General features: G+C 46.5%; 58 protein-coding genes and 1 pseudogene. 14 read left to right on the top strand and 45 right to left on the bottom strand.

Going from position 1 to position 57,671, the window contains the following annotated elements; all coding sequences use genetic code 11:
- Positions 1 to 284: 284 nt before the first annotated feature.
- The gene (locus tag BUA75_RS10015; RefSeq protein WP_072874471.1) at positions 285 to 4,256 is read right to left on the bottom strand and encodes a beta strand repeat-containing protein; all 3,972 of its coding nucleotides are present in this window, start codon (positions 4,254 to 4,256) and stop codon (positions 285 to 287) included.
- Positions 4,257 to 5,108: 852 nt separating this feature from the next.
- On the opposite strand from BUA75_RS10015, the gene BUA75_RS10010 reads away from it, so the two are divergent.
- Entirely contained in the window at positions 5,109 to 5,774 is a 666-nt protein-coding gene (locus BUA75_RS10010; protein WP_072874470.1) for an IMPACT family protein, read from the top strand.
- A 17-nt stretch (positions 5,775 to 5,791) separates the two neighbouring features.
- Here BUA75_RS10010 and BUA75_RS10005 read toward each other — a convergent pair whose 3' ends face one another.
- Positions 5,792 to 6,364, bottom strand: a complete 573-nt coding sequence (locus BUA75_RS10005; protein ID WP_072874469.1) for a hypothetical protein — start codon at positions 6,362 to 6,364, stop codon at positions 5,792 to 5,794.
- 290 nt (positions 6,365 to 6,654) lie between these two features.
- On the opposite strand from BUA75_RS10005, the gene BUA75_RS10000 reads away from it, so the two are divergent.
- The 7 genes from BUA75_RS10000 (at position 6,655) to BUA75_RS15890 (ending at position 12,902) form a co-directional block, all read left to right on the top strand.
- The gene (locus tag BUA75_RS10000) at positions 6,655 to 7,206 is read left to right on the top strand and encodes a sigma-70 family RNA polymerase sigma factor (RefSeq protein WP_072874468.1); all 552 of its coding nucleotides are present in this window, start codon (positions 6,655 to 6,657) and stop codon (positions 7,204 to 7,206) included.
- 214 nt (positions 7,207 to 7,420) lie between these two features.
- Entirely contained in the window at positions 7,421 to 9,892 is a 2,472-nt protein-coding gene (locus tag BUA75_RS09995) for an AMP-dependent synthetase/ligase (RefSeq protein WP_072874467.1), read from the top strand.
- A 21-nt stretch (positions 9,893 to 9,913) separates the two neighbouring features.
- Positions 9,914 to 10,420, top strand: a complete 507-nt coding sequence (locus tag BUA75_RS09990; RefSeq protein ID WP_072874466.1) for a hypothetical protein — start codon at positions 9,914 to 9,916, stop codon at positions 10,418 to 10,420.
- On the top strand, positions 10,417 to 10,935 hold the full coding sequence (locus BUA75_RS09985) for a hypothetical protein (RefSeq protein ID WP_072874465.1): 519 nt from the start codon (positions 10,417 to 10,419) through the stop codon (positions 10,933 to 10,935). The genes BUA75_RS09990 and BUA75_RS09985 overlap by 4 nt, the downstream gene beginning before the upstream one ends.
- Before the next feature lie 16 nt (positions 10,936 to 10,951).
- Entirely contained in the window at positions 10,952 to 11,914 is a 963-nt protein-coding gene (locus tag BUA75_RS09980) for a hypothetical protein (RefSeq protein ID WP_072874464.1), read from the top strand.
- Between the two features lie 36 nt (positions 11,915 to 11,950).
- Entirely contained in the window at positions 11,951 to 12,484 is a 534-nt protein-coding gene (locus tag BUA75_RS09975) for a hypothetical protein (protein WP_072874463.1), read from the top strand.
- Between the two features lie 274 nt (positions 12,485 to 12,758).
- Entirely contained in the window at positions 12,759 to 12,902 is a 144-nt protein-coding gene (locus BUA75_RS15890) for a hypothetical protein (protein ID WP_165611989.1), read from the top strand.
- Here the strand turns inward: BUA75_RS15890 and BUA75_RS09970 are convergent.
- The 7 genes from BUA75_RS09970 to BUA75_RS09940 all read right to left on the bottom strand — a co-directional run bounded on the left by BUA75_RS09970 (position 12,877) and on the right by BUA75_RS09940 (position 19,396).
- Complete coding sequence (locus BUA75_RS09970; RefSeq protein WP_072874462.1) at positions 12,877 to 13,416, bottom strand: CDP-alcohol phosphatidyltransferase family protein; 540 nt, start codon at positions 13,414 to 13,416, stop codon at positions 12,877 to 12,879. The genes BUA75_RS15890 and BUA75_RS09970 overlap by 26 nt on opposite strands.
- Before the next feature lie 256 nt (positions 13,417 to 13,672).
- Positions 13,673 to 14,449 carry a flagellar hook-basal body protein gene (locus BUA75_RS09965; protein WP_072874461.1) on the bottom strand — a complete coding sequence of 259 codons (777 nt, stop codon included), beginning with the start codon at positions 14,447 to 14,449 and terminating at the stop codon, positions 13,673 to 13,675.
- A gap of 46 nt (positions 14,450 to 14,495) precedes the next feature.
- A complete protein-coding gene (locus BUA75_RS09960) occupies positions 14,496 to 15,698 on the bottom strand; it encodes a flagellar basal body rod C-terminal domain-containing protein (protein WP_072874460.1) in 1,203 nt (400 codons plus the stop codon).
- 91 nt (positions 15,699 to 15,789) lie between these two features.
- The gene (locus BUA75_RS09955; protein WP_072874459.1) at positions 15,790 to 16,824 is read right to left on the bottom strand and encodes a rod shape-determining protein; all 1,035 of its coding nucleotides are present in this window, start codon (positions 16,822 to 16,824) and stop codon (positions 15,790 to 15,792) included.
- Positions 16,825 to 16,920: 96 nt separating this feature from the next.
- A complete protein-coding gene (gene spoIIID / locus BUA75_RS09950; RefSeq protein ID WP_072874458.1) occupies positions 16,921 to 17,232 on the bottom strand; it encodes a sporulation transcriptional regulator SpoIIID in 312 nt (103 codons plus the stop codon).
- 287 nt (positions 17,233 to 17,519) lie between these two features.
- Positions 17,520 to 18,221 (bottom strand): M23 family metallopeptidase, encoded by a 702-nt coding sequence (locus BUA75_RS09945; protein WP_072874457.1) that lies wholly within the window; start codon positions 18,219 to 18,221, stop codon positions 17,520 to 17,522.
- 125 nt (positions 18,222 to 18,346) lie between these two features.
- A complete protein-coding gene (locus BUA75_RS09940) occupies positions 18,347 to 19,396 on the bottom strand; it encodes a SpoIID/LytB domain-containing protein (protein ID WP_072874456.1) in 1,050 nt (349 codons plus the stop codon).
- Between the two features lie 205 nt (positions 19,397 to 19,601).
- Here BUA75_RS09940 and BUA75_RS09935 point away from each other — a divergent pair, with 205 nt between their 5' ends.
- A complete protein-coding gene (locus BUA75_RS09935) occupies positions 19,602 to 20,321 on the top strand; it encodes a cobalamin B12-binding domain-containing protein (protein ID WP_072874455.1) in 720 nt (239 codons plus the stop codon).
- A 5-nt stretch (positions 20,322 to 20,326) separates the two neighbouring features.
- Complete coding sequence (locus BUA75_RS09930) at positions 20,327 to 21,445, top strand: two-component system sensor histidine kinase NtrB (RefSeq protein WP_072874454.1); 1,119 nt, start codon at positions 20,327 to 20,329, stop codon at positions 21,443 to 21,445.
- 97 nt (positions 21,446 to 21,542) lie between these two features.
- Here BUA75_RS09930 and murA read toward each other — a convergent pair whose 3' ends face one another.
- From murA to BUA75_RS09860, 14 genes are all read right to left on the bottom strand, one after another.
- Positions 21,543 to 22,841, bottom strand: a complete 1,299-nt coding sequence (gene murA / locus BUA75_RS09925; protein WP_072874453.1) for a UDP-N-acetylglucosamine 1-carboxyvinyltransferase — start codon at positions 22,839 to 22,841, stop codon at positions 21,543 to 21,545.
- 60 nt (positions 22,842 to 22,901) lie between these two features.
- Positions 22,902 to 23,807, bottom strand: coding sequence for a YwmB family TATA-box binding protein (locus BUA75_RS09920; protein WP_072874452.1), 906 nt, complete (start codon positions 23,805 to 23,807; stop codon positions 22,902 to 22,904).
- A gap of 190 nt (positions 23,808 to 23,997) precedes the next feature.
- Positions 23,998 to 24,258: a DUF1146 family protein gene (locus BUA75_RS09915; RefSeq protein WP_072874451.1), complete on the bottom strand. Its 261-nt coding sequence runs from the start codon at positions 24,256 to 24,258 to the stop codon at positions 23,998 to 24,000.
- 10 nt (positions 24,259 to 24,268) lie between these two features.
- On the bottom strand, positions 24,269 to 25,750 hold the full coding sequence (locus tag BUA75_RS09910; RefSeq protein ID WP_072874450.1) for an NADH-quinone oxidoreductase subunit N: 1,482 nt from the start codon (positions 25,748 to 25,750) through the stop codon (positions 24,269 to 24,271).
- Positions 25,751 to 25,753: 3 nt separating this feature from the next.
- A complete protein-coding gene (locus BUA75_RS09905) occupies positions 25,754 to 27,286 on the bottom strand; it encodes a complex I subunit 4 family protein (RefSeq protein ID WP_072874449.1) in 1,533 nt (510 codons plus the stop codon).
- Between the two features lie 3 nt (positions 27,287 to 27,289).
- A complete protein-coding gene (gene nuoL, locus BUA75_RS09900) occupies positions 27,290 to 29,188 on the bottom strand; it encodes an NADH-quinone oxidoreductase subunit L (protein WP_072874448.1) in 1,899 nt (632 codons plus the stop codon).
- A gap of 59 nt (positions 29,189 to 29,247) precedes the next feature.
- Positions 29,248 to 29,559, bottom strand: coding sequence for an NADH-quinone oxidoreductase subunit NuoK (gene nuoK, locus BUA75_RS09895; RefSeq protein ID WP_129583598.1), 312 nt, complete (start codon positions 29,557 to 29,559; stop codon positions 29,248 to 29,250).
- 5 nt (positions 29,560 to 29,564) lie between these two features.
- On the bottom strand, positions 29,565 to 30,095 hold the full coding sequence (locus BUA75_RS09890; protein WP_072874446.1) for an NADH-quinone oxidoreductase subunit J: 531 nt from the start codon (positions 30,093 to 30,095) through the stop codon (positions 29,565 to 29,567).
- Positions 30,095 to 30,553, bottom strand: coding sequence for a NuoI/complex I 23 kDa subunit family protein (locus BUA75_RS09885; RefSeq protein WP_072874445.1), 459 nt, complete (start codon positions 30,551 to 30,553; stop codon positions 30,095 to 30,097). The genes BUA75_RS09890 and BUA75_RS09885 overlap by 1 nt, the downstream gene beginning before the upstream one ends.
- 81 nt (positions 30,554 to 30,634) lie before the next feature.
- Positions 30,635 to 31,582, bottom strand: coding sequence for an NADH-quinone oxidoreductase subunit NuoH (gene nuoH, locus BUA75_RS09880; protein WP_072874486.1), 948 nt, complete (start codon positions 31,580 to 31,582; stop codon positions 30,635 to 30,637).
- A gap of 56 nt (positions 31,583 to 31,638) precedes the next feature.
- Positions 31,639 to 32,772 carry an NADH-quinone oxidoreductase subunit D gene (locus tag BUA75_RS09875; protein WP_072874444.1) on the bottom strand — a complete coding sequence of 378 codons (1,134 nt, stop codon included), beginning with the start codon at positions 32,770 to 32,772 and terminating at the stop codon, positions 31,639 to 31,641.
- A complete protein-coding gene (locus tag BUA75_RS09870) occupies positions 32,756 to 33,310 on the bottom strand; it encodes an NADH-quinone oxidoreductase subunit C (RefSeq protein ID WP_083574264.1) in 555 nt (184 codons plus the stop codon). The genes BUA75_RS09875 and BUA75_RS09870 overlap by 17 nt, the downstream gene beginning before the upstream one ends.
- A complete protein-coding gene (locus BUA75_RS09865; protein ID WP_242650297.1) occupies positions 33,307 to 33,849 on the bottom strand; it encodes a NuoB/complex I 20 kDa subunit family protein in 543 nt (180 codons plus the stop codon). Before BUA75_RS09865 ends, BUA75_RS09870 begins: the two co-directional genes overlap by 4 nt.
- Positions 33,840 to 34,208, bottom strand: coding sequence for an NADH-quinone oxidoreductase subunit A (locus BUA75_RS09860; RefSeq protein WP_072874443.1), 369 nt, complete (start codon positions 34,206 to 34,208; stop codon positions 33,840 to 33,842). Before BUA75_RS09860 ends, BUA75_RS09865 begins: the two co-directional genes overlap by 10 nt.
- 334 nt (positions 34,209 to 34,542) lie before the next feature.
- Between BUA75_RS09860 and BUA75_RS09855 the strand changes: the two genes are divergently transcribed.
- A complete protein-coding gene (locus tag BUA75_RS09855; RefSeq protein WP_072874442.1) occupies positions 34,543 to 36,006 on the top strand; it encodes a class I SAM-dependent methyltransferase in 1,464 nt (487 codons plus the stop codon).
- A 67-nt stretch (positions 36,007 to 36,073) separates the two neighbouring features.
- Here the strand turns inward: BUA75_RS09855 and atpC are convergent, their stop codons facing one another.
- From atpC to upp, 13 genes are all read right to left on the bottom strand, one after another.
- Positions 36,074 to 36,502 carry an ATP synthase F1 subunit epsilon gene (gene atpC / locus BUA75_RS09850; RefSeq protein WP_238413767.1) on the bottom strand — a complete coding sequence of 143 codons (429 nt, stop codon included), beginning with the start codon at positions 36,500 to 36,502 and terminating at the stop codon, positions 36,074 to 36,076.
- A gap of 92 nt (positions 36,503 to 36,594) precedes the next feature.
- Entirely contained in the window at positions 36,595 to 38,001 is a 1,407-nt protein-coding gene (gene atpD, locus BUA75_RS09845; protein WP_072874440.1) for a F0F1 ATP synthase subunit beta, read from the bottom strand.
- Positions 38,002 to 38,109: 108 nt separating this feature from the next.
- The gene (gene atpG / locus BUA75_RS09840) at positions 38,110 to 38,994 is read right to left on the bottom strand and encodes an ATP synthase F1 subunit gamma (protein WP_072874439.1); all 885 of its coding nucleotides are present in this window, start codon (positions 38,992 to 38,994) and stop codon (positions 38,110 to 38,112) included.
- 42 nt (positions 38,995 to 39,036) lie between these two features.
- Entirely contained in the window at positions 39,037 to 40,545 is a 1,509-nt protein-coding gene (gene atpA, locus BUA75_RS09835) for a F0F1 ATP synthase subunit alpha (RefSeq protein ID WP_072874438.1), read from the bottom strand.
- Between the two features lie 34 nt (positions 40,546 to 40,579).
- Positions 40,580 to 41,128: an ATP synthase F1 subunit delta gene (gene atpH, locus BUA75_RS09830; RefSeq protein ID WP_072874437.1), complete on the bottom strand. Its 549-nt coding sequence runs from the start codon at positions 41,126 to 41,128 to the stop codon at positions 40,580 to 40,582.
- Positions 41,122 to 41,607: a F0F1 ATP synthase subunit B gene (atpF, locus tag BUA75_RS09825; RefSeq protein WP_072874436.1), complete on the bottom strand. Its 486-nt coding sequence runs from the start codon at positions 41,605 to 41,607 to the stop codon at positions 41,122 to 41,124. Before atpF ends, atpH begins: the two co-directional genes overlap by 7 nt.
- Before the next feature lie 105 nt (positions 41,608 to 41,712).
- Positions 41,713 to 41,949, bottom strand: coding sequence for an ATP synthase F0 subunit C (atpE, locus tag BUA75_RS09820; RefSeq protein ID WP_072874435.1), 237 nt, complete (start codon positions 41,947 to 41,949; stop codon positions 41,713 to 41,715).
- A 133-nt stretch (positions 41,950 to 42,082) separates the two neighbouring features.
- The gene (gene atpB, locus BUA75_RS09815; RefSeq protein ID WP_072874483.1) at positions 42,083 to 42,844 is read right to left on the bottom strand and encodes a F0F1 ATP synthase subunit A; all 762 of its coding nucleotides are present in this window, start codon (positions 42,842 to 42,844) and stop codon (positions 42,083 to 42,085) included.
- A 4-nt stretch (positions 42,845 to 42,848) separates the two neighbouring features.
- Positions 42,849 to 43,253 carry a hypothetical protein gene (locus BUA75_RS09810; RefSeq protein ID WP_242650296.1) on the bottom strand — a complete coding sequence of 135 codons (405 nt, stop codon included), beginning with the start codon at positions 43,251 to 43,253 and terminating at the stop codon, positions 42,849 to 42,851.
- On the bottom strand, positions 43,250 to 43,453 hold the full coding sequence (locus BUA75_RS09805; RefSeq protein WP_242650295.1) for a hypothetical protein: 204 nt from the start codon (positions 43,451 to 43,453) through the stop codon (positions 43,250 to 43,252). Before BUA75_RS09805 ends, BUA75_RS09810 begins: the two co-directional genes overlap by 4 nt.
- 376 nt (positions 43,454 to 43,829) lie before the next feature.
- Positions 43,830 to 45,014, bottom strand: a complete 1,185-nt coding sequence (locus tag BUA75_RS09800; RefSeq protein ID WP_072874433.1) for an acetyl-CoA C-acetyltransferase — start codon at positions 45,012 to 45,014, stop codon at positions 43,830 to 43,832.
- A gap of 157 nt (positions 45,015 to 45,171) precedes the next feature.
- The gene (gene wecB, locus BUA75_RS09795; protein ID WP_072874432.1) at positions 45,172 to 46,332 is read right to left on the bottom strand and encodes a non-hydrolyzing UDP-N-acetylglucosamine 2-epimerase; all 1,161 of its coding nucleotides are present in this window, start codon (positions 46,330 to 46,332) and stop codon (positions 45,172 to 45,174) included.
- 23 nt (positions 46,333 to 46,355) lie between these two features.
- Positions 46,356 to 46,967 (bottom strand): uracil phosphoribosyltransferase, encoded by a 612-nt coding sequence (upp, locus tag BUA75_RS09790; RefSeq protein ID WP_370541577.1) that lies wholly within the window; start codon positions 46,965 to 46,967, stop codon positions 46,356 to 46,358.
- A gap of 253 nt (positions 46,968 to 47,220) precedes the next feature.
- On the opposite strand from upp, the gene BUA75_RS09785 reads away from it, so the two are divergent.
- Both BUA75_RS09785 and BUA75_RS09780 read left to right on the top strand, forming a co-directional pair.
- A complete protein-coding gene (locus tag BUA75_RS09785; RefSeq protein WP_072874430.1) occupies positions 47,221 to 48,417 on the top strand; it encodes an MGDG synthase family glycosyltransferase in 1,197 nt (398 codons plus the stop codon).
- Entirely contained in the window at positions 48,414 to 49,685 is a 1,272-nt protein-coding gene (locus BUA75_RS09780; RefSeq protein ID WP_072874429.1) for an MFS transporter, read from the top strand. The genes BUA75_RS09785 and BUA75_RS09780 overlap by 4 nt, the downstream gene beginning before the upstream one ends.
- A gap of 65 nt (positions 49,686 to 49,750) precedes the next feature.
- Here BUA75_RS09780 and glyA read toward each other — a convergent pair whose 3' ends face one another.
- The 9 genes from glyA to rpmE form a co-directional block, all read right to left on the bottom strand.
- A complete protein-coding gene (gene glyA / locus BUA75_RS09775) occupies positions 49,751 to 50,995 on the bottom strand; it encodes a serine hydroxymethyltransferase (protein WP_072874428.1) in 1,245 nt (414 codons plus the stop codon).
- A gap of 30 nt (positions 50,996 to 51,025) precedes the next feature.
- Positions 51,026 to 51,670 carry a TIGR01440 family protein gene (locus BUA75_RS09770; RefSeq protein WP_242650294.1) on the bottom strand — a complete coding sequence of 215 codons (645 nt, stop codon included), beginning with the start codon at positions 51,668 to 51,670 and terminating at the stop codon, positions 51,026 to 51,028.
- Complete coding sequence (locus BUA75_RS09765; protein ID WP_072874427.1) at positions 51,642 to 52,151, bottom strand: low molecular weight protein arginine phosphatase; 510 nt, start codon at positions 52,149 to 52,151, stop codon at positions 51,642 to 51,644. Before BUA75_RS09765 ends, BUA75_RS09770 begins: the two co-directional genes overlap by 29 nt.
- 121 nt (positions 52,152 to 52,272) lie before the next feature.
- A complete protein-coding gene (locus BUA75_RS09760) occupies positions 52,273 to 52,833 on the bottom strand; it encodes a manganese efflux pump MntP (protein ID WP_242650293.1) in 561 nt (186 codons plus the stop codon).
- A gap of 143 nt (positions 52,834 to 52,976) precedes the next feature.
- Positions 52,977 to 54,065, bottom strand: a complete 1,089-nt coding sequence (locus BUA75_RS09755) for an L-threonylcarbamoyladenylate synthase (RefSeq protein WP_083574261.1) — start codon at positions 54,063 to 54,065, stop codon at positions 52,977 to 52,979.
- Positions 54,066 to 54,134: 69 nt separating this feature from the next.
- Positions 54,135 to 54,845 carry a stage II sporulation protein R gene (spoIIR, locus tag BUA75_RS09750; RefSeq protein ID WP_072874425.1) on the bottom strand — a complete coding sequence of 237 codons (711 nt, stop codon included), beginning with the start codon at positions 54,843 to 54,845 and terminating at the stop codon, positions 54,135 to 54,137.
- Between the two features lie 93 nt (positions 54,846 to 54,938).
- The gene (prmC, locus tag BUA75_RS09745) at positions 54,939 to 55,862 is read right to left on the bottom strand and encodes a peptide chain release factor N(5)-glutamine methyltransferase (RefSeq protein WP_072874424.1); all 924 of its coding nucleotides are present in this window, start codon (positions 55,860 to 55,862) and stop codon (positions 54,939 to 54,941) included.
- The gene (gene prfA, locus BUA75_RS09740; RefSeq protein WP_072874423.1) at positions 55,859 to 56,932 is read right to left on the bottom strand and encodes a peptide chain release factor 1; all 1,074 of its coding nucleotides are present in this window, start codon (positions 56,930 to 56,932) and stop codon (positions 55,859 to 55,861) included. Before prfA ends, prmC begins: the two co-directional genes overlap by 4 nt.
- A 150-nt stretch (positions 56,933 to 57,082) precedes the next feature.
- Entirely contained in the window at positions 57,083 to 57,292 is a 210-nt protein-coding gene (rpmE, locus tag BUA75_RS09735; protein ID WP_072874422.1) for a 50S ribosomal protein L31, read from the bottom strand.
- Positions 57,293 to 57,455: 163 nt separating this feature from the next.
- Between rpmE and BUA75_RS16110 the strand changes: the two are divergent.
- Positions 57,456 to 57,671: pseudogene (locus tag BUA75_RS16110) on the top strand (DDE-type integrase/transposase/recombinase); the annotation flags it as partial.

Genomic DNA, 57,671 nt, shown 5'->3' with positions numbered 1-57,671 from the left:
TTTTAATTAATTTTCCTTGATTCGAACATTATCTTTCGATATTAATCTATCTGTACTTTTTCAGCATCCACCATTTTACACTTGGTAAATTTACTATTTCTGCTAGCGTACTTGACAGACCTGAACAAATTCCCTCATGCACCTTTTTTAGCTTATTGCCTTGCTTTTGGCAAACGATTGTCTATCGCCAACGCCACTTAGACACTTTCCCATAGAAATTCCCAACTTACCAAGCATACAAAAACAGCCTCGGTTTAAACCAAGGCTGTTTCGAGAAAGAAAGATTACCATTGAACTGGCAGTTGACCAACAACGTTCGTTGATGTTGAAGAGTTTGATGAATAAACAAACAGGTTTGCTGGTGTACTTGTCGAAGCACCATAAACTTGACCATAAGTTGAAGTTTGAAGAACACCATACCCACCACTTGCACTTGACAAACCTGCATAGGTTACACCACCGTCTTGCAAAGTCAAACTTATCTGACCTTGAGAATTTGTGGTTAAAGTCAATACAGGTGAAGAAGAACCAAGACCAGTTGCCGTAATAGCCCCAGGTAAGTTTACACTGCTGTAATCAATCACTCCAGAGCCAATATTCCAAAGCGGTACAGGCGTAGGCTCAGATTCGCTTGTTGAGTTACTCCCCATCGGAACTGAGCTAGACAAAGCCACACCATTTACAGCTGTAATCCAAACATTCTGTAAAGGAGACTCGGTGGGAATAATTGATACATCAGCATTTGGTAATGGATTACCATCTTCATCCATAACTGTCATAGTTACATTTGTTGGCTGATCTGGTGTTCCAACAATATTCCTCGGAGTAAATAGAGCAGAACTAACACTACCAGATGGGGATGTCACCTCAGCAGTCACCGTTGCCTTTTGACTACCTTCAGTAACAGTGTAGGTATATGTCCCACTATATCGTCCCCAAGCACCAACCGTAACTGCTTGTATTGGTGTAAAGTTTTCTGTAACACTATTAGAGTTACTGGAACTTGTTGCTGTTGCGCTAAAGGTAACTTCTTGCTGATTGCCTGAAATGTAAGTTAAATAAATACTGCTACCTTTTACTGATGCACCTACAAGCATCGGATCTCCAGTAAGCATAGTTGGATTGCTGACACTACCCGTCGATAAAAAGCTACTTAGCGCTGGCCCTGTCACAGTGTTAGTACCGTTCGTTACAACGATATCTCCAGAACTATTTTCTCCTATAACATAGCCGCTTCCATCTGAACTATATCCTAAGATTGAGGTCAAGCCATATTTATTTGGATCAAATACTGTCTGACCATTTGCTGTTACTTTTCCATCTTGAGAAACTACAACATTAGTAGAGAAGTTACCGTCTGAACCTGAGATTTGCATACCATCAATATCATTGATAGAATCATCAGCTTTTCCATCCGATGAAATTGTGTAATCCAATCCTGATTGCGGTATTTCTGCTAAGTTTACATAATTATTGAATGGTGCTACTACAAAACTCATCTCAGTTTGTGGTCGCAAGAATTGACCTGTCGGATCCCAAGCACTACCTTGAATTGACATACTACTTGGTAAACCAGAGTTAGTATCAATTAACGGTTGATATTCTTGCAATCCAGTTTGGTTAACCGTTAGACCTAAAGACGCAACTCCACTGTCTGATGAGAATTGAATATTCTCAGAACCCGCAGCTCCACCCTGTGCCTGATCTCCAGATTGTAATTGTCCATCAGACACTTGTACATTAACATTTAAAGTAGCTGTACCACCATTAATATTTGAACTTGAATACGCCCAATTTGACGTATTTACGGCAGCTTGATAATCAGTTGAAAACCAAGGCTGAGAATTGCTGTTTGGATTCATTATTTCGTATCCTTGGTTTGAACCTCCATTTGTAAAATCATAGCTGAAAGGTGTTACAGTCGCACTAGAAGTGTTATTACTATAGTAATAACCTTGAACACTTTGTAAATACATTGTACTTGTTGCATAATTTACTTGAACATTTAATCCAGTTACGTCAAACGGCAATTGACTGAGCGTATTATACAAATTTGAAGTTGTATTCTTTAACGCCTGTAAAACAATAGAGTTAGGACCCGATGAATCAATTTGCAAGCCACCAAATGCTTGATTCATGGTATAGCCTTGGGGCACTGTTAATTGATAAGTTAATGTATCTTCTGGGAACTGTGCCGGTAAAATCTCTTGTCCATTTTGCGTATATGGCCCAAAATGAACTCCTACATTAGATTGAGCCACAGCACCATTTATGGTGCCACCTTGCGGAACATCAGAAAGTGATGCATACGAAGAATTAAGCGGTCCACCCTGGATACCCATAGCTGCTACACTAGTTCCCGGTTCCCAAGAAACTTCTAAGCCACCATTATTGCCTGACCCCGCTACCGTCAACAAAGTAAGACCATTTGTCGGAAGCTGCTGCCCTTCAACAACACCTGCAGTTGCAGGAGCATAGTAAATATAGTAAGTATCCTTGACATGAGCTTCTTGAGGATTAACTGTATCAGATACAGTAAACGAGAAGTTTCCATTTGCATCACTGGTAATCATATCAAAAGAAGAATTACTAAAGGTATATGTTTGACCATCCATAACGTAGCTATCTGTTCCATCAGCACCTATCGTACTTGTAATCGGTGCATCCGTGACAATAAGAGGAACGTTCGGCACTGGATTTCCTGCTGCATCTTGCACTTGTCCTGAAATCGTCAATTTGGATCCAGAAACTGCCACTTCGCGATTTTTATCACTTAGTGAGTTACTATTTAGCACATCTGCCGGAGAAATATTGGCAATTTGTGCAGGCTGCGATTGAGCTTGCCACTGGAAGTAGCTATCTCCTTCCGCTGAACCTCCATTAACCAATTCTGCAGAAACTTGTGCCATTACTTGCGCACCGTTAACCGGTACATTATTTTGTGTTGGTACATTACTGTTGAGGTACATAATCGCTTGACCATTACTGTTTGTCGTTGCTGTATAAACAACTGAACTACCATATGAATTATTACCAGCAGTAACAATTCCATTATCTAACACGTTAACTCCATTCGAATCGGTAATAAACACCGATGGAGTTACTCCACTAGTCGTAGTACTCGCACTAACTGTAAATTTAACTTGCTTACCAGCAACCGAGGAACTTGAACCCGATTCTGGTAATAACGTTGCCACCACAGGAATCATACCCTGTGTTGGGTTACTGGATGTAGAGAAATTTAATTGATCTGGATTGCTTTGATTACCCCATAAAGGCGCTAAAACAAGTGTACCCGGCAATCCCCATTCCGCAGTTGCAGCATTTGAGCGAATATACTGACCATTGGATTCTGCAGGTAATTGTGCAACAACATATAAAGGTTCATTCGTAGTACTTGCATTAGATGTTACTTCTAATGAAGCAACTCCATTTGCGCCTACCGGAGCACTGTAATATGCATCATAGGTTTTGTTTCCAATCACAATCGGCGCCGACAATGTTGCAGAATTCAAAACATTTCCGCTTCCATCTGTAACTGTCAAATTATTAGTAGTCGAAACCAAAAACTGTACAATTGTACCAGCGCTCACTGGATTTCCATTCGCATCTGTTACTGTTGTGGAAAATGTTACCGCATTATTCACACTAGCTACAGCAGGCGATTGATCAGAACCATTGCCAACAGTTTGCCCTGTAACCGCAATAGGGCTTAAACTATCTGTTCCAGTTACTGTTGTGCGAGAAGGCGCAACTAAATTCAGTGTTTCTGCATTTCCATTCCAGTCGCTCTGACTAGCAGCTCCAATAGCCTGTAATACTTTCAACAGGAAATAAACTGGCATGTATGTTGTGTTGACATGAGAGGCAGGATCTTTCATCACTACTGAGTCTGTCATTTGGACCAATGTACCATTCAAATAAATTGAGGCAGTTCCTTGCCCAGGATTTGAAAATTGACTCATGTCTACATTTACTCCAGATGGTGTAGTGATGGAAAAGACTTTATTAACACCATTCCATGAAGCTTGATAACCATCTTTCTGCAACATTTCTATTAAATAATAGATAGGCATGTAATTAGTTTGCGTCCCTGCATACACTGCATCGAAGCCTTTGAAGCCTATACTAGAAGAACCTACTTTGATGGTCTCTTGATGCCATGTAGCGTGACTGTAATTCGCTGCAAATGCTGTAGGAACAGCCATACCCAGTACAACTGAAGCTGCAGCAATACCTGTAAGAGCTCGTTTCAAGTGAATTTCTCCTCCTTAAAAAACTTCTTTTTACAACTTACTGAGAGAGGGTGATTGCACCCCATCCTAGAACTTCTACTGTAGTTATGCCCCTACGCTTTCAACGGAGGTCTTGAACGGATCAGACCTTGTCGGACCAAGCTTTTACTCACCCGATGCACGATGCGCTGCGTAGGTAGGCATCCCTCCCTTCAGTAGAGATATTCACGGAGCCCCATATCCGGTAAACTCACGATTGTCTCTCAATTGATGGTATTAAAAAGAGTTTTTACGACAGAATTCTCTAAAATCCTCTTTTTTTTAAAGCAATTAAGCCATGAGTAGAAAATTTAGTAGCTATACGAGAATAGGCAGATAGTCTACTGAACCTTATATATGTACGGAACAGGTCAGCCAAATGCTGTTGCCTTTTCTCCCCCATGGCTGATTATACTGTTAGCTTGCTTGTGAGTAAAGCTAGAATTCACAATTTCCATCGATTTCGTTCTTAATGTCTAAAATTCCTCTTTCGGAAACTTTTTTCATTCCCATTCACCATTGCTGTTTTGTACGCCGAATGCTGTCCAACAATGCTATGTTACGCGGGAAGTTCGTTGAACAGAACATTTTGGGCTTGATTTTCCTGACTCCGCTGGGCCAATTTCGAAAGACAAGTTGCTATACCATAAGTTTTCAGCGTTTACTTAGACGTAACAAACGTTCTTGATGTTACAGACTATCGATAAATATTTTTTCTTTTTGTGGGTCAAGCCTAACCCGGCATCAAATTTTGTCGAATGGTGCAGATGAAAAACAATGGACTGAAAAATCATCGAGGTTAACACGGAAGTCATGCAAAAAGGAGATCCCTCTATGAACTTAACAACTCTTGCAGAATCCAGCATGTTCAGCATGGAAATTAAAAAATCCAAATTTATTGGTCGGGCCATCCCTCTTTTGCGTGAGAAAGACAGCGATTTGTGGCTAGAGAAAATTCGAACTGAAGAGCGTGGCGCGGCGCATCATTGTTTTGCCTGGCGTTTTGGTCTGGACAGAGTGCAGGAACGATACTCGGATGACGGTGAACCAAGCGGTACGGCAGGACGACCGATTTTAGACGTGATTCGCAGGCAACAGCTCAATTGTCTGCTCGTTGTTGTTACTCGCTATTTTGGCGGAACACTGCTGGGGGCAAATGGACTGGTGCGGGCGTATACAGAGGCAGCAGCTGGCGCCTTGCAAGCTGCTGTAAAAATGGCCTTGTTTCAGGCAACCGTTTTAGAAGTTACACTTCCTTACAGTGACTACGGGCGTTTGGAGTACGCCCTGCACAACGAGGGCGTACACATTCTGGAGAGCGATTTTACAGACAACGTCCGTTTACGGCTGCTTCTTTCGCTTCAAGACAGCAGCCAATGGCAAGCGGCGATTCAGGAATGGACGGCCGGCCGGGCCACCATCCATCTCTCGCCGCCTGTTTGGGCTGGCCGTGTCGATCACGGTGAATTGCGCCTGGAAAACTTGCCACAAGGGTTGTAATTCGCCTGTACCACCCTTTATTCACGAAACTGCCTGTCCCGCCATACAGCTGCAAATAGATTTCCATCCATAAACCTTTGTTGAATCTGTTCACGGCTCATATAGACCAATAAATTTTTCCCATTCGTAAACTCCAACATTTTTGTTTTCTCCTCAACATTATGGATGGTCTTCACTTCTTTTCCTACGATATAGCCAGTAGCTCCCTCATGGCGCGTCAGAGGTTTGGCTATGGTTTTAACGGCACAAAATGTTGATTTCCCAGCTCGCGCCACAAGAGGCACATACTGTGATTTTTGCATGACTTCTTTTTGAATCTCACGCAGAGATTGCCAATGCAAACCGTAATACGCAGCCACCCTTCGGTATGCATAAGGGATGGACCAAGGTACATACATATCCTCCTCCATCCGGCGAATCAGTCGCGTCATACGTCCCACATTGGCTACATCAACAGGTACAAAACCCATGACATCGTCAATCCAGTCTTCTAAATGAGGTACATTTTGCTTGGAATGATAGATACAAAACGATTCTGTGTTTTCCTTTCCCTTCCATGAATGTGCCTGCAAATGATTGTTCTCATTCAATTGGAATCATCCCCTTATGTCCCCTGAATTCATGTCTGTCTTGTCAGACTTCCTTTTCACTCAGGACTTGTCCAAAAAAACATTTTTAAACTTAATAAATTACAATTAAATTTAAATAAATATATATATAATTATGCTATCTTGAATTTGGATAAATTTCAATATGATTAACATATTTTGCTGACTTTCACACAACTCCTGATTCGCTCTCTCCGTCACTTCCGTTTTAAGCTACGGATAACGCGTTAGACACCTTGAGACCGGTCTCCCAAGGAATGGGAGAGAAACGTATGGATGATAACGAACAAACCGCACTAAACGCCTGGCAGGCAGGAGATTCTACTGGCGCCGAATTTCTCTTGCAAAAGTATGAAAAACTCGTCTGGAAATTGGCTAACAAATATCGCCATACCTCGCTCGAAGACGCTGTACAGGAGGCACGCTACGCGCTGCTTGTGGCGGCTAAAGCCTACAGGTCTACAGGCGGGGCAAGTCTCCTGACGTATCTGTATCGTTCGATTCACGGCCATTTGCGCAACATCATGCGCCGCGAATGGAAACATGAAGCTCATTGCCAACCGAGATCGACCGAAGAATGGCTATTCCATTGGACAATCGACCCCAGTGCTGAGCAAACCACAGAACGTTTTTTACTTCGCCATGATATGGAACAATGGATTCACAACGCTCGACTCAGCCCCCGCGAGAAAGAGGCGATGCGCGCTGTATTTGAAGATCAATCCCTGCAGGATTTGGCTCGCCAACATGGAGTTTCCAAAGAAACGTGCAAAATATGGCGCAAAAGAGCCGTACAAAAATTAAGGAAAACTTATCATCTGTAAGAAGGCAGATATGAATAAAAGAAACTTTGCATACGGTAAACAACAAGTTTAGACGTCCACTGAAAGATGTGATAAAATGTTTTGAAAATTTAGTGGATAACCCCCGTAAAAGAAAGATCTAAAGCGAATCCGTTTATTGACGAATTGTCACTATCTTTGCCTGACTTCATATCTATACCAAGTTCAGCATCTGCCATTCTGGGGGGGATTGGTTTTGAATCTGGTAGAAATGTTGGAAGCATCCGTAGAGACACACAGAGAACGAGTAGCCATGCAGCATAAAGTTAATGGCCAATACGTAGCGCTGACCTATGAGCAGTTGTGGGAGAAAATTCTCGCTACCGCTGCCGGCTTGCAGGAAATCGGAGTACGCGAAGGCGATAAAGTGGCACTTTGGGCGGAAAGCAGTCCAGATTGGGCTATCTGTGATTTCGCCTGCATGGCCATTGGCGCAGTTGTGGCTCCCATTTATCCTACGTTGCCTCGCGATGCCGTGACGTACATTTTACAAAACGCTGAAGCACGTTTTCTGCTCGTTGGACATTGGAAACTTTTAGAGAAACTGATGGATGAAGAAAATCATCTTCCTGAAGGTCTGGAAGGTACGGTACTGCTGGAAGATCTCGGACTCGCCCGTTTTCCATCAAGCTTTCCACTCTACGCTCTAAAAGCGTTACAAAACCATGGTCAACAACGTTTAGCTGCATCACAAAGCCCTATTGCGCAACCACGTCCACCGCAAGAAATTTTCCCCAACATCCCATCCAGCGCGCTGGCCACCATTGTCCACACATCAGGCACATCTGGCCAGCCGAAAGGCGTGATGCTGACTCACCAAAATTTGATCAGCAATGTGAAAGCGATTACACGTGTGGTGCCAGTCTATCCAGAGGATAAAGCTCTTTCTTATCTCCCTTTGTCCCACATATTCGAACGAACAGTCGGTTTGTTTACGCCGTTACTGTTTGGTGCATCCATAGCCTACGCGGAATCCATTGACACCATTCGTGATAACTTGCTCGAAATTCGCCCTTCTATTCTGGTTACTGTACCGCGCCTTTTGGAGAAAGTGTATGCAGGCATTCTGGAAAATCTCGAACATGCTCCTAAAGCGGTGCGTCCGTTACTGGAAAAAGGAATGGGTGAGCGTCCTTCACCTTTGGCTCATAAAGTAGTTGATAAACTGGTCTACAGCAAAATTCGCAGCGCTTTAGGCGGGCAAATGCGCCTTGTAGTGTCTGGTGGTGCTGGCTTAGCCAGCAACATTGCGAAATTTTTTAGCCGCGCTGGTATTCCTATTGTAGAAGGTTACGGTATGACAGAAACTGCGCCCGTTATTGCCGTCAATCCGCTTGAAGATGCACGGCCAGGTTTTGTGGGCAAACCTATTCCCGGCGTAGAAGTAAGATTGGCTGAAGACGGTGAGCTTTTAGTGCGCGGTCCAAACGTAATGCAGGGCTATTATCGCCAGCCAGAAGCCACTGAAGAGACGATTGACGAAGAAGGATGGCTCCATACGGGCGATCTCGCCGAAATCATAGACGGCTATATTCGCATTGTGGATCGCAAAAAAAATATCTTGGTACTGGCAACGGGCAAAAATGTCGCTCCGTTTCCGATTGAAAACGCTTTGACACTTAGTCCAGCAGTTTCGGACGCAGTTCTGATTGGCGACGGCAAGCCTTATGTTACCTGCCTGCTGGTACCAGACTTTGAGGTATTGAAAACTCGTTTTGACGATGTTTCTGACGGCAACACAACAGCACTTCTTCAACGCCCCGATGTACTGGCATGGCTGGACGCGGAGATTGTGAAAGCGGTTGCTCCATTTGCCGCCTTCGAGCGTCCCAAACGAGCACTGTTATTGCGTCAACCCTTCTCCATGGAAAGCGGAGAATTAACTCCTACTTTGAAAGTCAAGTCACGTCTCTTGACTATGCGCTACGAACAAGAAATTGAACGGATGTACCATTCCCCCAGCAAAGATGTCTTACTGATTGGCAGCGGCGGCCAGACGGGGGACGGTGACGACAGTGAGCATCACGACACAACTGACGGTACTGCCCATTGGATAGAAACCGATGCCATTGAAGATAAAGAACCGGCGCAAGAAAACTCCAAACCAGCCACTCGAAGCCGCTTGCGACGCGCACTTTTCATAGGAGGCGGGACGCTCGGAGCACTCGTTGTAGCGAGTGGAATTGCGCTAGCTGCTACGCATCCGCAAAACGTCAAGAAATTGTCGGATGAACTGAACATTGGCCACACGCTCTCTCAAATACAAACACATAACAACGGGATCAGCCAGAACAACGCGCAGATTGTCAAAGAGATGGATAAAGCAGGAACGTTATCGGGAGCTTCTGCAGTGATGAATCAGCAACTCGGTGGATTGTATCAAGGCATTGGAAAAGAAGACAAAACTTTACAGTGCCTGAATGGACTGAGTTTGCAGGAAGTCAATTTAAGCAACAGCTTTGGACAATACGCCAACTCCATTCACGGCAATTTGCTGAATATAGCTGCTAACAGTTCCAGCCAGAACCATGCACTTTCGCAAATGAACGAATTGACGCAGGAGCTCAGACAAACGGCCGCCCGTTTGAACGAGATCAATCAAGAAATGGGCGGAAAGTTGAATACAGCCAAAGCTGACAGCCAACAATTGGCGAACGAAATGCCTTAAGAGAAAGCGAGGGATTCGCTGATGAAAACATGGCTTGCTGGCAGTGGGACAGTGGCTATTCTGGCAGTGCTTGGCGTGATGTTGCCGACCACTGTCCAACTGACTCGTTTAAACCTTGGACTCAATTCCAGTTTGCGCTCTACTCAACAATTGGTAATTGCCGAGCAAGAAATTGTGACCAAAAACAAAAGTTTGCCGCTGCTCGTACAAACGGCGGAGAAAATGACACAGCGTATTGAAGCAACTGTCACTGAAACGGGTGCGATTCACGACAATATTGTACGCATTAATCAACTGAACAGCGATGTACTCGCGATTAACCAGGCCATGATGAGTCCAACGGGAGAGAGCGCTGCCACACTTGCAAAAGTCAACGCGAATCTGTTGGCCATTACTGAGGCAGCCCAACAAATGCAACAATCTGTTGCATCACTCGACCAAGTACTGGGTCAAGACGCCAGCAATTTATCACAAATAGAAACGGCTACTCAGACGATGAACCAAAAAGTGCCGGAGGTGTCGCCATGAAAAGTGCTGTCATTACGAAACTGGCTAGCATTATTGCTCCTTTAGGTTTGTTGGCGCTCGGTGTCAATGGTTTTTATGATGTGCATTTACAAAAAGAGATGGCTCATAAAGCGATAGTCTTGAAAGAACGAGTGGCCAAGGCGGAATCGTTGTCAGTGCAATTAAAAGGAGGACTTGGCGGCTTGCAGACGTTGGAAACGAGTACTGCTGCACTCCAGCAACAACTTGCTCCGATTGTCAGCTTGACTGGCAGCATGAATGCTGGACTCAACCAGTTGGCTAACACTGTCGGCCAAATTGATACCAGCATTGAGCAAATTTCTAACCGTGTAGGCGGCGCGAATGGAGAGACAGCGCAAATTTCGAAAAATGCCGCTTTATTACTTGGTGTATTGCAGCAACTACAAACTACGAATGAAGACGCTAACGCACGGCTGCAAAGCATGACAGCGAGTGAACAGGCGATTAATCAAAACCTGCAACAAATGGACGCTAAAACATCGATGATTCCCTGATAGAGGAGGTTTTTCTATGAGCACACAGCCCGCCCCTCTGCTGCCACAGGGTGTTTCCGAAGCAACGCCCACAAAAGGCGCATTGGCCGCATTCAAACCGTTGTTGCTTAAAGGCGCTGTTGGTCTGGCCTGCTTAGCCACCTTCGCAGGTGGATTTGCTTACGGCGGCGGCCAAGTGAAAGACGCGGCGCAAAAGAATTTGATTACACTTGTCCATCAACTGGATGGAACCACAGGTCAGATTGTGAATCGTTCTGCTGATTTAAAATCACGCGTGGGATTGGTCGATCAGCGACTGTCTCTTTTGCCCACACAAGTTGAAATTCTCCAGGAACAAACGAACACCGGACAACAATTGAGCGCTGCTTTAAATACACAACAACAACTGACTCAACACGGTGTCCAACTGATGCAACAAATTCTCTCCAAAGAACGTACGAATGACCAATTGACTGAACATTTATCTCTTGCAAGCGGAAGCATGATTGGTACGCTCACTCAAAACGCCAACAGTTTGCAACAACTACTAGGAGCTTTGCAAACTGCTACGAACGGATCGGCCGAATTAAATCAGCAGTTAAACACCCTGCTGGCTGCCCTGCAGCAATCACTGACGGAATTTCGCCTGTTTGGTCAACTTCATACATTGCTTAGCCAACTCCCTAACCTGTTGCAAAAATCACCCCTTGGCGGAGTGACTGCGCCCGTCAGCAAAGCATTGGGTGGCACGGTTTCATCACTCGGTAACGCTACATCCTCACTGGGTCAATCCCTTGCTTCCACAGGTGGCCTTGGCAAGGGCGCAGGCGGACTACTGAGCAGCCTTGGTAAAGGTATGAGCAGTTTGAACAACAACAGTCAGAATAGCAGCCCATCAGGAGCAAGTTCGCAAGAAAATCAGACGACAGGGTCATCTGCATCTTCAAGTTCAAGTACAGGTTCGGGTCTAAGCGGTCTACTCTCAGGACTGTTAGGTTAAGACGCGAGTAGAAACCGAAGAGAGGAGTGAAAGGCGATGGTAAAAGGATGGCATGCGGCGTTTATCATCAAGTTTGCCGCTGCACTCTGCGGATTGGGAATGCTTGGTGCTAGCTTAGCCGAGCAAACGCAAATTCAAGGACAAATGAATACGACCATGGCCACTATACGCCAATCTATAGCTGCAACCATTCCGGTTGTGGAAAAAACTGCAGACGCATTGACTCCACTGGTAAATATCTCGACTTCTTTGCAACAAATTGAGCAATCGGAACAGCAAACTGTGCTGAATATTGATGGCATGAACCAGCATTTGTCTATCATCGGCCAAGAGGAACTCTCTATTTTGGGTAATTTCGGAACCTTAAATAACGTCACACTGGAAGTGGGTCAACATTTGAACACGATTGGCAGTCTAAATCAAAACTTACTCTCCGTATCTTCAGCATCAGCTGCCACTGCTGACAACGAAGATGGATCGGTTTTGATGTTGAACAGAATCACCGCACAGTCTGTGGCACATTTGCAAAATATCAATCGACGCCTGCAAGCTTTGAGTTTATTGCCCTAATTCTGAGTGAATGAAACATAATTTGTAAAACGATGGGCACTATAAAATCAGCGCCTGTAGTTTGGGCTTAGCAATAGGCACTGCCTCAAGACGTCTGTTCTGTTGCATATGCAGACTACAGCGCTTGGGCAGTGCCAGTTGTATAACTGCAGGTTGCTGACTGTTTTACGGCGGCTTTAGATGCACGCTCGCTACCTTTTTAAGCGGTGCGTCACAGTTTCCAAGAAGAGAAGGAAAACAGCGCAGAAAACGCCGAGAAACGGGGGACTGGGTCATGCAACAACGTCCTGACATGGGCAAAGTGATTCAAGAAACCGCTCACCAATTGATCCATCAAGGTGTACCTGAGCGAGCAGCAGCTTTTGCTGCAGCCATGGGATATTTGCGCAACCTTAAAAAACCCGGCGCCTCACGTTGATGATTTCCATTCTCAGTAAATAGACCAACATGGCCGCGTAAGACAGCATTACGGTTAGCCAGAGCAAGACATAGGTGACAGCGTGGGTGGGCCAAGCAAGAATGACGGAACAAATGGTGATGTAATAAAACAAGGTAGTCGCTTTCCCACCCACGTTGGCTCTGGGAACCGCACGTTTCCCTTGAAAATAAAAGTAGGCGGCACCCAGAATCATGACGGCATCGCGCAAGATGAGTAACCCAGCTACAAGCCAGGGTATACGATTCGTATCCAGCAACGAGAACAGCACAGCCAGCATCATCAGCTTATCTGCAAGCGGATCGAGCAATTGTCCTGCTTGGGTTTGCCAGTGGAACCTGCGTGCCAGATAACCGTCCAGTATGTCTGTGAGACCAGCCAAAAGCAAAATGCACAATGCGCCTACTTTATGTGAACTTGGCGTTGCATAGAACGCCCATAGATAAACCGGAATTAAAACAAGCCGCAAGATGGTTAATAGATTCGGAAAATACAATGTTTCGCCCCCTGCTTTCTGGGCTATTTTATGAGTGTATAGATTCCTTCAGTCAACCCACGCTGCCACCCCAAAACCCCTACCCACAATGTTTATTATACTGGACTACCAGCTCCAATTTAAATGAGCATGAATGGCAAAAGAAAAATCTGCACAGCGTCTTTAGGAACACTGTGCAGTGCAGAGTCGATCTCACGAAGGATTACCACGCGCCAGATGTGGGAGATGCATCATGAAACGGTTGTGAATCTGGCGCTTACAAAATCGTATTCGCAATCCCCATCATTTGATTGGACATCTTTAAACTTTGAGCGTTTAGACTGTAAAGCTCTTGAGCTTGCATCAACTTGACCAATTCATTTGTAATGTTGACATTACTCTGGCTTAGATACCCTTGTAGAACCGTCGATTGAGGGGAAGGTATGGCTTTCCATCCTTGCGCAATGGCGTATGTGTCATTGCTTTGCGGAATCAAACTTTGACTGGGAACCGCCACTTGGACAATATTGAGCTTGGGTCCCGGTTTACCGTTGAAAAAGATTTGTCCATCTTTACCTATACTCATGCTTGCAGCGGAATTCGGCTGAATAATGGGTTGATGCTGAGTATCCAACAACAAACTCCCATCGGGTAGCGATAAGGCAAAAGAACCGTTTGGCTGTTTACTCCAGATGAAATTGCCTGCTTTCGTGAGTAAAGTTTGACCGCTCAATGACTGAACGGTAAAGAAACCCGGCCCTGAAATGGCAGCATCCATGGTATTCCCCGTTGCTTGTAGCGGCATTTGGGAAAAATCAATTTCCGGCTGAGTAAAGTACGCGCCACTACCTCCCCAATATCCAGGCAATGTATACCGGCTGGCAACCGAAGGAGCCGTAGCCGCACTACTCAATTGACGGGTCAATGTATCGGCGAAAGAACCGTTCTGGCTGGCATAACCTACAGAATCCAGATTGGCTATGTTGCCTGAAATGGCATTTAACCATTGGGATGCCGCATTGACACCATCTAAACCCGTCCACATGGATTGCATGTAAATAGCCCTCTTTCTCAAACATTTTATCGAAGAATGGATAGAATTATGGAATCTTACCGATATCCTCAGCCGCTACACCAAGTGTTGAATTCTCTGTAGAGAGAACTTGCTGATTCGCTTGATAAAGATTGAGAATTTGCTGCATCTGTACGAGCGCGTTAGTTGCATTGACATTGCTGCCTTCCAAATACCCAGGCATCAAGGTTCCTGTACCGGGCTGCAAATGGGAAAGTGCTGTGTTTGTGGCAAAGCTACCCCCCACTTCAAACTCAGTCGCTCCGAGCGGCGTGACCTGAGTCACGTCCGCATTGACTGTGCCCAACTTGGCACCTGTCACGGACTGACCGTTTTGTCCGACGACTGTGTAAGACAACTGACCGGCAGCATCCCGTACAGCTTGTCCATCCGAAGCAAACAGTGCCTGACCTGTGTAGTTTGGATTGATGATGATACGCGCCCCCACAATCGGCATTCCATTGCTTCCAACAGGCAAAATAGGATGCCCGGCAGCATCCACCAACTCGTGTTGTGCATTGACACTGAAATGGCCGTCTCGGGTCAGTACCACACCTGATTGACCATCTGCCGAAGTATAGGCAACCGCATAAAACGAATGCTGCCCCATATCGTTGCTCGTACCTATTCTGAGTGCCAAACCAGCGGCCTGCAAAGTTCCAGGAACAGCCAGAACCTGACCTTGAGCGTTTGCAAACAAATAGGAAGGTTGACCAGCAGCATCGTAGTTTGGCATGCCGTCTGCGGCATAGAGCGACGTTCCTGTATATTGAGGGTTCTTAATGGCGTACCAGCCAGGAACAGGTTTACCGCTAGCATTAAGAACCGCCAAGGGTTGCTGATTGACCGTCAGCCGTCCCCCCGGCCCTACAGTTACCGGCCCAGCTACAGAAACCGCCTGTCCACCAGGTGAATTTACAGCCGCATAAGGTCCAGGCGGCGTATTGTCTTGAATGGCTACATCCAGCGAACGGTCAGTTTTGCTCAATTGACCTTCCGACCAGAGCGGTACGCCTTCCTGAAAAAGCACACCCGTCCCCATCTGCCCAATCGGCTGAATTAATTGCCCATCTTGGGACTGATACAGATTTTCTACTGGATATTCGCGAGCCGACCCTAAAATTTCTTTAAATCCTGGCGTGTTTAAGTTAGCCAAATCATTCGCCAGAGCGGCTTGCAGCCGTTCTTCAGTCAACATTCCAGCTGCAGCTGTGGTCAATGCCCGAATCATGCTATCCCTCGCTTTCCTAAACCTCAAGCGGCAGTTCTTACAGGCTAGCCACCATTCACGCAAAGTGGAGTGACGCCTTACAAAGCTTCTTTTACCAACGCGACCTGCGCCGAGATTTTCCTCCTGACACAGCTTTATTGACACGCAAATTGTCTCGCATCTCCAAATACTTACCGGTTCCCAAAACCACGCACTGCATAGGATCTTCCGCAATATGCACGGGTACTTCTAATTCTTTCTTCATGAGCTTGTCCAATCCGTTGACCAGCGCTCCGCCACCGGTCAACACAATGCCTTTGTCAAAAATGTCAGCGGCCAATTCAGGCGGCGTGCGTTCCAAAACAGATTTAGTGGCTGCAATAATAGCCGAAACTGGTTCTGCCAAAGCCTGCTCCATTTGTTCCGCATGTACTTCAATCGTCTTTGGCAGTCCCGTCATCATATCGCGACCGCGTACCTCTCGAGACTCGTTGCCCGAACCCGGATAGACGTGAGCCAATTCCTTTTTCAATTCTTCGGCAGTTCTCTCGCCAATCATAAGATTAAATTCACGACGAATAAATTTAATGATGGCTTCATCGAGCTTGTCCCCCGCCACACGCAGAGACGTGGAAGTAACCACATCTCCGAGGGAGAGCACCGCGACGTCCGTTGTCCCGCCGCCAATATCCACCACCATGCTGCCGCTTGGTTCAAAAATATTTAGACCAGCACCAATAGCAGCAGCTTTCGGTTCTTCAATTAAATCTACCTGCTTGGCTCCACTCGCTTCCGCAGCCTCCCGCACAGCCTTCTGCTCTACGGAAGTGATGCCAGCAGGCACACATATCATCAATCGGGGACGCAACATGGAACTCTTCCCAATTGTCTTTCGCAAAAAATGGCGCAGCATGATTTCAGTGACATCAAAATCAGCAATCACGCCCTCGCGCAACGGACGGATGGCCACTATGTTTCCAGGAGTGCGACCCAGCATCTGACGCGCCTCTTCGCCAACAGCCACCACCTGTTTTGTGACTTGATCGATAGCTACGACAGACGGTTCATTCAGTACGACCCCCTGCCCTTTCACATGTACCAGCACATTGGCCGTACCCAAATCAACCCCAATATCCTTGGAAAGCATCTGGCACTTTTCCTCCCCGGCTCGACTGAGCGTACGCAATCTAATATTCTAATCAAATGGTGCGCCCGCATATCCTAGATTATTCAGGTCTAATTTCTACAATCCACCGGGAACTCCTTTTTGCATTTCGTAATCTTTTTCGTCAGATTCATCGAGATCGTCATCTTTGTGGTATTTGAGCTTAGTGGCTTCACCCCCACGCAAATGGCGAATCGCTTTATGATACTCAAGAATCTCTTTGACACGATTTGCGAGGTCGGGATTGATTTCCGGCAAACGTTCCGTCAAATCTTTGTGCACTGTACTTTTTGAGACTCCAAATTCACGAGCAATGGTGCGCACCGTGTTACGCGTCTCCAGAATGTATTCACCAATTTTGAGCGTGCGCTCCTTGATGTAATCGTGCACATCCTCGCCTCCCCATCCTCCGTGATCGACTGGTTTGGTGCCTGGTCTGATACACTATATGAGGAGATGTACACCGTATTCCTCGCTTTTTTGCGATTATTCAATCTATGCCGCTATTTATTCTGTCTATCTCAAAATATCTCTACGGGAAATAATCAATTTATTATTTCCGAAAATACGATAGTTTTTGTCCTTCAATTGCTTACCTCTCCTCTCTTCCCTTAAAAATAGACAGAAAAAAACCGCCTACATGCAGGCGGAGAAGAAAGAGATAGAAGACTAATATTTTATTCTTTCGGCAACAAATCGAGCGGATTCAACAATTTCCCATCCTGATTGACTTGGAAGTAGAGATGGTTGCCCTGATTCTCTTCGAACCGGCAGGTTCCGCTTGTGCCAATGGTTTCTCCTTGCGACACATTGTCGCCCGTTTTCACGGTGACATTGCCTAACGATTCATACTTCTCTACGTAACCATCATTACTTGTGACTTCTACCGTCCATCCGTAGAGAGGGTTGTTTTCTACCAGAGTGACTTTGCCAGCAAGAGCGGCTAAAACATCAAAACTAGTCCCCGTGTCACTCTGAATATCCACACCCTTGTGCGCATAATACGATCCGCCATATTGCACTAGCGCCGCTGCTTGTTGTTTCGCCGTGCCGTCAGCAGAGAAAAAGCCCAGCGTAACCTTATGCGCGACATTTACTGGCCAGATAAACGTATCTGCTTGAGTAGTATCCGGAGACGGATTGCCAGTATCCGTAACCGACGGAGACACAACAGGCGCAGTAGCCCCACCGCCTGATTGTGTCTTGGCGTAGACAACGCCAATGATGACGGCTGCTGCTCCCAAATAGAGAGCTGGGTAAATCCAACGACGTGTTTTGCTGCGTTTGAGAATCGGACGAGTCATATTAGGATTTTCCGATTCTGCAGTAGACTGGTCACGTTTGCTTTCTGATGAATTTGGATGTTTTTTCTCATCCATGTAGCGCTCACCTCTTTAACGAGTGTCGCCACAGTCTCTTGATTCTATACCTTGATAAACTGACAGAATGAGAAATTTTTCTTATTCAACTGCTTCAAGGGATTCAATGAGAATCCGTGGTGCTGTCAAGAGAGCCAGATACTATCCAATTGCAAATGACTGCCCGGATAAAAACGACTGAGTATTTGTGTATCCGTCATTCCAGAAGCCGCCCAAACCGCAGCCTGGTGTAGACTCATTCCCATGCCTGTACCTGTACCATTGACCTCAATTTGCAAGGGTTGGCGTATGGAACCGCCCAGAATATCATAGTTCCAGGAAGGAATACCTAGATTCGCCGCAAATTGCGAACCTGTAAGGCGCTTGTTGCCTACCATGACTTCTAAGACGTCTCCTGACGGAGCGCGATCGACCACTCTAATCCAATCATTCCACGATGCTATGTCTGAAGGTGGTTGTTCTGAAGGGAAAACCTGCCGCCAAGTGCTGCCAGCGATACTGATACGTCGATTTTGAACTGGATAAGACGCATCACTCGGACAATTGACACGAACGAGATATGGAATGGAGCGGCCAAGCACTTGACTGGCTGGAACTGTGGCGCCAGTAGTAACAGGCGTTTGAAAGGACAGAATGGGTTGACCTCGATAAGTAAGTATTTGTCCGTCCGTCGTCTCAATGGCTGCTTTTATTTGGGCCAAAAAGAGGCTACTCTGCTCTCCGTATGCATTTTCTACCTGATGACGCGTCCACAACGGCAAATCGTTGTCTTCCAGTTGCGCTACCCACGGGCCATGACCAGTATTAGATTGTCCACCGCCAAGAGGCATGAGAGCGCGAATCACCATGGTGCGTGTCGCAATGGCTGCCGCTTCTACAGCCGCTTGCGGAGTATTGGGCGACAATTCAGCAGAAAGCACCTCAATTTCATACTGTGTTAAAGTCATGGTGCTGGAAGTATTTTGTTGAGCAGGAGATTGTAACTTTACCTGCACACGATTGTCCAATGGATTCCCCACATGATTGGCGTTCACAACGCGCCCTCCAGCCAGTTCTGCTGCTAGTGTGGGCAGTCCCAAAATGACCGCTATAACAGCCGACCCTATAGCCAGACCAGAGAACAACTGGGTAAGCATGCCGCTGGAATGACTCGAAGTATGCGCAGGCGACTTCATGAAGGCAATCGATTCCTTTCTTTCGGCCGATCTCGATAAGACCCACCTTCTAGACTTCATGCATTCAACTTTGCTATTCCGAAATCTATGATTTTTTTTAATAGAATATGCAAAATCTTTCTTTCCTCCGTTATAATTTTCATAGAATTTTGAGTGAATTGGCCCATCCCACCTACGATCCCGTTTTGGAAGGAAAGAAATTATTGTGAATGCAACGCATAACAACCGTTTTTTTCAAGCATCACTGGATTTAACCGACAGTATTCGCATGAAAATTATCCAATTCGCTCATATCCTTCTCAGCGGGGACGAACGAAAAAGTTGGGAATTTATTGAGCAGCAGTTAGTGAACGGAATTCACAGCACGGAGATATTCTGTACCTATATCCCTTTAGCGATGACGTATATCGGGGAATTATGGATAGAAAATGCCATCTCTGTAGTAGATGAGCATATTGCTTCTTGTGTGTGCGACTATCTTATCATGCGCTACCAAGCCCAGTACATCACCCCTCCAGATCAACAAAACTGTCAAGCGGTTGTAGCCTGCGTGGATGGTGACCCGCATGAACTGGGTGCTAAATTGGCTGTTCTTTTGCTTAATAGGCATGGCTTGCAGACACACTATCTAGGCGTTCATTGTCCTCTACACCATTTTCTTGCCTTTATTTCCAAATGGCGGCCATCGATTGTAGCTTTGTCTGTAACCCAATCTCATCATTTGAAAAAGGTACAAGATTATTTGGAGGCCTTGCAGGGACTGCCCTATCAACCAGAAATCATTGTGGGCGGCCGACTGATTCACCACCTGTCTTATACAAGCTCGAAAGGTGCACCGAACAAACAGCGTCTTTTTTTCATGCAAAATCTTCACGAACTCGCTGGATGGTTGGAACAGGATTACTTGCCCATCAAACCGGAGTGATATCTATGGCTGTTTGCCCTGACTTTTCTATACCAGCCCCATTTTTCTATGTAAACACGTTCTACGACATCCTCTATCAATCTGAGGACGCGAAACGTATCTTTGGCGAGCATGCTAATTTTTTTTCACTCATTGATGTGGAGAGTCGGAGGAAATTTCAGCGTTTGGCCGAGCGTCGCTTTGAACCTCAAAAGTTTGAACTGCTTTTAAATACAGTTCAATCACCTGCAATGCTGTTTGATATTCATCTAAAGTGGAACCGGGACAATCATTGCTCTATTCTCTGCATAGAACAAAGTCAACGTTATCAGCAAATCACTGAGGTTCTGACACGTTTTACACAGCGTTTGGGCATGACCAACTACGACCTTCTCCGTCGTAAAGAAGAATTGGAGCGACTCTTAGCAAACCTCCAGCAATCGAACGCGCAAAATGACAGATTGGTCGAACTTGGCAGAATTGCGGCAAGTATCGCGCATGAAATTCGTAATCCGTTAACTTCCATCCGCGGTTTGGTGCAGTTATTAGCGCCGAATCTGACTTCCTCCGCCAAATTATCCTATATTGATATCATTATTAGCGAAATCAATCGCGTCAACAGCATCATCACAGAATTTCTGAAAACTGCCAAACCTGCACCACCGTTGAAAGAAGCCATTCCTGTGACTGACTTATTCGCTGAGCTGGAACTTTTATGCCACAGTGAGTCGCTCTTGCAAGGGATTGAACTGGTGATTTTACCGGTCGATCCGTCCCTGATGATTTATGCGGATCGCTTACAAATGAAGCAAGTCCTGCTGAATATGCTCCATAATGCGATGGAAGCCATTTCCGACTTACCAAACTCTCGTACAGGAATGATTCAGTTTGAGGCGGAACGGTTTGGCAGATATGTGCAGATTCGCATTGAGGATAATGGCGTTGGTATGGATGAACAGACGAGGACACATCTCTTTAGCCCATTTTTCACCACCAAAAATAGTGGAACGGGACTGGGACTCTCGACTTGCTATCATATTGTCGAACTGCATGGAGGTACGATTGATGTGGAAAGCACACCAGGGCATGGTACCGTTTTTCGTATCTATTTGCCAACCGTAGATAAGAAACCCGAATTATCCTAAATAAGACCACTCAGGATACACTCTATGAAAAAACCTCTACATCGGAAAATTTCATGTCGATGTAGAGGTATCTGTAGAAACTCGCACTTGTACGGCATTACGCAGATTCTGCGTCGCTCTCCTCCATAGGAGTTTCCAGACGTTTGATACGTCCACCAAGCTGTTGGAATTTGCTGACCAGATTGTCATAACCGCGATCGATATGATGCAATCCCAATACTTCAGTCTGGCCCTCTGCCAATAGCCCCGCAATCACAAGGGCCGCTCCCGCCCGTAAATCCGTGGCAGTGACCAGCGCACCAGAAAGTCGGTCTACACCTTCAATGACTGCCGTCCGGCCTTCTACATGAATATTGGCGCCCATACGTTGCAATTCACCCACATGCAAAAAGCGGTTTTCAAAAACGGTTTCTGTCACCGTGCTTGTTCCGGCTGCTACAGACAGGGCAGCCACCATTTGCGCCTGCATATCTGTGGGATAAGAAGGATAAAAATGCGTTTTCACATCAATAGAGGAAAGCCGTCCACGCTCTGCCGGCCATACCTGAATACCGTCTACCTTGTCTTCAAAGCGGGCTCCCGCTTCTTCGAGCTTTGCAATCACCGACATCATGTGTTGAGACACAGCATTTTCCACATATACACCTGTACCCAGTAATGCACCAGCCACCAAGAATGTACCTGCCTCAATACGGTCGGGAATGACGGTATGCACAGCGCCATGCAGGCTGTCGACACCATCAATACGAATCATATCTGTGCCAGCACCGCGCACTCGTGCGCCCATCGCGTTTAAATAATTGGCCAAATCCACGTTTTCTGGTTCTTTGGCGGCATTTTCAATAATCGTCTGTCCTTTAGCCAGCACGGCTGCCATCATGATATTCTGTGTTGCCCCGACACTGGGAATGTCTAAATAAATGCGTGCTCCCCGCAAACCTTCCCGTGGCGCTTGGAGATGGACAAAGCCATTTTCAGTGTGTGCTGTAGCACCCATGGCTTCAAAACCTTTAATATGCAAATCTACTGGGCGGTTGCCAATTTTACAACCCCCAGGCAGTGAGATGGACGCTTCTTTAAAACGAGCCAACAGCGGTCCTGCCACTACAAACGAAGCGCGCATACGCCTGACCAAATCCTGAGGCGGCTCCACACTATGTATGTGACTGGCCTGAATGCGCACAGTGGTTCCTCTTCTCTCCACTCTAGCGCCCAGGGATGCGATAACTTCAATCATATTGCGTACATCTAATAAATGAGGTACGTCTTCAATCTGACTCACGCCGGACTCTGCCAGCAGACTGGCAGCCAAAATGGGCAATACCGCATTTTTTGCGCCGCCAATCCTTACGGAGCCTGAGAGCGGATACCCTCCGTCAATCACTAATTTTGGCATACCGTAACCCCCGTTACACGACAAGATTGTCTCACGAAGCGTTACGAGGACGATTTTGCATCAATACGTTGTCGTAATGATGGGTGTTCCGACCAGGACGTTCGTGTCGTGTTGATATCCATCGTAATGAACAGCTACCTGCAGGTTGATGGGCTGGCCGCGCGATACAATGTAAGTCAAATTTCGCGGCGCATATCCTGAGATGCTCGTTTCCAAGCCGCTTTGAAACGTCTGCACAGATTTAGCATCTACTGCATGCAGCGCTCGCTCAGCCAGTTGATTCGCTTGAACGCCGACCATTTTAGCATCGAGATGACCAATCAGACAACTGCTAATTTGCGGTTTAGCACCAATCTGCAAAAGTGCTGCTGCCAACTGTTCTTCATCCGCAGTCAATGCCTGTGATGTATAACCTTGATGCTCTTCTGTCACTGCCAGTACGGTGGAGGAATCAACTAATTCTCCGGCTGTAGTACCTTCCACCGAAGTCGTAGGAGCAAAAGAAGTGACCACCAATTCCACTCGGCTTCCGGTTGGACTCAACGCATCAACCAATACATAGTGTTCTACAGAAGTAGCCGTATGATACAATTTCGCTCTGCGCAGTTTCATTTCCTGCACCATTTCCCGTGCAATGGACAAATCCTCGTTTTCGCTTAAAAATTGATGGTTTAAGCTGTCCCAACTATTCAGCAAATATTCATCAGGTTCAGCACCAGTGGCAGACATCGTCTGTGATAAAAAATGGCTTTCTTCAGCTGCCCAATCATGGGCTTCCATACCTTGACGGTTTACATGCAACTGATGTGTTTGATTTTTTGCCGCAACCTGTAAACTATTTCCGGTTGCAATCAAAGGATGCGTCCAAAGAAATGCAGCTACAGAAACAATCGCTGTCCCCCACAGCCAATGTTTGCGTCGGCGGTTTTTTTTACTGCTTCGTCCTCGCTTCACTTGTCGAGCCACGTTCTCCATCCCCCATCTGTTTCCGATGTTTCTAGTCTGGTCTTGGGGAATGGATTTTATACGTACTCTATCTGTAAAATTCGCTCAGATTGCGAGATTTATGCGGGTCAGCCAAAAGTTGCTAAGATCCCAGACGCCAATAACTCGAGGAACAGAACATGACCAGCCTTCATTGTGCAGGAAAACTTCTTTACAAAGTACGCATCCACTGCATCATGATGAGTAACAATGCGGCAAACGTGTCCCATAGCAACGCTCCAGCCAAGGCCAACATAAAACGAATCATTTGCGATCGCGATGAGAGGGGGTGACGGGTAATTTTGTCCCATGGCAAGGCGCCCAGCGCCCACCATGAGACAAGTAGACCAAAGAAAAAAAAGAGGGTGATCATCAGCGGAAATACTATGGAGATTTGAAAAGGTAAATGACTTTCATTGAACTGGGTATACATGTGAATCCTCCTAGTACCACTGCACGTGGCTAAAGGCCTGCAATAAAATACCTGGCCAGACACCGAGCAACAATGTCACCAGAACACAGAACGCAATGACCGTTTGCGTAGCCGTTTGACGCGACACAGCCTGGCCTTCCCCATTGTCTGTAAAAAGTTGTTTCTGGTACATGGTGCGAATCGGTTTCAGATAATAATAGAAGGAAATCACGCTTACAGCAAAGAGTAAAACACCAAGCCATAGCTCATGCAAACGAAGAGCGGCAATCAGCAGATAGAGTTTTCCCATAAACCCCGACGTCAGCGGCATACCAGCAAATCCGAGCAGAAAACAGGCAAATGCGGCGCGCAGCCAACGATATTGACGCGGCAAACGTGATAAATCCGCAATCTCTTGAACTTCGTAACGCTGTTCTAAGATGGACAAGACTGCAAACGCGCCAATGGTCACGATTGAGTACGAAACGAGATAGAACACAAGACTGTTGTATACGAGTGGCCAAGTATTTGGTGTGGCTTGCGCTAACAAAGCGATAGGAATGAGCAAATAGCCAGCTTGAGCTACACTGGAGACAGCCAGCAATCGACGCAGCTTATTCTGCCCCAACGCCAACAAATTTCCCGCCACCATGGTTAACGCTGCCATAGCAGCTACATACGGAAAAACATCATGCGTACTGCCAAGAAACAGATAGAGCAGCACACGCAAGGTCATGGCAAACGTTGCACTCTTCGATACGGAAGCCAAAAAGCCAGCCACGGATGCCGATGCGCCTTCATATGCATCCGGAGTCCAATAGTGGAAAGGAACAAGCGATAGTTTGACGCCCAGTCCACAAAGCATGAGTAAGAACGACAAAACTACAATGGCTGGATTCAATAGCCAAAGTTGATGGCTCATACGAGCAATCGTATAGAGATTGGTTTGCCCTGTCATGCCATAGATAAACGAGGCGCCGTATAAAAACAGAGCCGACCCGACACCACCAAGCACCAAATACTTCATTCCGCCCTCAAGAGCTAACCGCTTACGCGTCATAGCGACCAATATATAAGAAGAGACTGAAAGCAATTCCAGACCAACATAGAGCGTAACGAGATCGACCGCAGTGACCATGGCTAAAGCGCCTGCAGTCGCGAAGAGAAATAGATAGGCTCCTTCGCGGGGAAATTGGTTAGTCTGAGATTTTAGTTCATCTACATGAAACAGCAAGAGCAAAAGACTTAATAGCAAAATGAGACAAGTCAGTATGCTAGCCAGCCCGTCGGAGACAAGCGTATGCAGCGAATACTGAGGCACCTGGGAAAGATGAATGAACGCGTCCACTAAAGCAACCAATAGTCCCAATAAACTGAGCCAGACAGGAAGCTGCAAAAAACGGGTTGGAAGCAGGAGTTCAATCAACATCACCAAAACTGCAGAGATAGCTACAATAGACAAGGGCCCCATGGTGAGACCTAGATGGGCGTGCAAAAGTGAATACAAGCTCATCTTTCAGCCCCCTAACGCGCGCAGATGATGAAACGCGGAAAGCGCCACTTGCGCGAATGGATTGGGTAGAATGCCGAGCAAGAGCAAAAATAAGGAAAGCACAGCTAGTGGCCAGCTTTCCAGCCAACGTAAGTCAGCCAATTGCATCAGGGTGCTGTCTAAGACCGGGCCAAACGTCGTTTTGCGTATCGCGTTGAGGCTGTAAATGGCGCTCAGCAAGAGGCCGAGTAAAGCTACAAAAGCAAAGCCTGGCAAAACGGCAAACCCGGAAAAAATCGACTGGAATTCACCCACAAAGCTACTGGTCAAGGGCAGGCCCAAACTTCCCAGAGCAGCAAAAAGGAGAAACCCCGAAGCGATGGGCATCGATTTTGAAAGCCCCCCTAGACGACTGAATTCAAGAGAATGCAAGCGCTTAAACATCCCCTCGGAAGTGAGCAGGAACAATGCGCTAACAAGACCGGACGAAACGAGCAGAAACAATGCTCCGAGCATTCCGGTTTGGCGCAAAGTAGCCACTGCAAAGAGCGCTAACCCCATATGGGAAATGGAAGAAAAACTGATGAGTCGCCGCCAATCTTTGGCTGACCAAGCAGCAAACGCAGCATAGAGTAAATTGATAATGCCAACAGTGGCTATCAAGAGTCGATAATCGTTAGCATCCTGCGGCATCATACCGACACCAAATCGAATCAACGCATAAAGTCCTGTTTTGGTCAAAATGCCAGCTAATAAAACCGCCACGCCAGCACCAGCATCCTGCATAGCATTGGGGAACCAACTATGCAGCGGTACAAACGCCTCTTCCAGAAGAACACCTATAAACAGTGCCAAAAAGACGATATGAGGCACAGAATGATGAAAAAGCACCGCCGATAAAACAGCATATGAAGCTGGCCACAATCCTCCGCGACTTGCTGCAGCAGCCAAACCTAGGAGCGCCAGAATGATGAAAACACTGGCCAGGCCACGATAAAGGAGAAACTGCAGGGCGGCATCCCAGTGTTGTTCCTTGCCCTGTCGCAAAATCAGGAAAAAACCTGCTAACAGTGTCAACTCCATGGATAGAATAAACGTGAGTAAATCTATTGCCGCAAAACTGGACATGACTGCAAACAGAGCGAGCAACATCCATCCTGTATAGACGCGAATTTGTTCTCCAGGCGGACGTACAGCAAAAAAGATGATCCAACCGAGCAAGACGGCCAAAGAAAATAGTGGCAGACTTAGTCCATCCAAACCATAAGCGATTCGCAACGTCCAGTGTTGATGAAATCCAAGCGAAAATTGAAACCAACGAAAAGAAAAAGCAAATTGGTAGACATCCGACAGAAGGCGCATCTTTATCCAAAGAACAAACATACATAGGAAACTGATACTCATTGCAACCCGGCCAATCCAGATAAAATGGTCTTCATGCGAGCGATGAGGCTGTTTGAGACCTTGCACATTGTTGGATGGAGATGAAGCCGGCAAAAGCCAGACCAATAAAGAAGCTACGAGCGGCGTTATAAGCGCCAGAAGCAGGAAGGCCATAGACTAAAACACACCTCCAGCACGAAAGACCGCAATAGCAAACCAAACCACTAGAGCAGCCAGCGCAATTGTCCCATACGATTGCAACAATCCATCTTGCGTCATTCGCAATGCATTGCCAATACCGTAGAAGAGTAACGCTATCAAACGAACCAGACCTTGGAGAAAATAGCGATCGAACAAATCAATCAGCATGGAAAGAAATCTTCCGGCTCGTTGAATGGTATGATAGTAAATTTCGTCTAAATAAAATTTGCGATAGGATATTTGAATCCACCAAGGACGTCCTCTTTCAGGCGGTACAGGTGAACCTTGAGCTTGCCAGCGTTGAAAAGCGAGATACGCTACGGCAATGCCCAGTAAAGCTACAAGAGTGCTGATCAACATGGACAAGATGGGCCAATTCTGGTATTCAGACATCGGCATACCCGGTTCTAAATAGCGGGTTAGCGCATCATCATTGAGCGGCGTATTGAGAAAACCAGCAAAGGTTGCAAAAATAGCCAGAAAAAGCAATGGAGCTTTCATTTCCCAACCGCCTTCATGCGCATGCTCTGTCAAGGCTGGCTGTCTGGATTGACCTGCAAACGCCAGGAAAATCAGGCGAAAAATATAGACTGCCGTACAAAAAGCGGCTATTAACAAAAGCGCATAAACTATGTAGTGACGAGAGGCTAGCGCAGCGCTGAGAATTGCATCTTTTGACCAAAAGCCAGCAAACGGTACAACACCGGATAAAGCGAGAGCGCCGGCTAAAAAAGTGTAGAAAGTGATGGGCATTTTTTTCCTCAAGCCGCCCATTTGGAACAAGTCCTGCGTACCTGCTAGAGCATGTATGACACTCCCTGCCGCAAGAAACAATAACGCTTTAAAAAAAGCGTGGGTCAATAAATGAAAAACTCCATCCGCATAGGCGCCAATACCTAAAGCAGCCATCATGTAACCTAGCTGAGAGATGGTGGAATAGGCTATCACTCGCTTGATATCCCGCTGCGACAAGGCAATGCAAGCTGCAAGTAAAGCCGTGCCAGCGCCGATATAAGCTATAGTTTCCAATACACCGGGAGCAAGTTGAAAGAGTGGATATAACCGGGCTACTAAATAGACGCCAGCCGCCACCATTGTTGCAGCATGGATCAATGCCGAAACTGGAGTGGGACCTTCCATGGCATCAGGTAACCAAACGTGTAACGGAAATTGTGCTGATTTACCGACGCAGCCAAGAAAAATGAGCAACATTGCCAACGTCAAGAGGTGCGGTTGGCTAAGCCAGGAAAGGTGAAGATTACCGCTGGCAGCGAGCAGGGCTTGCGTTGAATCGTTAAAGGAGTGGGCAGCCAATGCCAGCAAAAGGATGCCACCAAGCATACCTGCATCTCCTAAGCGAGTGACAACAAACGATTTACGGGCTGCACGTGCCGCTTCATTCTTAAAGAACCAAAAACCGACCAACAGGTATGAACAGAGACCTACCATTTCCCAAAAAATATATAGTTGCAATAAATTTGCCGACATGACCAATGCCAACATGGAAAAAGCAAAAAAATTGAGATAAGCGTAATATATACCGATTCGTTCATCAGTTTTTAAATAGCCGTAAGAGAAAAGCATTACGTTGAGTGAAACCAGTGTAACAATCACAAGCATCAGATTGTTGAGCGCATTGAGACGTACACCGACTGTCAGCATAAAATCGTGATTCAGCGCCAGCCAATGAATGCTAGCTTCCATAGCATGACGATGGTATAGATGAAAAAAAACAATCAGTGCAAGCAGCGCAGAAATTAGCATCGCTAACGTTGCCACAAGTGCATGCAACCACGCAGATGACTTGCGCAGGACAAAAGAGAATACAGCAGCTACTAAAGGCAGCAAACAAAGGATGAGGGCTAGTTCTATCATTTAAACACCTTCTTCCTATCCGCTTGATATATCAGAATGAAAATCCGGCGTACATGCCGTCAACGCTTTTGCGAGTTTGCATCATCCGCGTCTGCTGATTTGCGAAAACGAAAAAATGCAAGCACGATGGCGAATCCTACAGCAATTTCTGCCGCCGCTACCGTAATGGTAAACAAAGAGAACACTTGTCCGCGCAAATTTGGAAAAGCGCCAAGTTGAGAAAATGCCACGAGATTGATGTTGACACTGCTTAGCATCAGTTCCAACGAAACCAACACAATAATGAGACTACGTTTGCTAAGGGCACCATAAAGTCCAATGCAAAAGAGAATGGCTGCAAGCGCCAAAACGGACGGCAAGGGAATATGCACGGTCGTCAATCTTGCTTCTCCTCCTTTGTCTGCCTTGCAATCCATACCGCTCCTACAAGCGCCGCCAAGAGCAACAAAGAGACAAGTTCAAAAGGAATTGTATATTGTCGAAAAAGCATAAATCCTATTTTGTCTACATTGTGCTGCGTATCCGTATTGACTACGAGCGACTGACGCCAGTGCGTAGCGCGAATGGTGAACAGCAAAATCACTGCCAAGAGAAAAGCTCCTAGCGCGGCTAGCCCTTTGCGAATGCCAAATGCTGATACCGATTCAGTAGCCTCATGATTGGTCAACATGATGGCAAACATCATAAGAATCGTGATGGCTCCAGCATAAATCATGACTTGAGCTATACCTACAAAAACTGCACCAAGTAGTAGGAAAAGCGCGGCACACCCCACAAAGATAGCGCCCATAGCCAGAGCCATATAGATAACTTTACGAAATTGCAGGAAAAGCATTGCGGAAAGCAAAATGATGAGTGCCAATACATAGAAGGCCAGGCTATCTCCGTGCGAAAAAAAATGAACCATCAACCCTCACCCTTTTCTGCAACATCAACAGCCTCTAACTTAGGAGCGCGATCAGGATATTTTTCTTCGTATTCTTCTTCACTCTCCACCAACCATTGCATGTCAAGCTTCAAATGATTGCGCGACTCTACTGCCAATTCAAAAGTATCCGACATGAGAATCGCATCCGTAGGACAAACTTCCACACACAAATCACATAGAATGCAAATTTCAAAGTTAATGTCGAACGTCTCAATGTGCATCTTCCTGTTTTCATCGCGCGATCCGCTAAGAGTGATACAATCTGTGGGACAGATTCTTGCACATTGATTGCAGACAATACAAAGATCAGGAATAAATCGATGTACTCCTCGAAAACGATCTGGCCACTCAGGCTGAACGTCTGGATATTCCAGTGTGACTTTCTTTTTCGGCAATTGACCAAGCGTCACACCTAAACCTTTGACGAATCCTAACAAGACGCTTCCTCTCCTTTAGTTGGATTCCGTCCGATCTCGTTGGAAACTGTGCTGTCTGATGATTTCTACCCAAATGTATCATCAGCGCAAAGAAACTAAGGTTTGAATCACGGCTGTGCCTACCAAATTAAGCATCGCCACAGGAAGAAGAAACTTCCAACTAAAGCTCATCAGCCCATCCACACGAATACGCGGCATAGTGGCCCTCAGCCAAAATTGAAAGAAGATAAACGCTGTGACTTTGATGGAAAACCACAGCCAACCTGGCAACCAGGGTCCAGACCATCCTCCTAGATAGACCGTGGCGGCCAGACATCCCATGGCAAACACGTAGACATATTCCGTTAACATAAAGAATGCAAAGCGAAATCCGGAGTACTCTACATGATATCCAGCCACTAATTCTGATTCCGCTTCTGGCAAATCGAAAGGTGTACGGTTCAGTTCAGCGGTGGCGGCAATCAAAAAGACTAGGAATCCCACTATTTGAGGAATGATATTCCAAATCGTTTGCGATTGTTCTATAACGATGGAATTCAAGTTCAGCGAATGTCCCATAAGGGCTACTCCGACAAGCGACAGACCAAGCGGCACTTCGTAAGAGAGCATTTGAGCAGCGCTACGCATACCGCCGAGCAGCGCATATTTGTTGTTAGAGGCCCAGCCAGCCAGCATGACACCATGAATGGTCAACGCGGAAAGCGCTAAGTAGTACAATAATCCGGCCCCAAAATCGGCAGTAAAAACATGTTGCATACTAAATGGAATGACCGCAAGGGTCATAAAAGATGGAACGAAGGCTATGATGGGAGCAAGCAAAAACAGAGCTCTATCAGCCTTTTCTGGAACTATGTCCTCTTTCACCAAAAGTTTTAAAATATCTGCAATGGATTGAAGTAAACCAAGTGGCCCTACCCGATTGGGACCTATTCGTCCCTGCATCCAGCCTAATACCTTGCGCTCGGCATAAATGGTGTACGTTACTACACCTAGCGTTAACATCAGTGTAATCACAGCACCGATAACCATAGTTAAAAGATGTTGCCCGTTGAGTGGACTGTTTTGCCATATCCAGAAATTCTGACTCACGCATCCACCTCCCCAAGCACGATATCAACCGCACCAAGAATCGCTATTAGATTGGAGAGACTTTGTCCGCGCAATAATTCTGGAATAAGTTGTAAATTCACAAAGGAAGGCTTGCGGATTTTCATTCGATATGGCTTGTCTTTGCCATCCGCCACAATATAGAAACCAATTTCGCCACGCGCCCCTTCAATACTGGTGTAATACTCTCCAGCAGGAACACGAATCATTTTAGGAACCTTACCAATAACCGGGCCGTCTTTGGGCATTTGTTCTAAAGCTTGCTCAACAATACACAACGATTCACGCATTTCTAACAAATGCAAGTAATAGCGATCAAAACAATCGCCATGCTGGCCAACAGGAATTTGAAAATCAAATCTGTCGTAAAGGCTATAAGGTTGTTGCTTGCGCAAATCCCAACGAAACCCTGTTGAACGCAGATTGATGCCACTGATTCCATACTCAAGTGCTGTCTTGGTATCAAAGACTCCTATCCCACGTACACGATTGAGAAAAATCTCATTGCCAGTAATCAGGCGGTCATACATTTCAATTCGTTCGCGCATGAAGGGCAAAAAATCTCGGACATCTTCCAACCAACCTGATGGAGCATCGGCCTTGACACCGCCAATTCGCATGTAATTGTAGGTGAGACGAGCACCGCAAATACGATTGAATAACTGCACGATCCGTTCACGCTCTTGAAAAACGTAAAGAAAGGGAGAAAGTGCACCGAGATCGAGCAAATAGGCACCTACAAAAAGCAAATGAGAAGCTACACGTTGCAGTTCCATGACAATGACGCGCAAGTATTCTGCTCTTTCGGGAACTTCCAGTCCCAACGCCGTTTCTACGGTATGGCAAAACGCGTAATTGTTGAGCATAGAAGCCAAATAATCAAGTCTGTCTGTATAGGGAATAATTTGTGTATACTGCAAATTTTCTGCTAATTTTTCCGTGCCCCGATGTAAATAACCAATCACCGGTTCAGCGTCCACAATGGTTTCGCCGCGCGCTCGAACCAGCATTCGCAACACTCCATGCGTACTCGGATGTTGCGGACCTACGTTCAACAGCATTTCTTCCATGCGTTCGCCTGCTTGCAAGGCCGATTCAAGTCGATGGACCATAGGATTCCTCCTGCGGCTCTACGAAATCTTTACGTAATGGATGACCTGCGTACCCTTCCCAGAGCATAATGCGGCGTAAATCTGGATGACCTGCAAATTCAATTCCTAATAAATCGAACATTTCTCGTTCTTCCCAATTCGCTCCCGGATGTACGGTGGTCAATGTTGGTAAACGAGGACTTTCTTTAGAGACACGAGTTTTAAGGCAAACCATATGCAGCAGGGATGAAGAACGCACGTAACTGACCACTTCCAACTCTTCTCCGTAATCTACCCCTGTATAACAGCTTTGATAGTTTAACTGCCAATTTGGATGTTGTTTGAGATAGGCGTGGACTGTTACAAACTGTTGAGCATCCACCTGTATGCTTGGCACTCCCCCTACCATTCCTGACTTTATGACATATGATTCGCCAAAGCGACGAACCAACTCTCCTACTAAATCATCTGCCAACGGATTGGCTTCCACCTCAGCCTCGTGAGATTTTGAAGCCGATTCTTTTTTATCCAATTGGTTTTCTGGCTTAGACTCGCTCACGCGCGCGCCACACTCCTTCTAGCATCGCGACGAATTTTCTTTTGCAGTAAATTCAAACCATAGATGAGAGCGGGCGGTGAAGGCGGACAGCCTGGAATATAAATATCTACGGGGACAACCTGATCGACACCTTTGACCACACTGTAACTTTTCACATAGGGACCGCCTGCTGTCGCACAAGAACCCATTGCAACAACCCATTTTGGTTCTGGCATCTGATCGTAAAGCCGGCGCAACAGCGGCGCCTTTTTTTTCGTACCCGTCCCTGCCACTATCATGACATCCGACTGACGGGGCGAGGCTCGAAATATGATGCCAAAACGATCGAGATCGTAATGAGAAGCGCCTGCCCCCATCATTTCAATGGCGCAGCAAGCTAAACCAAACGTCATAGGCCAAAGAGAGTTGCTGCGCGCCCACGCCTTCATTTCCTCCAAAGCGCCTATCAGAATCCCGCCACGGTTGAGTTCTGCATTTTCCTCTGCTGAAAACCCTTCAAATTCAACACGACGCGGTTGCATGCGTGGATTCAATTCCATTCCAGCACCTTCTTTCGCCAAGCGTAGATGAGACCAACAGCCAGGAAGAGAATAAAAAGAACAGCTTCTATCAGTCCAAAAACACCCAGCTGATGACTGGCAACTGCCCAGGGATAAAAAAAGACGGTCTCGACATCAAATACGACAAACAAAAGCGCAAACAGGTAGTAACGCGCATGGTATCGTACATGCGCATCGCCAAACGGTTCCACCCCACTTTCATAACTGCTTTGTTTGGCTTGGGACGGCTTATGTGGCCGCAGGCGTGGACCCAGTACCCAAAGCGATGAAACTGGCAAGAGGATTCCCAAAAGCAAAAAAATAACAAAATATAAATCAGAGTTCCAAATGGATGCCACACCAATCCTCCTCTTTATGGAATTCATTTTCTTTGAGAAAGCCAACCATCCTTGCGTGAATCATGTAAATAATCATGCCATGTTGCTCCTGCAAAAATCTTGAATACTTCTGATTTGCTCACAATTATAACATGAATATCACAAAATTTTTGCTCTAATCGCAACACTCTGATGATCTTCCAATAAATTCATAGTGTTACTTGTTTTGCATTGTACTATCCTTTAGAGTATGCACATATAGAACTTAATTTGTTTTTTGTCTCTCAGCGCTGTTTGAATCTACTCATGACGGATTGAATTTCAGATGCTGACCATTCAGCTAGGAGGATTTTAAGTGTATTCACTGCAAGACTTGCGCGATGTAATTGTCGCACTTTGCGACTCGCCCATTGTCATCAGTCCCTGGCTGGCCTATATACGCTATGGTGTTGATTTTGAAAGCGATGTTTACGAAACCATGCGTGATGAAGCTCATGAATTTTCTCTACTTCATTGGAACGAATCCTACGATATCAATGTATTTGGTACTCTGCCAGTTTCGCCGCGCCTACCAGAAAACGCTTTTTACGAAACGGCTATCTCCACAGCGTATTACTATTCCTACAATCAAGGAAAATCAACGATTATTCATCAAGATGCTGCGAAACAAGCGATTTGGTCATTGACTACTTTTATTGAACAGCACGGGTTTGATAAATTTGTCTCTACTTACGCTTATGTGACTGCCTACGAAAACTATGTAGCACTCAATTATTACGGCGAAATGCGAGAGCTTGACTTTGTTTTTGGAAAATTACACCGTCCTTGGATTACTTACACTTTACGTGACGAATTAATGTTTATGCATGTTCTCGGTGTAGTGGAAGTTTTTATTAAAAACAACACTCGGTATATTCGATTGACCGATTTGGGTAAACAGAGATTTTTTGAAATTCAACATTTTCTTGATGAAGTTGGTTTTTTGAGCTTGCGAAGCAATTTACTCAGAATTTCGTCGTTTAGTGAATTAAATGATTACGATAATATTTTTGATGTCATTTTCCCAATGGGCAAGAAAATTCGTAAACAATTATTGGATTTGGCCATACCCGAGCCAGGCATGAAGGTACTGGAGTTTGGCTGTGGCAGTGGTTCCTTTACTTTGGAGTCAGGGCTGGCAGACACAGTAGGCCCGAAAGGATTAGTTCTTGGTATCGATCCCGCTCCAGGACTGCTGGCACAAGCGAATTACAAAGTAAAAACCGCTCATAAACCGTGGGTACAATTTGTTCACGGAATTGCCGAACATCTCCCTTACGCAGACAATACGTTCGATCTCGTGATTGGTTTTGCTAGTCTTCATTTGACAAATTGGAACAAAGCTATTCGCGAGTTGCGGCGTGTTCTTAAAAAGGGTGGGCTATTTGCGAGTGCCCATTCCATTCATCACCAAGTTGACCTGCCTTTCTTTACAGAATGGTTTGAGCCGATTTTCAAATTGCCGGGCACAACGTTGAATAGTTCTTCAATGCCTTTAGAAAAGGAGATCCCCAACGCTTTGCAAGTCGGATTCTCTGACCTGCAGAGCTTTATCCAAATGGCTCCTACGGTGTATGCTCACCCGGAATATGTTGTCCGGTTTCTCATACAATCGGTCGACTTATATGCTAATCGAATGTTACAACTACCCTGGGGTGAAAGACAAAAACTATTTGACCACCTCATTGACAGAGGGCAAGAAATTTTGGAGAAATATTCGAATGAAGAATTAACCGTTGACTATCCTGTACAATTTGTCTTAGCCAGAAAAGTGGAATAAAAGCGGCTTGTCGGTGAAGAATAATCCTTCACCGGCAAGCCGCTTTTCTTTCTATGCGAGCGTAATTTCAGTTCTCTGTTTGCAGAAGATTGCCGTGTTTTTGCGCCCAATCCAGTGCTTCCAAGCGCAACTCTGCTCTTAGCAGAGCTGCTTCAACATGTTTACGCTCTTCTTCCGTCTCAAGATTTGATGCCAATTTTGCCAATGCACGTTGTTTGGATGCCTCAGCTCTATCTGGATCAATTTCATGAGGAAGTTCAGCAGCGTCTGCCAATATGGTCACAGCGTTGGGCAATACCTCCAAAAAACCACCTGTGACAGGTATTTTAGCCTCGCCGTTTTCTAATTTGATTTTCACCAAACAAGGTTTGACGGTGGTCGCTAAAGGGGTATGTCGAGGCAATATACCCAATTCCCCATAACCGCCTTTTACTGTAACCATGGAAACTTCCCGTTCCAGAAGAACCCTGTCCGGTGTAATAATTTGTAACGGCACCGTACTCAATGTCAGTCCTCCTCGCACCGCGGATCTATACCGTCAACACTGAGAAATAGACCCCTCGTTTCGCGAATTACGGCTAGCCGATTTTAGTCTACTGCACCGTCTTTACGCGCTTTTTCGCGAACTTCTTCGATCACGCCGCAATACCGGAAATAAGTCTCAGGAATATCATCATGCTTACCATCGAGAATTTCACCGAAGGAGCGTACCGTCTCCTTCACAGGCACATATTTACCGGGAATACCCGTGAATACTTCACCGACAAAGAATGGTTGCGACAGGAAGTTTTGAATCTTGCGCGCACGGGCCACGGTCAGCTTGTCTTCATCTGTCAACTCATCCATTCCAAGGATGGCGATGATGTCCTGCAATTCTCTGTATCTCTGCAACACTTGCTGTACGCCGCGAGCTACTCGATAATGCTCTTCACCCACGATATCTGGTGTCAATGCACGGGATGTTGAGGCAAGCGGATCGACCGCAGGATAAAGACCCATATCTGAAATTTTTCGATCTAGATTTGTTGTTGCGTCAAGATGGGCAAATGTATTAGCTGGCGCCGGATCGGTATAGTCGTCAGCAGGTACATATACAGCTTGAATAGACGTGATGGAACCTTTTACTGTAGAAGCAATACGCTCCTGCAATTGTCCCATTTCTGTTGCAAGAGTTGGCTGGTAACCTACTGCAGAAGGCATACGTCCAAGTAATGCTGATACTTCAGATCCTGCTTGTGTGAAACGGAAAATATTATCCACAAAGAAGAGAATGTCTCTTTCCTCTACATCGCGGAAATATTCCGCAATGGTCAGTCCCGCCAATGCTACCCGCAAGCGAGCACCTGGTGGTTCATTCATCTGACCAAAAACCATGCTAGTTTTATCAATAACTCCAGAGTCTTTCATTTCATGATACAAATCATTACCTTCACGTGTACGCTCTCCGACACCTGCAAACACGGAATAGCCACCGTGCTCTTTAGCAATATTGTGAATCAGCTCTTGAATCAAAACGGTTTTACCTACACCGGCACCGCCAAAGAGTCCAACTTTTCCACCCTTGATGTATGGGGCAAGCAAATCTACAACTTTAATACCTGTTTCAAAAATTTCTGTACGTGTACTCAATTCACTAAAGGAAGGCGCATTGCGATGAATCGGCCATGTCTCGCTCATCTCTACGGGGCCTGCTTCGTCAATTGCCTCACCCAGGACGTTGAAAATTCTTCCCAGTGTAGCTTTTCCTACAGGAACCGCAATGGCGCGACCTGTATCTTCTACCTCTGTACCTCGCACAAGACCATCAGTGGATGACATAGCCACTGTACGTACGACGTTATCGCCTAAGTGAAGGGCTACTTCAAGTGTTAGATGGATAGGATATTCCCCTTGTGTTTCTATGCGCAAAGCGTTGTTCAGTGCTGGCAGTTGTCCTTCTGGAAATCTAACATCGACAACAGGACCAAGCACCTGCACAACCTGTCCTTTATTCACGTCATTCCCTCCTCGCTATGCGGGTCTAAATATGTCATTAAAGACGGGACCCGACTTCATTGAGGAACCTCTCAGTTCACCCAACCTATCACAACTTTGCAAGACGAACTATTCAAGTGCTTGCGCTCCGCTGACCACTTCGACGATCTGGGTAGTAATCGCAGCCTGACGAGCACGATTTAGACTGAGCGTCAATTGTTCGATCATTTCTTTCGCGTTATCAGTCGCATTTTTCATAGCAGCCATACGGGCGGCATGTTCTGAAGCTTTCGCATCAAGAACCGCCTGATAAACAAGCGTTTCCGCATAACGTGGAAGCAATTTGGACAATACTTCCTGTTCGTCCGGTTCAAATAAATACTGCGGTTTCTTTTGTGTTGGCATTTTGCCCGGTGATGTTTCCTGAATCGCGTGCAAATTTGTTAGCGGTAAAACTTTTTTCACAATAGGTCGTTGAGTTACAGGATTGATGAATTCGTTATAAATAAAGTAAAGTTCATCAAATCTGCCTTCAGCGTAAGCATGGACTACTTTTTCTGCCAAGCTGGCTATCGAACGATATTCCGGGGAATCCGGCAATCCCGTAATTTCGCCATCTATTGGATATCCCGTTTTCCGAAAGAAATCTCTGCCCTTTCGTCCAACTGCAAATATGCTGTATGTCGATTTATCCCGATGTCCAAACTCCTGCAGAGCACGTCGGAAAATTTGCGCATTATACGGACCTGCACGTCCTGTGTCTGACGTGATGACAAGATATCCTGTTCGTTTGACCGGTCGAGAAACCAGCAATGGATGTTTTACAAATCTTGCTGATGCTGCCACACCCTCCAACATATCTTGCATTTTTGCCAAATATGGACGCGCATTAGCAACTGCGCTTTGAACGCGCCGCAACTTTGCAGCAGCTACCATCTCCAAGGCTTTTGTTATCTGTGCGGTACTTCGCACGCTTTTGATGCGCCGACGTATCTCTCTTGGATTTTCCGCCAACCGAAATCACCACCTTTATCCAGCGATGCACCTTCAGGAAAATCAAGCAACAAATGTCGCTTTAAACTTTTGAATCGCTTCTTTCAGCAAGTTTACTGTTTCCTCTGTCAAATCTTTCGTTTCTACTATTGAACTGTAGATTTGCGGATATTGAGACGAAACGAAGGACAGCCACTCTTGCTCAAACTTACCCACGGCCTGCACATCAATTTCATCCAAATACCCATTGACCGCAGACCAAATGGAAACAACCTGCTTTTCAAATGAAAGCGGATGATATTGAGCTTGTTTAAGAATTTCAGTTGTACGGGCACCACGAACCAATCGCGAGAGCGTCGCTTTATCCAAATCTGAACCAAATTGCGTAAATGCCTGCAATTCTCGGTATTGTGCTAAATCCAAACGTAACGTACCTGCTACTTTTTTCATCGCCTTGGTTTGGGCTGAACTGCCGACACGTGATACGGAGGTTCCCACATTCACCGCTGGCCGTTGTCCTGCGAAGAACAAATCAGATTCCAAAAATATTTGACCATCCGTAATCGAGATGACATTCGTAGGAATATAGGCTGAAATATCGCCCGCCTGCGTTTCAATAAACGGTAGAGCGGTCAGTGAACCAGCGCCTTTCTCGTCACTCAACTTAGCGGCGCGTTCCAATAATCTTGAATGTAAATAAAACACGTCACCAGGGTAGGCTTCACGACCAGGCGGACGGCGCAAAAGCAAAGACATTTCACGATAGGCTGCTGCCTGTTTCGTCAGATCATCATAAATAATCAATGCGTGTTCGCCATTGTACATAAAATACTCACCCATGGCGCAACCAGCATATGGAGCCATAAACAAGAGCGGAGCGGGATCGGACGCATTAGCTGCCACAACAATGGTGTAATCCATAGCTCCATGTCGACGCAACGTTTCTACAACTTGCGCAACTGTGGACTGTTTCTGTCCAATGGCTACATATATACATTTCACACCTGTGTCTTTCTGATTAATGATGGTATCAAGTGCAATTGCCGTTTTACCCGTTTGTCTATCGCCAATAATCAACTCGCGCTGACCACGTCCAATAGGTATCATTGCGTCAATGGCCTTGATACCCGTCTGCAACGGTTCATGGACTGATTTACGATCTATAACCCCTGGAGCACGCGACTCAATATTACGAAATTGCTTAGCTTCAATTGGACCGCGGTTATCCAAAGGCTGTCCTAAAGGATTGACGACCCTGCCAAGCAACTCTGGACCGACTGGAACTTGTGCAATCCGTCCTGTTCTACGGACTTCGTCGCCTTCTTTAATGCCATCAACCGACCCTAAAACAATAATACCCACATTGTCTTCTTCAAGGTTAAATGCCATGCCGTAAGTGCCATTCTGAAATTCCACCAATTCCCCAGCCATAACGTTGTCCAACCCATAAAGGCGGGCAATACCGTCACCAACCGTCAATACGACGCCCGTATCATAAACCTTGACGTCCGACTGAAATTCTTCAATTTGTTTTTGTATCAGCCGACTAATTTCGTCAGGTCGAATGCTCAATTTGGTCACTCCTTCACGAGACCTCTGAAATTCGTTACGCCCTTTGTAACACCTGTGCTTGCGCGGCAAATTGTTGAAGAGCCCCTGTCACAGTAGCATCTAAAAGACGATTGCCAAGGCGCGCGCGATAGCCACCCAGTAAATCTGGAATTACTGAGATTGTTGAACGTACGGATTTTCCCAACAAAACAGCTAATTTTTGTTCGATCTCGGTTTTTTCTTCTTCTTTCAATGGACGCGCTGTCTGAATTTCAATCTCGACAATATTTTGCGCCTCATCTGCCATTTTCTTAAATTCCTGATAGAACAAATCAACGTATTCTGAACGTTTATGTTCAAAGAGAACGAAAAGAGCTCGATAGGTTAGTTCGTCCACATTTGTTGCAAATACGGATTTCAGAAAGGCTTTCTTTTGTTCGGGAGAAAGCAAAGGATGTTCAATCAGTATCCTTGCGTCTTTAAAATCTTGTAGTAACTGGGAAACTTGTTGCAAACTTGTTTGTACAGCTTGTACTTGCTGTTGTTTCATTGCCAGGTTAAAAAGAGCTCGCGCGTATCGTCTGGCAATTGATGTGTTCAGCATACGAGCTCACCTAGTTTCTGTTCTGCCTCTTTGATCATTTCAGCATGAACCTGCTCATTGGCGTAACTATGCAGCAACTTGCTGGTAAGCTGAACTGATAGTTCCGTCATACGTTGCATCGCCTGATTCATCGCTTCTGCCCGTTCACGTTCAATTAACTCTCTGCCTTCAGCGAGAATGCGAGCAGCTTCTTCCTGAGCTTCTTTGAGCATCTGCCGAGCTTGTTCATCCGCTCTCTGCCGAGCAGCATCAAGAATATTTTTAGCTTCTTGGCGTGTTTGCTCCAGTAATTTTCTTTGCTCTTCCAGCAGTCGTTCTGCTTCATGACGATTTTTCTCTGCATCTTCCAATTGTGAGGTTACATAGACCCGACGCTGTTCCATCACATTTGCTAAAGGTTTAAAGCCTACTTTGGAAATAATCCAGAATACGATTAAAAATGAAATGATGGAAACTATAAACGTTCCTAATTCAAACACTTACGTCACTCCCTTCTGGGTGAGACCTTCAGCCAGGCGGCAAGCTCTGCGCCGCCGCCTTGAAAATCTTTTACCGGGCACAAAGAACACTGTGCCGCACAAGGATTACAGAGCGCCTTGAGTGAAAAGCATGATGATACCGAAAGCCAACGCAATAACCGGGAAAGCTTCAACAAGGGCAACACCAAGCAATGCGCTGGCAAAAATGGTTCCACGCGCTTCTGGCTGTCTCGATACACCTTCTACATATTTGCTCATAACCAGACCGTCGCCCACACCGGAACCTACGGCTGCCAAACCCAGCAACAATGCTACCGCAATATCAAAAATCGCCTTTACCATTCGTTTGTTCCTCCTCGCTCCGCGTCCTTTAAACAATCTATAGAAGAAGACTGTTCTTTTGCGGAAATAAGTAATTGATGATTCCTGTTTTTCACTCAATGAAGCATGTACAAAGATGCTGTTGAATAATGATTTAATGATGCTGATGACCTTCAAATGATTTATTTCCAACATACAGACACATCAGAATAGAAAAGACATATGCCTGTATGGTGCTAACAAACGCTGAATACAAAAGCCACACAATGGTTAACGGCAACGTTAGAGGTACCCAGCCAAAGAGTCTCGGCGCCGAAACCAGCACATTCAACAATGCCTCTCCAGCAAAAATATTGCCATAAAGACGCATGCCGTGCGTAAGCGGATTTGTAATTTCTTCTATAATCGCCAAAGGAGATGGTTTGTAAAAATGAATGAGCCATTGTTTGGGATGCCTGAGACCACGCGCATGTGCTAAAAGCCAAACCATGACTGCCAGACCAAGCGTCATACTCATATTGGCTGTTGGCGAATCAAACAGTTCTACAATGCCCTTCGATTGAGCAAAATCCTGCGGCGTTATACCCCAATGCTGAATCGGATGGTGAATATGCACAGCAACAATCGCAATCAGGCCGAGCCAGTTTGCAACAAATAAGAAGAACAACATGGTAAAGGCAAGCGGTAAAATAAACCGCACCGCTTGTTCCGTCGGCATCGTATCACGCGCCATATTGGCAGCAAACTCAGCTGCCCATTCCAACATGTTTTGAAGTCCGCGAGGATTTCGCATATCCAACCGGCGCAAGCCAACACGCATCACAATGATGACAATTAGCCCTGTCAGAAAAATCATGGCGATGGTTGTCAAATTGATTGGAAACGTGTGTCGAAAGAGCGTCGGAAAAGCTGGCACCTCATCACCTGCTTTCACTGGAAGTGGTATCTTGGTTCTTGGCATACCCGTAGAGACCTGCAAAGATGAGCACGAATCCGAATAAAAATCCCACCAACGCCATGTAGGGGTTGAAGATATGGCGCCATTTAGCTGCTATCACCATAACCACTACAAGCGCGGCAAAGCGAATCACCATGCCTAGCATACCGGACAAAAAAAGCGGTGCACCCGACGAACGACCATCCGGTTGCCCCCCGCGTATCATGGATAGCACAACGACTGCTCCTCCTAATTCTCCGAGCAACAAGCCGTTTATCCAGACACGCCAGTGCGCAATGACCAACCACAATAGCGCTGTTACGACAAAAATCGCCACACCTATCCATTGTATAGCCTTCAGTCGCGCTTGCAATCCATCCCGCTTCACGGCGACTCATCCCCTAACAACTTTTTGATGAGGAACGCCAGTCCCGAAACGCCAACCGCCACTCCAAGCAGCACGCCGCCAAACGTCAACCACATCTGATGAATTTCAATTGCCAGGCGATGGCCCAAGTAACCAAAAACGATGACGCTCACCGCGAGTTGCATGGTAGCACCGGAATAAACTGCAAACGTTTTCCACATGCTAGGCTCTCGTCTTGACTTTTCTCGCCGCCGATTAGAACGCCGGTCGTTTTCGAATTTGTACACCACCCACGTAGATATGAAAAGAGAGGCGAAACTGATAAGAATCGCAGTCTAGCGCGGTTTAGTCCGGGCCAGGAAGATAGTGATACTTTTCCCATCCTGCCCATTAGGGAGCTGATGTAACCTCGAATACGGGATAAAATACCTTACGCTTGCGTATTTTTCCCTTTCTCTATGGTGGGATGCCCGAACCCTCGCCTATAGTACACTAGAAAAAAAACAAGTGTCAACGCAAAAACCCGAAATTCCGGCGTTTTCAGCCAAAAATAGCGTTTTGTTCACAAAAAATCCGACTTTTCTTTGATTTACTCACTTATAGTCGCTCAACCACCATAGCGACTCCCTGTCCGCCACCAATACAAAGTGTTGCCAAACCATAGCGAGCTTGCCGACGTTTCAGCTCATGCAACAGTGTAACAAGAATTCTCGCTCCACTTGCGCCAATCGGATGTCCCAGGGCAATTGCACCACCGTTCACATTCACCCTATCCATGGGAAACTGTAAGTCTCTTGCTACAGCAAGAGATTGGGCAGCAAATGCTTCATTCGCTTCAATGAGATCGATTTCATCTATGGACAAGCCCGCTTTACGAAGTGCTCTTTGCGTAGCTTCAATCGGTCCAAGACCCATCACTTCTGGCTGCACGCCTGCTGACGCGTAGCTGACAACTCGAGCCATGGGCTCTAATCCATGCAGCTTGGCAGCACTCTCACTAGAGACAACTAAAGCTGCCGCTCCATCATTGATACCGCTTGCGTTCCCAGCAGTAACCGTACCTTCTTTACGAAAAGCCGGACGCAATTTAGCCAATCCCTCAATCGTTGTATCCGGGCGAATAAATTCATCTTCCGATACAGTAAGCGTCATTCCTCGTTTTTGCGGCACAGCCACCTCTACTATCTCATCCGCAAATCGCCCGGCTGCCAAAGCTGCAGCTGCACGCTGCTGGCTCTGGACGGCAAACGCATCCTGTTCTTCACGCGTAAGGCCATAGCGAGAAGCGATATTTTCCGCCGTGATCCCCATATGAACATCACAAAACGCGCACCAAAGCCCATCTCGAATCATGCTGTCGACTACGTTACTATCACCCATTCGATAGCCTTTACGTACACCTTCGAGCAAATATGGAGCATTGGACATGCTCTCCATCCCGCCAGCCAGAAGCACATCCGCATCTTCAGCCCGAATGGCTTGCGCGGCTAACATCACCGCTTGCAATCCACTCCCACATACTTTGTTGATGGTCATGGCTGGTATACTATCGCCAAGGCCCGAGCGAATCGAAGCTTGCCGAGCCGGATTTTGTCCCAATCCCGCCTGCAAAACGTTGCCCATCAACACCTCTTCAACTGCATCCAGAGGCAACCCCGTACGTCGAACAGTCTCTCGCAACACTAAAGCACCGAGATCGACCGCAGAAAGCGGCGCCAAAGCCCCCATAAAATTACCAATCGGAGTTCGCACGGCTCCTGACAAAACTACTTCACGACCCATTTGGATTCCATCCCTTCTTCCAAACCAAACTCAAATACCTATTCTCTTTCATCTATTATTGTAAGCGCATCCACATGAATAGGAAAGCAAGTTTCCATCCATTCTTCACTTCTCACTCAGCGAAATTTGTTGAATAAAAGGCGGAAATACATCCGCCCTATGCCTGTTCATGATTTTCATTATAGACAAATGCCTTAGGTCGATCACGATGCCCAAAGTAATGCAAAATCGCTTCGACGATTCGCTCTGACGCTTTTCCATCACCATATGGGTTTTTGCGCCCAGCCATATCCTTGTAAAATTCTTGATCCGTCAACAAACGACTGGCTGTTTCATAGATTTCCTTTTCGTTCGTCCCCACAAGCTTTAACGTGCCTGCTTCAATGCCTTCCGGACGTTCTGTTGTATCACGCAGAACGAGAACAGGAATGCCCAGCGACGGCGCCTCTTCCTGAATCCCGCCTGAATCTGTCAGAATCAATTTGGCTCTCGCCATAAAGTTGTGATTATCCACAATGCCGAGCGGATCAATTAAATGGATACGTGGATGACCGCCCAACATGGTAAATACCGTATCCCGTACACTGGGGTTGAGATGCACCGGATAAATCAGTTGAACATCGGTGTGGGACTCCACTAAACGAAGCACTGCCGAACAAATGTTACGCAACGGTTCACCCAGATTCTCTCTACGATGCGATGTCATATAAACCAATTGACTATGGGGAGGTAATTGTTCGAGAATCGGGTGACGATAGGTTGAATAGACGGTTGTCTTCATTGCATCAATGGCTGTATTGCCAGTCACATAAATAGCCTCATCAGGCTTCCCTTCTCGCCGCAACTGTTCAGCCGCCAAATCGGTTGGCGCAAAGAAAAGGTCGCTGAGCACATCGGCCAGTTGACGATTCATTTCCTCTGGAAAGGGACTGTATTTGTCGTATGTACGCAAGCCCGCTTCCACATGACCAATGGCTACCTGTTGATAGAAAGCAGCCAGAGCAGCAGCAAACGTGGTTGTGGTGTCTCCATGCACCAGAACAATGTGCGGACGCCGCTTGGCAATGACTTGTTCAATACCTTCCAACGCCTTGCGTGTAATCGTACCCAGTGTCTGCTGAGGTTCCATAATATCCAGATCGTCATCAGGCTCAACCGCAAACACATTCAAAACTTGATCGAGCATTTCGCGATGCTGAGCGGTCACGCATACGATGCTCTCCACCAGTGGCTCTGACTCCAACGCCTTGACGAGCGGAGCCATCTTGACAGCTTCCGGCCGCGTCCCAAAGACCGTCATGACACGTATTTTCTCCACTCTTCCACTCCTCTCGCTGTTCATCAAAATGTGCCGTACAGACGATCTCCTGCATCGCCAAGCCCAGGAACAATATAACCTTTCTCATTCAAACCTTCGTCAATAGCTGCCGTATATATGTCTACGTCCGGATGGTCTGTTTGGATTTTTTTTATGCCCTCCGGTACAGCTACCAATACCATTAATTTAGGATGTACAGCACCATGTCGTTTGACGACCGTTAGCGCAGCAGATGCGGACCCTCCCGTAGCAAGCATAGGATCCACCACAATCACGTCGCGCTCCTGCAAGTTACTGGGGAGTTTGCAGTAATATTCAACAGGCTGAAGTGTATCGTGATCGCGATACAGCCCAACATGACCTACCTTGGCAGCTGGGATAAGGTTCAAGATGCCATCCAACATACCAAGCCCTGCCCGTAAAACTGGCACAAGCGCCAGTGTCTTGCCGGCAATCACCCGGAATTGGGCATTCGTTACCGGGGTTTCTATGGTAACCTCCGCCAATGGCAAAGAACGTGTCAATTCGTAGGCCATCAACATAGCCACTTCCTGAAGAAGCGCACGAAATTCTTTTGTGCCTGTACGTTTATCACGCATGAGCGTCAGTTTATGTTCGATTAACGGATGCTCCATGACATGGATTGTTCCCACCAACTCTACCCTCTTTCTATGGCAAGCGTTTTGCACCAACCCATCCGCTCATTTGTTGAAACTGTCTTATTGTCCCGCCCATTATAGCAGAATCTCCTCAACGGTCGAAGAAAAGATATGATCAGCCGATTATTTTTTGGAGAAAGGTTTACAGGTTGCCCAGAATGTCGAAAATGGAGGTAGCATCTTCCTCCCTCCACTGGGAGATGAAACTATTCGCGAGAGGTGCGATTCCATGGCGCGATTGTCGCGACTCCTTATCCTTTCCGCTGCATACGGAGAAGGCCATCAGCAAGCCGCGCGCGCCGTTGAGGCGGCCGTTACAACACTCTGTCCAGAAGCGGATGTACAAATTCTCGATTATTTGCATGATGTCCATCCAAGATTGGACGCCATGGCCAAATACTTTTACCTGCAAAGTGTCAAATATGCACCCACTCTTTATAAATGGTTCTATCAGAGTACCAGCCAGTTGACTCCACAATCACTCATTCAGCGGCAATTGAATTCCTTGGGCATCGAAACACTGGCTGCTACACTTCACAATTTTCGACCCAATATTGTTCTAGCCACTTTTCCCACACCAGCAGGCGTGGTTTCTATGCTGAAACAGCAAGGCCGTACCAACATTCCGCTGACGACACTGATTACTGACCATGCTATTCATAGCCAGTGGATTCACCCGCAGACTGACTTATATTTCGCGCCATCCGACTACGTTCGCGAAGGTTTAATGGAACGGGGCACTTCGCCCGATCGCGTTGAAGTAACAGGCATTCCTGTGCGTGAAGCTTTTTGTCGCCCATGGAATAAAGCTGAACTGCGTCGAGAACTTGAACTGTCTGAAGAGAAACCGATATTGCTCTTGATGGGCGGCGCTTATGGAGTTCTGGGCGATCTCGGTCAAGTAGCTTTGCAGCTTGCCAAGTACAGCAATCAATTACAGTTAATTGTCGTTGCTGGAAAGAACGAACGCCTGTACCAGCAGCTTTGCGGTATGCCAGAACTAGCTGAAGCGGGTGTCAAGATATTCGGATTTGTGCGTGATGTCTATCGCCTGATGGCTGCTTCCGACCTGATGCTGACCAAAGCTGGCGGTTTGACCGTCAGTGAATCCATGGCTCTGGGCCTGCCGTTGATTATTTATCGACCTATCCCTGGCCAGGAAATTCAGAACTGCCACTATCTTACCAAGGCCGGCACAGCCTGTTTAGCTCGTAACCAACAGGAAATTGTAGACATCTCGCTTCGATTGCTGATTGACAATCCAGAGGAAATTCGCAAAATGCGTCAACGAGCTTTGGCTATCCGACACGTTAACGCTGCAGAGGTGATTGCCCAACGTTTAATAGCTTTGGCCAACGGTCGAATCGTCTATCCCACACCGAAATTTGCAACTATGTCTGCCAATTCAACAGGTGTTGTCCGGTGAGTACACAGGAAAAATCGCAAAGGCGCTGGCTGAACATTATTCCTCGTGATTTTCCGCTGGCGCTCGTCAGCATTTTTTCTGCCCTCTCACTCTCAGAGTTGGTGCGAGGCGCATTGACTTTTTCCGTCCTGCCAACCTATGGCAGCGGTGTCCTCGGCTTGCCTGTGGAAATCACAGCACTCGCTATTTCACTGCACTACCTGATGGATACGTTGTTCCGAACACCTTTCGGTTGGATGATCGATCGCATTGGGCCTCGCTACCCGCTCATGGCAGGCTTTGTGGCTGCACTTTGTGCTGTTATTTTCATGTTTCAAGCCAGAACGGGCGCTATGCTGTTGCTGGCCGCTATGCTCTTTGGCTTTGGTGTTTCGCCCATGTGGCCTGCTGCCATGTCAGCCATCGCTCATCGTATTGAGCCTCAAGAGCGTGCCTCTTATGTTGGTTATTTATACTTATTTTGGTTATGCGGCACCGGGCTTGGTCCAGTGCTGGCCAATTTGTTGATTGCTCGATCTTATCCAGCTGCGTTTCTTGCTCTTGGCTTGGCGGATGGTCTAGGCTTGTTGGTGGTTCTACTCTTTGTTCATAATCGACAATACCGTGCACATGACTCAGTGCGCATATCCAACAAATACAGCTGGCAAAACCGCATTCAAAGCATTTTGACCAATGTACGCGAGGCTTCTTATTTATTCCCGGGAATGTTTGCCCAGACCTTTGCCATTACATCTCTGGTACCGATTCTCTCTTTGTACGCAAAGCTAGAACTGCACCTGTCACCCATCTACTATACAGGAATTCTTGTCTCAGGCGGCGCCTTGACAGCACTGACACTCATTCCTGCAGGTAAATTGGTCGATCGTTTCGGGGCGCGATACTTTCTCATTTTCGGCTTTGGAACGGCTGCTTTTGCACTGATTGTTTTCTCGTTTTACCATTCGCGTCTGGCCACATATCTAGTCGTCGCCTTTATTGGCATCGCCTATGGATTTGTTCTGCCAAGCTGGAATAAAACTGTGGATACGCATATCGATCCCGATAAGAAGGCTACGCTCTGGGGAATTTTTATGACTGTAGAAGGAATCGGATCGGCCGTCGGTCCTTATGTGGGTGGATTGGTTTGGCAAACTCTCTCTCCAGAAGCCCCCTTTTGGGTGGCTGGGAGTGTTATTCTTTTAATTTGTTTACTCTACATCTTTGTACCTTTACAGAAAAAAGACGGTGGCAGAGAATCCATTCGCCACCGCCAACGCAGTACCTTTTAGAATCTATGTCTTTCCTATTTTGAAAGAACCTCTAGATGCCACAGCCTTGGCTGTGGTATTTGTTTTTAAATGGTGAGATCTGGATAAAGCGGGAAGCGGGATGTCAAGGCGCTCACGCGACTTTTCGCTTCTGCTTCGCCAACTTCTGTCCAATCTTTTTGCAAAACGAGCGAGAAAACTGATGCAATCTCACGCATTGCTTGCTCGTCCATGCCACGCGATGTGACGGCCGGAGTGCCGACACGAATACCGCTTGTAACCATGGGACTCGCCGGATCGAAAGGAATAGTATTCTTATTCACTGTAATGCCCACTTGATCGAGCCGTTTTTCTGCTTCTTTACCGCTCAATTCACGGCTTCGCAAGTCAATGAGCACCAAATGATTGTCAGTGCCACCAGAGACCAGTTGAAATCCTTCCTGAAGGAGAGCTTCAGCTAAAGTTTTGGCATTCTTGACAACTTGCTCGGAATACGTTTTGAATTCTGGTTTCAACGCTTCACCAAAAGCAACGGCTTTCGCGGCTATCACATGCATCAGCGGGCCGCCTTGTATACCAGGAAAGATGGATTTGTCTATGGCTTTGGCGAATTCCTCCTTGCAAAGAATCATGCCGCCGCGCGGACCACGCAATGTTTTGTGCGTAGTTGTGGTCACAAACTGCGCGTGCGGTACAGGCGACGGATGCAATCCTGTTGCCACAAGACCGGCAATATGAGCCATGTCAACCATCAAGTAGGCTCCCACTTCATCCGCAATTTCGCGCATTTTAGCAAAGTCTATGATTCGCGGATAGGCGCTCGCACCAGCCACCAACATTCTGGGACGGTGTTCTTGAGCCAATCTGCGTAATTCTTCATAGTCAATACGTTGCGTCTTTTCGTCTACACCATAGGAAATAAACTCGTAAAGTTGTCCTGAGAAATTAACTGGGCTACCGTGCGTCAAATGTCCGCCATGCGAGAGATTCATGCCGAGCACTTTATCTCCTGGCTTGAGCACAGCAAAATATACCGCCATATTGGCCTGCGCTCCGGAATGAGGCTGCACATTGACGTGCTCCGCACCAAACAATTGCTTGGCGCGATCGCGAGCGATATTCTCGACGATATCAACATATTCACAACCACCATAATAGCGACGTCCTGGATATCCTTCGGCGTACTTATTCGTTAGCGGACTTCCCATAGCTTCCATCACAGCCGGACTGACAAAATTTTCAGAAGCAATCAATTCAATGTTGTTGCGTTGACGGTTTAACTCTTGCTGCATAGCCGCAGCCAACTCAGCATCATACTGGCTCAAGTTCATTCGTCCGTCTCTCTCCTTTATGCTGGCTACCTATTTTGCCAACCAACGTTTTTCAGCTTCTTCCCTACTGTAAACAGCGCGCATGCCACCAATCAACGGCGGCCTTGTCCTAGCCAGCACCAAATGCGCATGACCAATGGACTGGACAGAAATACGTACAGGAACCGCGACTGGTTTCAAATGCATACCGATTAAAGTGTCACCAATGTCCACACCCGCATCGGCCGCAATGGCAGACACCAGACAGGCATCGCTCATTTTACGATAGGCTGCAGCTGCTACCGCACCCCCCGCACCCGGCACGGGTATAGCAGAAACCTCCTGCCAACCATGCGTCATCGCCAATTGGCGGTTGACGACCAGCGCCCGGTTCAGATGCTCACAGCATTGAAAGGCGAGTTGACAGCCTGTTTCCGACGACCATTGCAGGAAAATATCAACTATCTGCTGACCAATGGCCATTGAGGTTGCCGTCCCAATACGTTGACCTGCCACTTCACTGCTTGATGCTCCTACCACCAAGACTTGCCCAGTTCCCAAGCAAGCCAGTTGTTGAAACTCGTCCAGAATGGCGCGCAACGGTTCTGCAATATTCAAATTTTGCTGTTGTCTGTCCACGACTTGTGGAGATGGATGGTCACAAGAATCACTCTCTGTTGGCAGCATTCTTTCCATCTTCACCGCCCTCCTCTGAAGATTGCGGCAAAAGGCGGATCATTTCCCTGATCAATTCTTCCAATTGGGCAGCGCACGCCTCATACGCCTCGTCACACTGTCCGAACGGATCTACAATATCATACCCAGAGCCATCGCGATCGACCTTTTTCACAAATTCCGATAAAGTATAAGTTTTCTCCGCAGCATCTGGAAATTTTTCAAGCATCGCTTGTTTATGGGCTTCTGTCATGGTAAAAATGAGATCCGCTTCCTTAACCATGGCATCCTCCACAGGCTGAGAAGCGTGATGTCCGACCACCACTTGGCGACGCAACAACGCATCTACTGCCGATCGCGACATCAGTTGACCTGGAAATGCATACAATCCTGCTGAACGAACCGTATGGTGAAGTCCCCGTTTGGCTATCTCATGACGAGCTAACCATTGAGCCATCGGACTTCGACATGTATTCCCTGTACAAATAAACAGCAGATTCATTGGCTATAGACACCTCGCACAATCATCGCTTAGGGGCGACGAATTGCCTGGTAAGTTAGATGGTGAAAAGGAGTGCATGTCGCACTCCATCTTCTTGCCATTGTATCCTCTTTCTATAAACTTACTCAAATAAAAATCGCAAGCCAAGAAAAATCAGCAAAAACGAACCAAACAACTCTCCAAGCCAGCCTGACCAGCCTGAAGCTTTTTTCCCTAAATATAAACCTGCTCCTGTCATGACCGCACCCGCTACGCCAAACGCAAACGCCGAAACTATACCGTATGTGGCCGAACGCAAGCCAAGCGTAAAGCCAACGGACAAAGCATCAATGGATACTCCCGATGAAAAAAGCAAGAGAGAAAGCAAACTGTTGCCTCTTCTTCTGACAGTTTCTCTTTTTTTATGAAAACTCTCAAAAAGCATGTGGATTCCTAGACCAATTAACAAAAATGCTCCAAACCCTTTTGCAATTTGTCCAACTTTTGCTTCTACCCAAAATCCTACCCAAAGACCCAGGAGAGCAAAAACAATATGAAAGAGACCGATGCATATGCACATCTGAATCGCCCGCTTGCGATTGATCCCGTTTAAGCCCATGCCGATGGATAGTGAAAAAGAATCCATTCCAAGCGCGATCGACATCATGGCAATATTGAGCAAATCTCTCATGGAAAAAGGCACATGCACCCTCCTCAGGCAACAAAAGAACATCTCTGCCCAGAAGCATGGCTCGAGCAGAGAATGTTTCTATGAACTGCTTCCTTGTAAGGAGAGTATGCACCTATCCGGACAAACATGATGAATCATGTCGGCAAAGAGATGGCTTAGGATGATTCAGCGTGCCATAATCGGCCTTCCGTTGCCTTCAAGAGTCGATTATGAATAGCTGTTCCGAGAGGATGAAATGCACTTGGGGCAAACACATAAAGTGCTTCCAAATGAGCTGTATCCGCTTCACGCATACTACTGTATAGCTTGGCTGCAAAAGAAGGCGCATAGCTCCCTTCCTCTCCTTCTATCCAGTAGGTCCAAACAGGAGAAGGTTGCAGCAAGTCTGCCAATGTTTGAAAATTCCGGGGCGCGATGAGGCCAAATCGTTGAATGGATGACTGCAATAACGCCTGTTGCATAGCTGATTGAACGGACTCTACATTGCCCCACCAAGCGCTGACTGGTGTATGTGGCGCATAGTGACGATATTTCATACCCGGAGCCAGTGGCGTTCCACCTTCTTGGAAACCTGTAGAAACCGTTACTGGCAACCCTGTGGCATCCTCTAGCATGGCGGCCGTAATCGCTCCTGGACGATAAATATGTATGCTCTCTTCCTGCACCGCTGCTACGGTAGATTCAATTCCCCACTCACAAGATCCACCTTCCACCAACACATCAAGATGATCCGCCAAATCAAGCAGGACAGTTTCTGATGTGGTAGGACTCGGCAAGCCAGAACGGTTAGCACTCGGAGCAGCTACTGGCACTCCAGACAGACTGAGCAGAAGTTGCGCAACAGGATGATTGGGTACACGAACACCAATCAAGGTCTGGCCAGGATAAACGCTTCTCGCAATAGTCTTTGTTGGCGGTAACAGCAAAGTGAGCGGTCCGGGCCAAAAGGATTCTATCAGTCGTTTTTCGTGCGGGCGAATACGTGCTATATCAACAGCTGACGAGATGGCTTCAACATTGGGTAGATGGACAATGAGCGGATTGTCAGCCGGTCTCCCTTTGGCTTGAAAAATACGCAGAATGGCTTCCTCCAGATTGGCATTCGCGCCCAATCCGTAGACCGTTTCTGTAGGGAAGGCAACTAAGCCGCCCTGTCTCAGAGCGGCAGCAGCAGGGGATAACAGCCTGATTGCCTGGGTTTTGTTCTCTCGCGCCATACTTACACTTACTTGGATGCGCTGCACACTCTGCTACCTCCTTTACGATGGGGTTTGTTTCCCAGCGAGTGATTTTATCCGACTTGCACATGTTTTTTAGATGGACCACTGGTGAACCAATGTATGCCATAGCTCTTCTCCATAGTCAACTACAGCCAGCCGTACCTGAACCTTCTCTTCTTTGCCGTTGGGACCCATCATATTGAGTACCTCAAGAGGAGGTAAATCCGGAAAACTTCCTGTATTCGGAACCGCGTCACCCTCAGCAATATCGACAAAACAGAGAGGCGGGAATAGGACGCACCACCAATTGGCACCTTGTCCCTTTCCGAGGATAATGCGTAACGCTTCATAATTACCGGCTGGATAAATTTGATTCCCATAAATTTTAGTAGGGAAAGGAACTTTGCCTATATTGGTTTGCACACCGTATGTAAAGCCATGCTCACGAGTCACCTTTAAGGCAATTTGCTCAATATCTGCTTCGTGTTCTTCCAAGATACGCCGAGCCTCTGCAGAACTCGTAACACCTTTTAACCATTTTCCTACTTGCAGGACTATAGCATTGCGTACTTCCCGTTTCAATTGTTGATCTTGAGGACTATCGCTGTTTGCAATAATTCTTAAACGGAGCGCCTCTTTAGGAATGGGTGCATCATGAGGCACGGCAAAATCAATGGATTGAATCTTCGCTGTTGACATATCGGTTACAGCGCTGTTCGTCGAAGCTGTGCTCGTTTCCAAAAGATGTCCAGCTACACAGATACCACCCACAATTGTTGCCAATACCATCATTCTACGCCACATTCTTATTCGCCTCCCTATCTTCTCTAGCAAAAGTCTGCCCAGAAAAAGATAGGTTTAAACCATCCCCCATAAATTCATTGCAGTCCTAAAAGGTCAGCTTCTATGGTGGCGAATGACAGCTACCACACGATGAACGCCCCGCAAATCGCAATGTAATTGCGTTGCAAAAGAATGCCAAGGCTTGGTTGAAAAAAGTTGCTGTACTTGCTTCGCCTGTCCCATACCCACTTCTAAAAAAAGACCCACAGCCTCTTCGTCTGCAAGTATTCCCGGCCCTAATCGGGCAAGTTCTCGATAAAAATCGAGGCCGTCTTTTCCAGCAAACAGGGCAAGATGGGGTTCAAATCGAACAACCTCTTCATCCACACGGCGATACGGATCTGATTCCGCAATATAGGGTGGATTAGATAGAATGATGTGAGGTTTTTTTCCATTACGCTTATTGATCTTAGCTAAAAGACGCAAACCGTCTGCTCGAATAAAGCGGACGGCTGCCTGGTGAAGCATCTGATTTTGACGTGCCACTTCCAACGCCTCAGGGGAGATATCCACTGCCCAAACTTGCCAGGCTGGATACTCCAGAGCCACAGAGACTGCCAAGGCACCGCTGCCGGTACCGAGATCGAGCAAACAACCTGTGTGTCTGCCACTTTCCTGCAAAAATGCCAGAGAAATCTCTAAAAGACTTTCTGTATCAGGACGAGGAATTAAGCAACGCTCGTCAACCACAAATTTTCTACCCGCAAAATAAGCATGCCCCAGAATGTAAGCTAGTGGCTCACCTTGCAGGCGACGTTCAAGAAATGACTGTATTTGAAGCCAAACTTCCTCCTCAATCGGATCTGACAAGTGACGCCACAATTCTTCCACCTTCCATCCTGATGCGGCGGCTAGAAGTTCTGCCGCTTCATGATGGCATTGATGAAATGCATCGTCTGGCTGCCACTTTTGAAACAGTGGCTGTTTGAGCAATTGATTCCTTGCCTCGCTCCAGCATGTTGTCACTGTGCGAATCATGCCTCTAATGCCTCATTCAATTTAGCGCTTTGTTCAGCAATAATTAGATGTTGAATAATCTCTTCCAAATCTCCCGCCAAAACACTTTCTAAACGATGCAGGGTCAGGCCGATCCGGTGATCCGTCACGCGACTTTGTGGAAAGTTGTATGTCCGTATCCTTTCACTGCGATCGCCCGTACCTACTTGATTTTTGCGATTAGCTGCCTGCTCTTGCTGTTGTTCTTCTAAATATTTTTCATACAGTCGTGCACGCAGGACTCTCATGGCTTTATCTCGATTCTTCAACTGTGATTTTTCATCCTGGCACGAGACGACTAACCCTGTCGGCAAATGGGTAATTCGTACTGCCGACTGAGTGGTATTGACACTTTGTCCACCTGGTCCGGTTGAACAAAACGTGTCAATGCGCAAATCTTTTTCATGAATTTCCACTTGTACATCTTCAACTTCCGGCAAAACAGCCACTGTAGCTGTGGAAGTATGAATACGACCACCCGATTCTGTGGTTGGTACACGTTGTACACGATGTGTTCCACTTTCATATTTCAGCTTGCTGTATGCTCCCTTACCTTGCACAGAAAGCGTTGCTTCACGAAATCCTCCTATATCCGTATAACTAGCATCGATGAGCTCTACCTTCCAACCGCAATTTTCAGCATAGCGTGTATACATACGTAACAAATCTCCCGCAAACAACGCCGCCTCTTCGCCACCAGCCGCTGCCCGAACTTCGAGAAAGACATTTTTATCGTCATTTGGGTCTTTGGGAAGTAGTAAAATCTGTAATTTAGCTTGATAGTCATCTATCTTATTTTGCAAATCATCGAGTTCAAGCTTGACAAGTTCTCGCATTTCATCATCCAATTTCTCATCAAGCATAGCCTTCGCACTTTTAAATTGCTCTTGTGCTTCCCGATAGGCGCGATAAATTTCTACAGTTTCTTGTAAATCAGACTGCTCTTTAGCGTATTTGCGCAACTTTTCTGGATCGGACGATATATTAGGGTCACACAACCAATCACTTAATTGTTGATAACGCCGTTCCATAGATTCAAGTTTCTCAAACATGAACTCACCTTCTTTTCTCACATCGTTGGCATTAACCTGTTCTCTAAATAGCGGAAAAGAGCCAAATTACGCCCGCCCTTATGCAAAATAAACGCATAAAAAAGCGACCCTGCGGTTAGCAGGCGTAACTGGCCCTTTTCAAAAGGCAAACTATTGAGCGTTCTTCATTCCGTATTTTTTATTAAAGCGATCTACACGACCGCCGGCATCTACCAGCTTTTGCTTACCGGTAAAGAAAGGATGGCATTTGGAACAGATTTCAACTCGAAGATTTTCCTTCACAGAACCTGTTTCAAATGTTTCACCACAGGCACACGTTACAACAGCTTTATGATAAACTGGATGTCCTTCTGCTTTCATGCGTTTCACCTCTTTCACATTCCGCAAAATAGCACTGTGGAGTAGTATATCACGTTGTCTGCCTTCTGTCACGTCATCGCGATCACTCAGCTAAAATCTTACCGAAAGGGTATCGGCTCACTCAAACAGAAATCTTACCGAAGGGATCGATGTGCGGATGTCCATGCAGAGTCGGCAAGAGTACCTGAGTACGATGCGCGTGCGTTACCTTAAGGCACGCACTAGGCAAGAGAAATCGCAGATTTTGGATGAGTTGGAGCGGACCCTGGGATACGCGCGGAAGTACGCGATTGCCACTATGAAACCCAAACCGGAGCACGATAAACCGCCCGCTAAGCGTACTCGCTCTCTTCGGTATAGGGATGTGATGCCCATCGTT

Source organism: Alicyclobacillus tolerans (assembly GCF_900142255.1).
Lineage (GTDB): Bacteria > Bacillota > Bacilli > Alicyclobacillales > Alicyclobacillaceae > Alicyclobacillus_I > Alicyclobacillus_I tolerans.
The sequence above is the reverse complement of the archived record's forward strand: the minus strand, read 5'-3'. Positions and strand labels throughout refer to the sequence as shown.

What these genes read in the sequence shown, in the direction of transcription:
- prmC (WP_072874424.1), bottom strand. Translation starts at nt 55,862, where the DNA reads ATGATTCGCACAGTGACAACATGCTGGAGCGAGGCAAGGAATCAATTG.
- BUA75_RS09990 (WP_072874466.1), top strand. Translation starts at nt 9,914, where the DNA reads ATGAAAACATGGCTTGCTGGCAGTGGGACAGTGGCTATTCTGGCAGTG.
- upp (WP_370541577.1), bottom strand. Translation starts at nt 46,967, where the DNA reads ATGGAGCATCCGTTAATCGAACATAAACTGACGCTCATGCGTGATAAA.
- atpH (WP_072874437.1), bottom strand. Translation starts at nt 41,128, where the DNA reads ATGCTGAACACATCAATTGCCAGACGATACGCGCGAGCTCTTTTTAAC.
- BUA75_RS10010 (WP_072874470.1), top strand. Translation starts at nt 5,109, where the DNA reads ATGAACTTAACAACTCTTGCAGAATCCAGCATGTTCAGCATGGAAATT.
- spoIIR (WP_072874425.1), bottom strand. Translation starts at nt 54,845, where the DNA reads ATGTGGCGTAGAATGATGGTATTGGCAACAATTGTGGGTGGTATCTGT.
- BUA75_RS09875 (WP_072874444.1), bottom strand. Translation starts at nt 32,772, where the DNA reads ATGGTCCATCGACTTGAATCGGCCTTGCAAGCAGGCGAACGCATGGAA.
- BUA75_RS09770 (WP_242650294.1), bottom strand. Translation starts at nt 51,670, where the DNA reads ATGGAAAGAATGCTGCCAACAGAGAGTGATTCTTGTGACCATCCATCT.
- nuoL (WP_072874448.1), bottom strand. Translation starts at nt 29,188, where the DNA reads ATGATAGAACTAGCCCTCATCCTTTGTTTGCTGCCTTTAGTAGCTGCT.
- BUA75_RS09910 (WP_072874450.1), bottom strand. Translation starts at nt 25,750, where the DNA reads ATGAGCTTGTATTCACTTTTGCACGCCCATCTAGGTCTCACCATGGGG.
- glyA (WP_072874428.1), bottom strand. Translation starts at nt 50,995, where the DNA reads ATGAACTTGAGCCAGTATGATGCTGAGTTGGCTGCGGCTATGCAGCAA.
- BUA75_RS09985 (WP_072874465.1), top strand. Translation starts at nt 10,417, where the DNA reads ATGAAAAGTGCTGTCATTACGAAACTGGCTAGCATTATTGCTCCTTTA.
- BUA75_RS09765 (WP_072874427.1), bottom strand. Translation starts at nt 52,151, where the DNA reads ATGAATCTGCTGTTTATTTGTACAGGGAATACATGTCGAAGTCCGATG.
- rpmE (WP_072874422.1), bottom strand. Translation starts at nt 57,292, where the DNA reads ATGAAAGCAGAAGGACATCCAGTTTATCATAAAGCTGTTGTAACGTGT.
- murA (WP_072874453.1), bottom strand. Translation starts at nt 22,841, where the DNA reads ATGCCAAAATTAGTGATTGACGGAGGGTATCCGCTCTCAGGCTCCGTA.
- nuoH (WP_072874486.1), bottom strand. Translation starts at nt 31,582, where the DNA reads ATGGTTATCGGTGCTGTGATTACACTGATGTTAACGCTAGGTGTAGTA.
- BUA75_RS09930 (WP_072874454.1), top strand. Translation starts at nt 20,327, where the DNA reads ATGGCTGTTTGCCCTGACTTTTCTATACCAGCCCCATTTTTCTATGTA.
- BUA75_RS15890 (WP_165611989.1), top strand. Translation starts at nt 12,759, where the DNA reads ATGCAACAACGTCCTGACATGGGCAAAGTGATTCAAGAAACCGCTCAC.
- BUA75_RS09865 (WP_242650297.1), bottom strand. Translation starts at nt 33,849, where the DNA reads ATGGAATTGAATCCACGCATGCAACCGCGTCGTGTTGAATTTGAAGGG.
- BUA75_RS09980 (WP_072874464.1), top strand. Translation starts at nt 10,952, where the DNA reads ATGAGCACACAGCCCGCCCCTCTGCTGCCACAGGGTGTTTCCGAAGCA.
- BUA75_RS09965 (WP_072874461.1), bottom strand. Translation starts at nt 14,449, where the DNA reads ATGCAATCCATGTGGACGGGTTTAGATGGTGTCAATGCGGCATCCCAA.
- BUA75_RS09800 (WP_072874433.1), bottom strand. Translation starts at nt 45,014, where the DNA reads ATGGGTCGTGAAGTAGTTTTGTCAGGAGCCGTGCGAACTCCGATTGGT.
- prfA (WP_072874423.1), bottom strand. Translation starts at nt 56,932, where the DNA reads ATGTTTGAGAAACTTGAATCTATGGAACGGCGTTATCAACAATTAAGT.
- BUA75_RS09915 (WP_072874451.1), bottom strand. Translation starts at nt 24,258, where the DNA reads ATGTATACCCAGTTCAATGAAAGTCATTTACCTTTTCAAATCTCCATA.
- BUA75_RS09955 (WP_072874459.1), bottom strand. Translation starts at nt 16,824, where the DNA reads ATGCTTTCCAAGGATATTGGGGTTGATTTGGGTACGGCCAATGTGCTG.
- BUA75_RS09960 (WP_072874460.1), bottom strand. Translation starts at nt 15,698, where the DNA reads ATGATTCGGGCATTGACCACAGCTGCAGCTGGAATGTTGACTGAAGAA.
- atpE (WP_072874435.1), bottom strand. Translation starts at nt 41,949, where the DNA reads ATGGTAAAGGCGATTTTTGATATTGCGGTAGCATTGTTGCTGGGTTTG.
- BUA75_RS10000 (WP_072874468.1), top strand. Translation starts at nt 6,655, where the DNA reads ATGGATGATAACGAACAAACCGCACTAAACGCCTGGCAGGCAGGAGAT.
- BUA75_RS09785 (WP_072874430.1), top strand. Translation starts at nt 47,221, where the DNA reads ATGGCGCGATTGTCGCGACTCCTTATCCTTTCCGCTGCATACGGAGAA.
- BUA75_RS09805 (WP_242650295.1), bottom strand. Translation starts at nt 43,453, where the DNA reads ATGTGGAAAACGTTTGCAGTTTATTCCGGTGCTACCATGCAACTCGCG.
- BUA75_RS09940 (WP_072874456.1), bottom strand. Translation starts at nt 19,396, where the DNA reads ATGAAGTCGCCTGCGCATACTTCGAGTCATTCCAGCGGCATGCTTACC.
- BUA75_RS09975 (WP_072874463.1), top strand. Translation starts at nt 11,951, where the DNA reads ATGGTAAAAGGATGGCATGCGGCGTTTATCATCAAGTTTGCCGCTGCA.
- BUA75_RS09890 (WP_072874446.1), bottom strand. Translation starts at nt 30,095, where the DNA reads ATGGTTCATTTTTTTTCGCACGGAGATAGCCTGGCCTTCTATGTATTG.
- BUA75_RS09945 (WP_072874457.1), bottom strand. Translation starts at nt 18,221, where the DNA reads ATGGATGAGAAAAAACATCCAAATTCATCAGAAAGCAAACGTGACCAG.
- BUA75_RS09905 (WP_072874449.1), bottom strand. Translation starts at nt 27,286, where the DNA reads ATGGCCTTCCTGCTTCTGGCGCTTATAACGCCGCTCGTAGCTTCTTTA.